This window comes from Type-A symbiont of Plautia stali (assembly GCF_059731155.1).
In genome coordinates this window covers 403,374-461,044 of record NZ_AP035891.1, presented here as the reverse complement: position 1 = coordinate 461,044, position 57,671 = coordinate 403,374, and the positions used below count along the sequence as shown (strand labels likewise).

Here is a 57,671-nt window from a genome sequence, read left to right as displayed (position 1 = left end):
GCTTTGCTCCGCTCACGCCCGCTGGCGAACAGGCCGCCAGTAAACTGATCGCGGCGGTTCAGCGCCTGCTGCCGGACGGCCAACAGAACCTGTTTGGCGAGTGGTCGATTGCCGACACCGACCTGGCGGTGATGATTAACCGGCTGGCGCTGCACGGTGATCCGCTGCCGGTGAAGCTGCAGCACTATGCAGAATTCCAGTGGCAGCGCGCCTCGGTACAGCTGTGGCTGGCCGAGTCGGGTAAAGCACGCTAAAACCTTGCGGCGGCGAAAAGAACGCTTTACCTTACCGCTCATTCTAATAAAGCATCGCAAACAGGCGCGTGCTGGGCACGCCGAAAACAGAGAAAGGGTTACCGGATGGTGGATCAAACGGCAGGTGACGGTATCGAGTGGGTGGATATCGTTAGCGAAGAGAACGAAGTGATTGCGCAGGCCAGCCGTGCGCAGATGCGTGCGCAATGTCTGCGCCATCGCGCCACCTATATTGTGGTGCATGACGGCATGGGCAAGATTCTGGTGCAACGCCGTACCGAGAGCAAAGATTTCATGCCGGGTATGCTGGATGCCACTGCGGGCGGTGTGGTGCAAAGCGGTGAAGACCTGCTGGAATCCGCCCGTCGTGAAGCGGAAGAGGAGCTCGGCATCGCCGATGTCCCGTTCGCCGAGCACGGCAAATTCTACTTCGAAGATCAGCACTGCCGCGTATGGGGTGGACTGTTCAGCTGCGTGTCGCACGGTCCGTTTGCCATGCAGGAAGAGGAAGTGGATGAAGTGTTCTGGATGACGCCGGAAGAGATCACCGTCCGCTGTGATGAATTCACCGATGATTCACTGAAAGCCCTGTCGCTGTGGCTGAGCCGCAACAGTGACGCGGTGCGCAGTAAGCAAAGCAGCGAAGCCTGATTCCTGCGCTACCACATCAAGGCACCCTGAGAGGGTGCCTTTTGTGTTTAATGCTGGCTGAGAATGCGGGTGAGAATGTTCAGCGCCGTACTGAACTGGGCGTCGGGAATGGTTAACGGATAAAGAAAGCGGATCACGTTGCTGTGCACGCCGCAGGTCAGCAGAATCAATCCTTCGACCAGCGCCTGCTGCTGAATCGCTTTGGCGATCTCCGCCGAGGGCCGGCCGCTGGCGTCATGGAACTCCGCCGCCATCATCGAGCCATAGCCGCGCACCTCGGCCAGCGCACGGCAGCCGGCGCCGTTCAACGCTTCCGCCAGTTGCGTACCGAGCCATTGCGCACGTGCGCACAGGTTTTCCTCGCTGATAATATCCAGTACCGCATGCGCGGCGGCAATCGCTGGCGGATGGCCAGCATAAGTGCCGCCCAGACCGCCCGGCTCCGGTGCATCCATCACCGCGGCCCGGCCGCTCACCGCCGACAGCGGAAACCCGCCTGCCAGACTTTTCGCCAGCGTGATCAGATCTGGCTGCACGTCATAATATTCGCTGGCAAACAGCCTGCCGGTGCGCGCAAAACCGCTTTGTACTTCATCGGCGATCAGCAGGATGCCGTGGCGATCGCACAGCTGACGCAGCGCCGTCACAAACTCTGGCGGCGCGACATAAAATCCGCCTTCGCCCTGAACCGGTTCAAAGATTATGGCCGCCACCTGCTGTGGCGCGATATCGCTGCGGAAAATCGTCTCCAGACTGTCGAGCGCATCGTGCACGCTGACGTTATGCAGCGCATTGGGGTAGCGTGCGTGAAACACCGGGCTGGCAAACGGGCCGAAGACGGTTTTGTAAGGCAGCACTTTGCCGGTCAGCGCCATGGTCATGTTGATGCGGCCGTGGAACGCGCCGCTGAAGGCGATAATCCCCGGACGACCGGTGGCTGCGCGCGCGATTTTCATCGCGTTCTCGACCGCCTCGGCGCCGGTAGAGAAGAAGGTGGTTTTTACGGCGCTCTCAATCGGCACCAGCGCATTCAGACGCTCCGCAAGGTGGATGTAGTTCTCATACGGCACGATTTGAAACGCGGTATGGGTGAAGCATGTCAGCTGCTGTTGTACCGCCGCCAGCACTTTGGGATGCCGGTGTCCGGTATTGAGCACCGCAATGCCGGCGGCGAAATCAATATATTCGCGCCCCTGCTGGTCCCACAGCATGGCGTTTTCGGCTTTCGCCGCAAAGAAATCACACATCACGCCCACGCCACGCGGCGTGGCCTGTATCCGACGGCTGTGCACATCACTGTTGCTCATTGCTGACCTCGTAAGTTGCGGGAGAGTGTAATCAGTGTTAGCGCGCAGGCGGGATTTTGCCAGTGTGTTTATACGGGCAGGGTTGTGGCGCAAGATAAAAAAAAGCACGCCCGGGCGGGCTGATGCGGAAGCGGGGAAGGAAGGGGATTAGCCTTCAGCCTGCTGCGACTGAATCGCCGTCAGCGCAATGGTGTAGACGATATCATCGACCAGCGCACCGCGTGACAGGTCGTTAACCGGTTTGCGCATGCCCTGCAGCATCGGCCCGATGGAGATCAGGTCGGCAGAACGCTGCACCGCTTTGTAAGTGGTGTTACCGGTGTTGAGATCCGGGAAGATAAATACTGTCGCACGTCCGGCCACCGCCGAGTTCGGCGCTTTAGACTTGGCAATGTCTTCCATGATCGCGGCGTCGTACTGCAGCGGGCCATCGATCACCAGATCCGGGCGTTTTTCCTGCGCAATGCGCGTTGCTTCACGCACTTTCTCAACGTCGCTACCGGCACCGGAGTTACCGGTAGAGTAGGAGATCATCGCTACGCGTGGATCGATGCCGAAGGCTTTGGCGGAGTCGGCAGACTGAATCGCGATCTCGGCCAGCTGTTCCGGATTAGGATCCGGGTTGATGGCGCAGTCACCGTACACCAGCACCTGCTCTGGCAGCAGCATGAAGAACACCGAGGAGACCAGCGAGCTATTCGGCGCGGTTTTGATCAGCTGTAACGGCGGACGAATGGTGTTGGCGGTGGTGTGAACCGCGCCCGAGACCAGACCGTCAACTTCGCCGCTTTCCAGCATCATGGTGCCCAGCACCACGTTATCTTCCAGCTGCTCCTGCGCGACCACTTCGGTCATGCCTTTGCTCTTACGCAGTTCAACCAGGCGCGGCACGTAGTTATCACGCACCACCTGCGGATCGACAATTTCAATGCCTTTGCCGAGCTCAACGCCCTGCGCTGCGGCCACGCGTTGAATCTCATCCGGATTACCCAGCAGCACACAGGTGGCGATGCCGCGCTCGGCACAAATCGCCGCCGCTTTAACGGTACGCGGTTCGTCGCCTTCCGGCAGTACGATGCGCTTGCTGGCTTTACGCGCCAGCTCGGTGAGCTGATAGCGGAATGCCGGCGGTGACAGACGACGGCTGCGTTCGGACGTCGCGGTAAGCGATTCAACCCAGTCGGCATTAATAAAGCCGGCCACGTACTCCTGCACCTTTTCGATGCGCTGCGTATCGTCAGCCGGCACTTCGAGGTTAAAGCTCTGCAGGCTGAGCGAGGTTTGCCAGGTGTTGGTTTTTACCATAAACACCGGCAGGCCGGTCTGGAAGGCGCGTTCGCACAGACGGGCAATCGGCGCTTCAATTTGATAGCCGCCGGTCAGCAGCACTGCACCAATTTCGATGCCGTTCATTGCCGCCAGACAGGCCGCCAGCAGCACGTCAGGACGGTCGGCTGAGGTCACCAGCAGCGAGCCCGGACGGAAGTGCTCCAGCATATGCGGGATGCTGCGCGCGCAGAAGGTGACGGATTTGACGCGACGCGTATGGATTTCACCTTCGTTGATGATCTCCGCGTTGAGATGGCGGCACATATCAATGGCGCGCGTCGCGATCAGATTAAAGCTCCACGGCACGCAGCCCAGCACCGGCAGCGGGCTGTTAGCGAACAGCTGCTTAGGATCGATGTTGGCGATGCTGGCTTTGGAGGAGTCGTCGAAAATTTCTGACAGATCTGGACGGGTACGGCCCTGCTCATCCACCGGCGCGTTGAGTTTGTTGATGATAACGCCGGTGATGTTTTTGTTTTTGCTGCCGCCGAAGCTGCTCTGTGTCAGTTCGATGCGCTCTTTTAGCTGTGCCGGAGAGTCGTTACCCAGCGACATGACGAAGACGATTTCCGCGTTAAGCGTTTTGGCAATTTCATAGTTCAGCGCCGAGGCAAACTGATGTTTGCGCGTCGGAACCAGGCCTTCCACCAGCACCACTTCCGCATCTTTGGCGTTAGCATGGTAGTTGGCGATGATCTCTTCCATCAGCACATCCTGCTGGTTAGAACCCAGCAGCGACTCAACGCGGGACATCGGCAGCGAAACCGCGGCCGGAATGGCGGAGTTTTTGCGAATAATGGTGGTGGTCTGGTCTGGCGCATCGCCGCCGGCGCGCGGCTGGGCGATCGGTTTGAACACGCTCAGGCGCACGCCTTTGCGCTCCATGGCACGAATCACGCCAAGGCTGACGCTGGTCAGGCCGACGCTGGTGCCGGTAGGAATAAGCATAATTGTACGTGACACTATAGAAACCTCGCGGTGTTACAGGGTGTCAAAAACAATACCGTCAGCCGAAGCTGACGGAGAGAAACATTACGCGGTGAGGCGCGCGGCGTCCTGGGCAATGACCCACTCTTCATTAGTTGGAATCACCACCGCCGGGCGAGCACCCTCTTTATTGATGAAGCCGGACTTGCCGAAGCGTGCAGCCAGGTTGCGCTCGTGGTCAACCTCGAAGCCAAGCAGACCCAGTTTGTCCAGCGCCAGCTCACGCACCATCGCAGCGTTTTCACCGATACCGCCGGTAAACACCACCGCATCCAGACGGCCTTCCATCAGCGCGGTATAGCTGCCGATGTACTTCGCCAGGCGGTGACAGAACACATCCATCGCGCGTTTGGCATCGTCTTTGGTGGCGTAGTTATCTTCCACATAACGGCAATCGCTGGTGACTTCGGTCAGGCCCAGCAGGCCGGACTCTTTGGTCAGCAGTTTGTTGATCGCATCCACGCTCATGCCCAGCGTATCGTGCAGGAAGAAGACGATAGCCGGATCGATGTCACCGCTGCGGGTGCCCATCACCAGACCTTCCAGCGGCGTCAGACCCATTGAGGTATCCACGCACTGGCCGTTACGGATGGCGGCCACGGACCCGCCGTTGCCGAGGTGGCAGGTGATGATGTTCAGCTCGCTGACCGGCTTGTTCAGCATTTTGGCGGCTTCCTGCGTCACATAGTAGTGACTGGTGCCGTGCGCGCCATAGCGGCGCACGCCGTGCTCTTTATACAGATGGTACGGCAGCGCGTAGAGATAGGACTCTTCCGGCATAGTCTGATGGAAGGCGGTGTCGAAAACGGCGACATTTTTATCCGACAGGTGCGGGAAGTTTTTCATGGCTTCGTCGATACCGATCAGGTGCGCCGGATTGTGCAGTGGTGCGAAGGACGACGCGTCTTTGATGCCCTGAATTACGGACTCGTCAATCACCACCGATTGCGTCAGCTGCTCGCCGCCGTGAACGATACGATGGCCGATTGCAGCGATTTGTGCCGAAAGCTCTGGTTTTTGTGCCAGAATAGTTTTAACGATGAAGTTCAGCGCTTCGCTGTGCGCTGCGCCCGCGCCGAGCGGGGCTTCCTGTTTGCTGCCGTCCAGTTTCCACTTGATGCATGCTTCCGGCAGGTGGAAGCACTCCGCCAGACCGGAAAGGTATTCGTCACCGCTGGCTGGATTGAGAATGGCAAACTTAAGAGAGGAGCTGCCGCAGTTGAGGACCAGTACTAACTTCGTCGACATGGAAGTACCTATTTTGTTAAATAGTGGCTAAAAATAACGCAATCAGACTAACAGCGTAGCCTATGAAAGCTGGTAGATTAATGATTAACATCATGCGCTAGTCAAAAAAGAAACGACACGCAAAAGATTTCGGTAATTTTACGCAGATTTTTGAAATCCACGAAGCGAAACATGGCTCCAGCGCGCTCTTTTATTGAGCTGCGGCTTCCGGTAATGTGGCAAAAACGGCGTCAGAATACCTACAGTGACCCGCAAAGACAAAATCTTTTGAAGGATGTCACGTAAAGTTGTGTAGTTATAAAAATTTTTTAAATGCTGCAGTGATAGTTGAGGTCTACCATGGCGAATGACGCAGGCAATCCAGGCTGGTTCGGCTTATTTCAGCGCGGCCAGCACTACATGAAAACCTGGCCCGCCGACAAACGTCTGGCGCCGGTGTTTCCTGAGAACCGTGTGGTGACGGCAACCCGCTTTGCGATTCGCTTTATGCCACCGCTGGCCATTTTTACGCTGACGTGGCAAATCGCGCTCGGCGGTCAGCTCGGTCCGGCGATTGCCACCGCGCTGTTTGCCTGTAGCCTGCCGATGCAGGGATTATGGTGGCTGGGTAAACGTTCCGTCACGCCGCTGCCGCCAACGCTGCTGCACTGGTTCCACGAAGTGCGTGCCAAACTGGAAGAAGCCGGACAGGCCATCGCCCCCCGTTGACGGTAAGCCGACTTACCAGGCGCTGGCGGATGTGCTCAAGCGTGCTTTTAAGCAGCTCGACCGTACTTTCCTCGACGATCTTTGATCAAATGGCGCTTTTCTCTGCCAGAGAATTTGCGCCCAATCCCGGTTCAAATCAAAGAATAGTGATGCGGACATACACGCATCGCCTTCGTTGTGTAATCATTTCTGCATTGTTTAAATCTTAAGCGGCCCTGCGGCCCGGGAGTAAACCATGGAAATGACCCATGCACAGCGACTGATTCTTTCTAACCAATACCAGATGATGGCGATGCTTGAGCCGGATAACGCCGAGCGCTATCGTCGCTATCAGACCATCATTGAACGCGGCTATGGACTGCAATTGCGCGAGCTGGACAAAGAGTTTGGCGAGCTGAGCGAGGCGACCTGCCGTACGCTGATCGACATTATGGAAATGCATCATGCGCTGCATGTTTCCTGGTCCAATCACAAAGCGCCGTGCAACATTGAAGAGCGACGTCTGGCGTTTCTCGGCTTCGACGCGGCCACCGAAGCGCGTTACCTCGGGTACGTGCGCTTTATGGTTAATCGTAGAAGGGCGCTATACCCATTTCGATTCCGGCACCCACGGCTTCAATGCGCAAACCCCGATGTGGGAAAAATACCAACGCATGCTGGCGGTGTGGCACACTTGTCCGCGTCAGTATCACCTCAGCGAGAATTAGATCGCGCAAATCCTCAATGCCTGAATAAGGAGCAACGTGTGAAGTACAGGGGTTTTCTATTTGATTTAGACGGGACGCTGGTAGATTCACTGCCGGCCGTGAATCGCGCCTGGTCACGCTGGAGCGCGCGCCACGGACTGGCCGCGCAGCAGGTGCTGGACTACATTCACGGCAAACCGGCGATCAACTCGCTGCGCCATTTTATGGCGGGCCAGTCTGAAGCGGCGATCCAGGCCGAATTTCGCTGGCTGGAGCAGCTGGAAGCAGAAGACACGGCAGGCGTGCAGGCGATTGCCGGTGCACACGCGTTGCTGGCCACCCTGAACGCACTCTACATTCCCTGGGCGATTGTTACCTCGGGATCGATCCCGGTGGCGCACGCCCGTCATAAAGCGGCCGGCTTACCGCTGCCGGAGGTATTTATTACCGCCGAGAACATTAAATTCGGTAAGCACAATCCTGAGCCTTATTTGCTGGGTGCTGAGCGGCTCGGGCTTTCTGCGACAGAATGCGTGGTAGTGGAAGATGCACCGGCGGGCATTATCGCCGGGCTGGAAGCGGGCAGCGCGGTGGTGGCGGTCAATCCTCCGGCCGATGCGCCACGCCTGAGTGAAGTAGCGCTGCAGGTGGAAAATCTGCAGCCGCTGCACATCAGTAAACAGCAGGACGGTTATTTCAGCCTGACGATCCGCGCCTGAAACAGCCCACGCTGATCGGCGCAGGTTACAGCGGCGTATCCTGGGAAATTTCATCCAGCGACAGGCTGAAGCTGGGAATGAAGACTTCAACGAAGTAGTCCATCTCCGGCGATCGCCGCTGCGCCAGCGTTTTCTCCAGACGGACTTTGGCCAGCAGAAACTCGTTGTTGCCGGCCGACAGTTCTTCAAGGCACTTGAGGTAGGCGCACAGCGCATCGGCCTGTTTCACCACCGCCTGCTCGCTCTCGCTATGCAGGTGCTCATCCAGCAGCGGACGATACGCGTCCTGCAACTCAGGCGGCAGCATCTCAATCAGCTTGTGCTGAGCAATCTTTTCGATCTTCTTGTATTCATGGGCAATCTGCGCGTTGTAGTACTTTACCGGCGTGGGCAGATCGCCGGTCAGCACTTCACTGGCATCGTGATACAGCGCCAGCATGGCGATGCGATCGGCATTCAGATTGCCGTTAAATTTTTTGTTTTTGATGATGGCCAGCGCATGCGCCACCATGGCGACCTGCAGACTGTGCTCGGAGACATTTTCCGTGCGCACATTGCGCATCAGCGGCCAGCGGTTGATGAGTTTCAGGCGGGAGAGGTGGGCGAAAAAGTGGCTACGGGTCATGGACGGTTCCTGTTGCACGGCGGGGAGCTTGTGCGGCTCCCCGAAAGTCAAACAGTATACGCGTCACAGATTACTGGCGATAGCCTTGCAGGAACCGACCAAACTTGTTGATCGCTATCTCGAGGTCGTCCACGCGCGGCAGGGTAACGATGCGCACGTGATCCGGCCACGGCCAGTTAAAGGCGGTGCCCTGCACCAACAGCACTTTTTCCTGCAGCAGGAAATCCAGCACCATTTTCTGATCGTCTATAATGTTGAATTTCTTCGCATCGATGCGCGGGAACATATAGAGCGCGCCCTGCGGCTTCACGCAGCTGACGCCGGGAATATCGTTAATCAGTTCCCAGGCGCGCTGGCGCTGCTCAAACAGCCGTCCACCCGGCGCGATAAACTCGCTGATGCTCTGATAGCCGCCCAGCGTAGTCTGAATGGCATGCTGCGCCGGCACGTTAGCGCACAGACGCATCGAGGCCAGCATCTCCAGACCTTCGATATAGCCTTTGGCGTGCTTTTTCGGTCCGTTCAGCACCATCCAGCCCTGGCGGAAACCCGCCACGCGGTAGGTTTTGGACAGCCCGTTGAAGGTCATGGTCAGCAGATCCGGTGCCAGCGCGGCAGTCGAATGATGCTGGGCTTCGTCATACAGAATCTTGTCGTAGATCTCGTCGGCGAAAATGATCAGGTTATGCTGGCGGGCGATCTCCACGATCTCCAGCAGCAGCTCTTTGCTGTACACCGCACCGGTCGGGTTGTTGGGGTTGATGATCACGATTTCGCGGGTACGCGGCGTGATTTTGCTGCGGATATCATCCAGATCCGGGAACCAGCCCGCGGATTCGTCGCACAGACAGATAGTGCACCGCTTTGCCGCTCGACAGCGAAACCGCCGCCGTCCACAGCGGATAATCTGGCGCGGGCACCAGCATCTCATCGCCGCTGTTCAGCAGCGCCGACATCGCCTGCACGATCAGTTCAGACACACCGTTGCCAATATAGATATCTTCTACCGTAACGTCGCGCATGTCGCGCGCCTGGTAGTGCTGCATGATGGCTTTACGTGCTGAATAGAGGCCTTTCGAGTCGCAATAGCCTTGCGCGCTCAGCAGGTTACGAATGACGTCTACCAGGATTTCATCAGGGGCTTCAAAACCAAACGGGGCAGGGTTGCCGATGTTGAGTTTGAGAACTTTGTTGCCTTCTTCTTCGAGACGTTTAGCTTCTTTCAGTACCGGGCCGCGAATGTCGTAACAGACATTTTCCAGCTTGCCGGATTTATCAATTTGAAAATTCATCGTTACCGCCTTAATGGGCAGAATCCTTTTAACCTGCCACTAAAATCAAACCTGCTCAATTTACTCCTCTCACCGTAACAAAAGAAGGGCAGCGCTGGGTTTTGGCGCGATAGCCAAGCTTTGCCGGATTCAGTGGCGCGAAACGCATTTTTAACTATTAAAACTGGTTTAATTATCTATTAAAATGGCAGGAATCAAAATTAAATGCTTGTGCTGATCTGGCCGCCTGTAAACCGGGATATCCAGCCGCGCGCCGCGCCATTCAGCAATTTTTCATTTAACTGCGATCTGAGGAATGGTTAGCGACTTGATGAAATAGTTAAAGGAATCTTGTTAGATGCCGAAAAAATGTGCAGCAATGATTAAGCACTATCTGGCATAAGGTGATGACGGCGGTTATTTGCTTTGCCGGGCGGTTGAAACCAGGTCCCGTCAGCCGGGGATAAAACCGCGTGGCAGCGGCTTAAATAGCATTTACGCTGTCACTTTAACGCTTATCATTCAGTTTAAGAACCAAGCGGATTAAAAAATCAGCAGCGTTGTGGCAGGATGTGCCGGAAATGGCTTTTGGTCAAAAATTACGATGTTTTGAACAAAAAAATTTCCATTTATAGCGTAAAAATGATTAAGTATAATTTATTATTTGATGCACTTTATCGCTTCGCATCAGCATAACAAGATGTTATTCCTTTTTGCCCCGCAGGACAGTTTGGCGGGAAACCAGGCAACTACACAGCTTCCAGCAACGTTCTACTGACGTCCCTAGCCTAGGAAGTTGTTCTGACTTTTACTACGCCGTTGCCCGCTTTGCGGTGATGTGTTCGTCCGCATCCGCCTAACTCGATTTTTTCATGAGCGCCTTCACAAAGGGCGATAATTAAGCACCATTACCACTTATCTCTTTGATAAATATGGTAATGCACTAGGGTAGTAGTTTCAAAAAATCTTATAAGTGAAGAAATAACATGACTAATGCAAATCGTCCGATACTGAATCTCGACCTCGATCTGGTGCGTACTTTTGTTGCCGTTGCTGACCTGAATACCTTTGCAGCAGCCGCTGCAGCAGTATGCAGAACGCAATCAGCCGTAAGCCAGCAGATGCAACGTCTGGAACAATTGGTAGGTAAAGAGCTGTTTGCCAGACATGGACGTAACAAATTGCTGACTGAGCATGGCATTCAGCTGCTTGGCTACGCTAGGAAGATCCTGCGTTTCAACGATGAAGCCTGCACTTCTTTAATATACAGCAATATCCAGGGCGTGCTGACGATTGGCGCGTCTGATGATACCTCTGATACCATTCTGCCGTTTCTGCTCAACCGCGTAACGTCAGTGTATCCGAAACTGGCAATCGACGTCCGCGTGAAGCGTAATCCGTTTATGATGGAGATGCTGAACCAGGGCGAAGTGGATCTGGTGGTGACCACCTCCAGTCCGGGTAACTTCACCTACCAGGTGCTGCGCACCTCGCCAACGCTGTGGTACTGCGCGGCAGATTACATTTTCCAGCGCGGTGAAGCCATTCCGCTGGTGCTGCTGGATGAGCCAAGCCCGTACCGTGACATGGCGATTGATCATCTCAACGAAGCGGGTATCCCGTGGCGTATCTCCTACGTGGCTTCCACGCTGGCGGCGGTACGTGCGGCGGTAAAAGCGGGGCTGGGTGTCACCGCGCGTCCGGTTGAAATGATGAGCCCGGAGCTGCGCGTGATGGGGGCAGCAGAAGGCCTGCCGGTGCTGCCGGATACGCAATATCTGCTGTGCCGTAATCCGGACAGCTATAATGAGCTGGCGCTGGCCATCTTTAACGCGATGCAGTCCACTAACGATCCTTACAATCTGAGCGCGAATCCGGACGGTACGCTGCTGCTGGATGATGAAGAGTAAGGTTGACCGTTACTGGTAATCCTTCGCAACTGGCATGCCAGATAATTGTTAAAAGTTAGAGAAAAGAGCCTTAGCCTGATGAAAATCAGCTAAGGCTTTTTTTATGGCAGTTATTTCCGCTTTTTTAGCACAATTTGCACCTGTTAATTTCACTAACTTCCTGAAAAGTGAAATGTGTTTCATTTTCATCCTGCGCGGAATTTATTTATCATTTCGTACCAACTTTATCTCCGCCTGTGGCCAGACCGCCTGCCGGTTTTTCCAGCAAAAAACGTCAATATGTGTTCTGGATCAAAAAAATACCCCCGATAAGGGGGGGGAAATCCCCGCAAGACCTGTCAAACTATGCATTGTTAAATGCACGATCCATGCATGTGAATACCCGCTACACTGAAATTAACCGTACAAACTGAAGCGATTTAGCTGACGCTCAGGGGTGCATATGTTAATAATATGATGCGGGTGTAAATTAATGTTTGGGTACTTTTGTCAAAGTTGACAAAAGGTTATAGAAAGGAGTAAAAAACCCCATAAAATTGCTGCTTAATTGATAAAGACAGCAAAGTTTATAAGGTTTTTTATCCTTCCCTTGAATCGATGTGGTGTGTTTGCTGCGACAGTGCAGGATGCCATCGCCACTTTTGATGAGTAAGCAAAGAGTATGTCAACAACCACAGAAGTCATCGCTCATCACTGGGCGTTTATTGTTTTCATTGTTATCGCGTTTGGCCTGTGTGCCTTTATGTTAACCGGTGGCTGGTTGTTAGGTGGACGTGCACTCGCGCGCCACAAAGACACGCCGTTTGAATCCGGTATCGAATCCGTCGGTGATACCCATATCCGCCTCTCGGCAAAATTCTATCTGGTTGCGATGTTTTTCGTCATTTTCGACGTCGAAGCCCTCTATCTATACGCATGGTCGACCTCCATTCGCGAAAGCGGCTGGGTCGGCTTTGTCGAAGCCGCAATTTTCATTTTGGTGCTCTTGGCAGGCTTGGTTTATCTGGTGCGCATTGGTGCGCTGGATTGGGCGCCTGCGCGTCGTCGCGTCGTCGTCAAATCGAGCCCGGTCAGCCACAGTCACACCAACCCTCATAAGCAGTAAAAGCGAGGCAATAAGATGGACTACACGCTGACACGCGTAGACCCGAACGGGGGCGATAACGACCGTTATCCCCTGCAGAAACAGGAGATTGTTACCGATCCTCTGGAGCAGCACGTTCATCGCAGCGTCTATATGGGCAAGCTCGAGCACGCCCTGCATGACATGGTGAACTGGGGTCGTAAAAACTCTCTCTGGCCGTATAACTTCGGCCTTTCCTGTTGCTACGTGGAAATGACCACGTCATTCACCGCAGTACATGATGTGGCGCGTTTCGGTGCGGAAGTGATGCGCGCCTCGCCACGTCAGGCTGACTTTATGGTGATCGCCGGTACGCCGTTTACCAAAATGGCGCCGGTGATTCAGCGTTTGTATGACCAGATGCTGGAACCGAAATGGGTGATTTCGATGGGGGCTTGCGCCAATTCCGGCGGCATGTATGACATCTATTCGGTGGTGCAGGGTGTGGATAAATTCCTGCCGGTTGATGTGTATATCCCGGGTTGTCCGCCACGTCCGGAAGCTTACATGCAGGCGCTGCTGCTGCTGCGTAAGTCTATCGGCAAAGAACGTCGTCCACTCTCGTGGGTGGTTGGCGATCAGGGCGTGTATCGCGCCAATATGCAGTCTGAGCGTGAAAGAAAGCGTGGTGAGCGTATTGCCGTCACCAACCTGAGAACCCCAGACGAAGTTTAAGTACCCCGTACACGGATGGAGCCACGGCCGCAGCAGATAATGACAACGTAGTGTGTGCCGCCATCCTGACGCCTTCTTTTTAGTGCCTGATTAAAGGCCGGAATGGTGAGTAACGTATGACAGATTTAACCACGCAAGATCTCGCTCAACCAGCATGGCAAACCCGGGATCACCTGCATGATCCGGTGATCGGCGAGCTGCGTAACCGTTTTGGGCCAGATGCCTTTACCGTTCAGGCCACCCGCACCGGCATTCCGGTCGTCTGGGTGAAGCGTGAACAGCTACTGGAAATCATTGAATTCCTGCGTAAGCTGCCGAAGCCGTACGTCATGCTCTATGACCTGCACGGTTTCGATGAGCGTTTACGTACCCACCGCGCCGGTCTGCCCGCCGCGGATTTTTCCGTTTTCTATCACCTGCTGTCGATTGAACGCAACCGCGACATCATGCTCAAGGTGGCGCTGTCTGAAAACGATTTGAATGTGCCCACCATCACCAAAATTTTCGCCAACGCCAACTGGTACGAGCGCGAAACCTGGGAGATGTTCGGTATCACCTTCAACGGGCACCCGCACCTGACGCGCATCATGATGCCGCAGACCTGGGAAGGGCACCCGCTGCGTAAAGACTACCCGGCGCGCGCCACCGAGTTCGATCCTTTCACGCTGACTAAGCAGAAAGAAGATCTGGAGATGGAGTCACTGACCTTCAAGCCGGAAGACTGGGGCATGAAGCGTGGCACCACCAATGAGGACTTCATGTTCCTCAACCTCGGTCCAAACCACCCCTCTGCGCACGGTGCGTTCCGCATCATTCTGCAGCTGGATGGCGAAGAGATCGTCGACTGTGTGCCGGACGTGGGTTACCACCACCGTGGCGCGGAGAAGATGGGCGAGCGTCAGTCCTGGCACAGCTATATTCCGTATACCGACCGTATCGAATACCTCGGCGGCTGCGTAAACGAAATGCCTTACGTGCTGGCGGTGGAAAAGCTGGCGGGCATCACCGTGCCGGATCGCGTGAATGTGATTCGCGTGATGCTGTCAGAACTGTTCCGTATCAACAGCCACCTGCTGTACATCTCCACCTTTATTCAGGACGTCGGTGCCATGACGCCGGTGTTCTTTGCCTTTACCGACCGTCAGAAAATCTATGACGTGGTGGAAGCGATCACTGGTTTCCGTATGCACCCGGCGTGGTTCCGCATCGGCGGCGTGGCGCACGATCTGCCGAAAGGCTGGGAACGTCTGCTGCGTGAGTTCCTCGACTGGATGCCGAAGCGTCTGAAAGAGTACGACAAAGCCGCGCTGCGCAATACCGTGCTGATGGGCCGTTCGCAGGGCGTGGCCGCCTATAACATGGACGAAGCGCTGGCGTGGGGCACCACCGGTGCCGGTCTGCGCGCCACCGGTCTGGACTTCGACGTGCGTAAATGGCGTCCCCACTCCGGCTATGAAAACTTCGACTTCGAAGTGCCGGTCGGCGCGGGCATCAGCGACGCTTACACCCGCGTGCAGCTGAAGATGGAAGAGATGTGGCAGTCGCTGCGTATTCTGGAGCAGTGTCTGAAAAACATGCCGGAAGGGCCGTTTAAGGCCGATCATCCGCTGACCACGCCGCCACCGAAAGAGCGCACGCTGCAGCACATTGAAACCCTGATCACGCACTTCCTGCAGGTTTCGTGGGGCCCGGTGATGCCGGCCAACGAATCGTTCCAGATGATTGAAGCAACGAAAGGGATCAACAGCTACTACCTGACCAGCGATGGCAGCACCATGAGCTACCGCACCCGCGTGCGTACGCCGAGCTTCCCGCATCTGCAGCAGATCCCTTCGGTGATTCGCGGCAGCCTGGTATCCGACCTGATCGTGTACCTCGGTAGTATCGATTTTGTTATGTCAGACGTGGACCGCTAATTATGCACGATCAAAAAATTGCCATTCAAACCATCGACCCGACTGAGGTCTTTGTGCTGAGCGAGGCCGAGCACCACGCTATTGAGCATGAAAAACATCACTACGAAGATGCGCGCGCGGCGTCGATTGAAGCGCTGAAGATCGTGCAGAAGCAGCGCGGCTGGGTACCGGACGGTGCCATCAACGCGATTGCAGAGGTGCTGGGCATTCCGGCCAGCGACGTAGAAGGTGTGGCGACGTTTTACAGCCAGATCTACCGTACGCCGGTTGGCTGCCACGTGATCCGCTATTGCGACAGCGTGGTGTGCCACATCACCGGTTACCAAGGCATTCAGGCGGCGCTGGAGCAGAACCTGAACATTAAGCCGGGACAAACCACGCCGGATGGCCGCTTTACGCTGCTGCCAACCTGCTGCCTCGGCAACTGTGACAAAGGCCCGACCATGATGGTGGATGAAGATACCCACGTTCACCTGACGCCGGAAGGCATCGCCAACCTGCTGGAGCAGTATCAATGACCATTAAACAGATCATTCGTACTGCGGAAACCCATCCGCTGACCTGGCGTCTGCGTGACGACAAACAGCCGGTGTGGTTCGATGAATACCGCAGTAAAAACGGCTACGTTGGCGCCGATAAAGCGCTGAAGGGCATGAGCCAAGACGAGATCGTCGCCGCGGTGAAGGACTCCGGCCTGAAAGGGCGCGGCGGTGCAGGTTTCAGCACCGGCCTGAAATGGAGCCTGATGCCAAAAGATGAATCCATGAACATCCGTTACCTGCTGTGTAACGCCGATGAGATGGAACCTGGCACTTATAAAGACCGCCTGCTGATGGAGCAATTGCCGCACCAACTGGTGGAAGGCATGCTGATCAGTGCGTTTGCGCTGAAAACCTACCGTGGCTACATCTTCCTGCGCGGTGAATACATCGAAGCCGCGGAAAACCTGCGTCGTGCCATCGCCGAAGCCACTGCCGCGGGCTATCTTGGCAAAAACATTCTTGGCACCGGCTTCGATTTCGAACTGTTTGTTCACACTGGTGCGGGCCGCTATATCTGCGGCGAAGAGACCGCGCTGATCAACTCGCTGGAAGGGCGCCGCGCTAACCCGCGTTCCAAGCCGCCGTTCCCGGCCAGTGCCGGCGTCTGGGGCAAACCGACCTGCGTCAACAACGTTGAGACGCTGTCCAACGTGCCGGCGATCTTCCTGAATGGCGTGGAATGGTACAAAAACATCTCCAGCAGCGAAGACACCGGTACCAAGATGATGGGCTTCTCCGGTCGGGTGAAAAATCCGGGCGTGTGGGAGCTGCCGTTTGGTACCACCGCACGTGAAATCCTCGAGGATTATGCCGGCGGTATGCGCGATGGCCTCAAGTTCAAAGCCTGGCAGCCGGGCGGAGCCGGTACCGACTTCCTGACCGAGCAGCATCTCGACCTGCCGATGGAATTTGCCAGCATCGGCAAAGCCGGCAGCCGTCTGGGTACCGCGCTGGCCATGGCGGTGGACCACGAAATCAATATGGTGTCGCTGGTACGCAACCTCGAAGAGTTCTTTGCGCGCGAGTCCTGCGGCTGGTGTACGCCGTGCCGTGACGGTCTGCCGTGGAGCGTGAAGCTCCTGCGTGCGCTGGAGCAAAAAAAAGGCCAGCCGGGGGATATCGAAACCCTGCTGCAGCTGTGCCGCCAGCTCGGTCCGGGCAAGACGTTCTGCGCCCACGCACCGGGTGCCGTTGAGCCATTGCAGAGCGCGATTAAATATTTCCGTGACGAGTTTGAAGCCGGCATTGCGCCGCAGGTGTTTGGCAATACCCGCGCCATTGGCGGGATTCAGCCTAACCTGCTGAAAGCGCGCTGGTAAGCCGCTGCCGTACACGGAATCGCCCGGGCCCTGAGGCTGCGAGGCAAGAATTATAGATGTTTAACGCTCGTCTGCGGACGAGCCTTACGGAAGCATGTTCACTATGGCTACAATCCATGTTGACGGTAAAGAATATGATGTGAACGGAGCGGACAACCTGCTGCAGGCGTGTCTGTCTCTGGGCCTTGATATTCCTTATTTTTGCTGGCATCCGGCGCTGGGAAGCGTGGGAGCCTGCCGCCAGTGCGCGGTGAAGCAATTCCAGAATGCCGAAGATACTCGTGGTCGCCTCGTCATGTCCTGCATGACGCCTGCGTCTGACGGCACCTTCATCTCCATCGACGATGGCGAAGCGAAAGAGTTTCGTGAAAGCGTGGTGGAGTGGCTGATGACCAACCACCCGCACGACTGTCCGGTGTGCGAAGAGGGCGGTAACTGTCACCTGCAGGATATGACGGTAATGACGGGACACAGCTTCCGTCGCTACCGTTTTACCAAACGTACCCATCAGAATCAGGATCTCGGGCCATTTATCTCGCATGAGATGAACCGCTGTATCGCCTGTTACCGCTGCGTGCGCTACTACAAAGATTACGCCGATGGCAAAGATCTCGGCGTGTACGGCGCACATGACAACGTCTACTTTGGCCGTCCGGAAGATGGCACGCTGGAGAGCGAATTCTCCGGTAACCTGGTAGAAATCTGTCCGACCGGCGTATTCACCGATAAAACCCACTCTGAACGCTATAACCGTAAGTGGGATATGCAGTTTGCGCCCAGCATCTGCCAGCAGTGCTGCGTGGGTTGTAACACCAGCCCGGGCGAGCGCTATGGCGAGCTGCGTCGTATCGAAAACCGCTACAACGGATCGGTGAACCACTACTTCCTGTGCGACCGTGGCCGTTTTGGCTATGGCTACGTGAACCGTAAAGATCGTCCGCGTCATCCGGAACAGCTGCGCGGCAGCGACCGTATCACGCTGAACGCAGAACAGGCGGTTAATGCCGCAGCAGATATCCTGCGTCAGGCGAAGAAGGTGATCGGTATCGGTTCACCTCGCGCCAGTATTGAAAGCAACTTCGCGCTGCGCGAACTGGTGGGCGCGGAAAACTTCTCAACCGGTATGCCCGCAGCTGAGCAGGCGCGGGTTGAGCTGATGCTGAAAGTGCTGCAGCAGGGCGGCATATACACGCCATCGCTGCGTGAAATTGAAAGCTATGACGCCGTGCTGGTGCTGGGTGAAGACCTGACTCAGGTCGGTGCCCGCGTGGCGCTTTCGGTGCGTCAGGCCGTTAAAGGTAAAGCACGCGAAATGGCCGCCGCCCAGAAAGTCGCGGACTGGCAGATCGCCGCCATCCTCAACATTGGTCAGCACGCCAAACATCCTTTGTTTGTCACTAATGTTGATGAAACCCGTCTCGATGATATCGCCGAGTGGAGCTATCGCGCACCGGTGGAAGATCAGGCACGCCTGGGCTTCGCCATCGCGCACGCACTGGATGACAGCGCACCGGCGGTTAGCGACTTTGACAGCAGCCTGAATGGCAAGCTGGACGTGGTGGTACAGGCGCTGGCCGGCGCGAAAAAACCGCTGATCATTTCCGGTACCCACTCGGGCAGTACGGCAATGATTGAAGCGGCAGCGAACGTGGCCAAAGCGCTGAAAGCGCGCGGTGCCGACGTCGGTATTACCTTCCTCGCCGGCGCGGCCAACAGCTTCGGTCTCGGCCTGATGGGCGGCCAGTCGCTGGACAGCGCGCTGGAGCAGCTGGATAAAGGCGAAGCGGAAGCGCTGGTGGTACTGGAGAACGAGCTCTACCGTCACGCGCCGAAAGCCACCGTCGATGCGGCGCTGCATAACACCGCGCACGTGATTGTGGTTGATCATCAACGCACAGCCACGCTGGAGAAAGCCGGTCTGGTGCTCTCCACCGCCAGCTTTGCCGAGAGCGACGGCACCTCCATCAACCATGAAGGTCGCGCCCAGCGCTTCTTCCAGGTTTACGATCCGGCCTATTACGACGATAGCGTGGTGATGCTGGAGAGCTGGCGCTGGCTGCATTCGCTGCACAGCGCCGTCGAGAGCCGCCAGATTGACTGGACGCAGCTCGATCACGTGATTGATGCCGCGATTGTGGCGCTGCCGCAGCTGAAAGGGATTAAGGATGCGGCGCCGGATGCCAACTTCTGTATCCGTGGTCAGAAACTGGCGCGTTCACCGCATCGTGCCAGTGGCCGTACCGCCGCGCGCGCCAACATCAGCGTGCACGAACCGCGTCAGCCGCAGGATAAAGACACCATGTTTGCCTTCTCCATGGAAGGTAACAACCAGCCGTCGGCACCGCGTTCGCAGATTCCTTTTGCCTGGGCGCCAGGCTGGAACTCACCCCAGGCGTGGAACAAGTTCCAGGCGGAAGTGGGCGGTAAACTGCGTCATGGCGATCCGGGCGTGCGTCTGTTTGAAGCCAGCGAAAGTGTACTGGACTGGTTCAGCCAGGTTCCGGAACGCTTCGTGGGCGGCAGTCAGTATCGCGTGGCACCTTACTATCAGCTGTTTGGTAGTGAAGAGATGACTCAGCGCTCGCCAACCTTCCAGAAACGCATGGCACCGGCCACGCTGGTGATCAACCCGGCAGATGCTGAGAAGCTGGGCGTTAACAACGGTGCGTCCGTGGAGCTGGTTTGCGCCGGTGAAACGCTGCGTCTGCCGGTGCGCTTCTCTGCGGCACTGCAGGCGGGGCAGGTGGGTCTGCCGCTCGGCATGCCGAGTGTACCGCCGTTCCTCGCGGGTGCGCAAATTGACAAACTGCAGGAGGCAGCGCAATGAGCTGGCTGACACCGGACGTTATTGACATCATCCTGCAGGTGGTGAAAGCCATTGTGATCCTGCTGGTGGTAGTGGCCTGTGGTGCCTTCATGAGCTTTGCCGAGCGTCGTCTGCTCGGCCTGTGGCAGAACCGTTATGGACCGAACCGCGTAGGCTGGGGCGGCTCGCTGCAGCTGGCGGCGGACATGATCAAAATGTTCTTTAAAGAGGACTGGGTTCCGCCATTTACCGATCGCTTCATCTTTACCCTAGCACCGGTCATCGCCTTCGTTTCGCTGTTGCTGGCGTTCGCGATTGTGCCGGTTTCGCCGAGTTGGATGGTCACCGACCTGAACATCGGTCTGCTGTTCTTCCTGATGATGGCGGGTCTGGCGGTGTACGCCGTGCTGTTCGCGGGTTGGTCGAGTAACAACAAATACTCGCTGCTCGGTGCAATGCGTGCCTCAGCGCAGACCCTGAGCTACGAAGTGTTCCTCGGCCTGTCGCTGATGGGCGTGGTGGCGCAAGCGGGTTCCTTTAACCTGAACGCCATCGTCGAGAGCCAGACGCACCTGTGGAACATCATCCCGCAGTTCTTTGGCTTTGTGACCTTCTGTATTGCCGGCGTCGCGGTGTGCCACCGTCATCCATTTGACCAGCCGGAAGCGGAACAGGAGCTGGCCGACGGTTACCACATCGAATATGCCGGGATGAAGTTCGGCCTGTTCTTTGTCGGTCAGTACGTGGCCATTACTACCGTATCGGCGCTGATCGTCACCCTGTTCTTCGGTGGCTGGCACGGTCCGTTCCTGCCGCCGTTCATCTGGTTCGCCCTGAAAACGGCGTTCTTTATGGTGATGTTTATCCTGATTCGTGCTGCGCTGCCGCGTCCACGCTATGACCAGGTGCTGTCGTTCGGCTGGAAAGTATGTCTGCCGTTGACGTTATTGAACCTGCTGGCCACTGCCGCAGTGATTCTGTACAACGCGCCGTAAGGGGTTTTGAGATGACTTTAAAAGATATTGTCGTTGGCTTTGGCACGACAGTGCGCAGTATCTGGATGATTGGCATGCATGCCTTCGCCAAGCGCGAGACCCAGATGTATCCGGAAGAGCCGGTTTATCTGCCGCCGCGCTACCGTGGCCGTATCGTGCTGACGCGCGATCCGGACGGTGAAGAGCGCTGCGTGGCCTGTAACCTGTGCGCCGTTGCCTGCCCGGTCGGCTGTATTTCGCTGCAGAAAGCGGAGATGCAGGATGGCCGCTGGTATCCGGAGTTTTTCCGCATCAACTTCTCGCGCTGCATCTTCTGTGGTTTATGTGAAGAAGCGTGCCCGACCACCGCGATTCAGCTGACGCCGGACTTCGAACTCGGTGAGTTCAAGCGTCAGGATCTTGTGTATGAGAAGGAAGACCTGCTGATTTCCAGTCCGGGTAAATATCCGGAGTACAACTTCTACCGCATGGCAGGTATGGCGATCGACGGTAAAGACAAAGGCGACGCGGAAAACGAAGCCAAACCGATCGACGTTAAAGGCTTATTACCTTAAGGAGCCAGGTATGGAATTTGCGTTTTATCTTTGCGGACTGGTGGCGGTGCTGACGACATTGCGCGTCATCACCCATACCAATCCGGTACATGCGCTGCTGTACCTGATTGTTTCGCTGCTGTCGATTGCCGGCGTGTTCTTCTCGATGGGTGCCTATTTTGCCGGTGCGCTGGAGATCATCGTCTATGCCGGTGCCATCATGGTGCTGTTTGTGTTCGTGGTGATGATGCTTAACCTAGGTAAAACCCAGCAGGATCAGGAGCGCGAATGGCTGAAGCCGTCGCTGTGGATCGGTCCGGGCATTGTCTCGCTGCTGCTGCTGGTCGTGATGATCTACGCCATCATGACTGCGACCGACCAGGGTATTGATGGCACCGTCATCGATGCCAAAGCGGTGGGCATCAGTCTGTTTGGCCCGTATGTTCTGGCGGTTGAGCTGGCGTCAATGCTGCTGCTGGCCGGTCTGGTGGTGGCGTTTCATATCGGACGTGAAGATCGTCAGGGCGAAGTGCTGAGCAACCGCGTGTCAGACGCGGCGGCCAATAAGGAGGAGCACGCATGATCCCGTTACAACACGGCCTGACTCTGGCTGCTGTGCTGTTTGTTCTCGGCCTGACCTCGCTGGTGCTGCGCCGCAACCTGCTGTTTATGCTGATCGGTCTGGAGATCATGATCAACGCCGCGGCGCTGGCGCTGGTGGTGGCAGGCAGCTACTGGGGACAAACCGACGGCCAGGTGATGTATATCCTGGCAATCAGCCTCGCGGCGGCGAAAGCCAGTATTGGTCTGGCGCTGCTGCTCCAGCTCTATCGTCGTCGTCAGACGCTGAACATTGACACAGTGAGCGAGATGCGCGGATGAATCTTCTCTATTTAACCGTATTATTTCCGCTGATTGGCTTCCTGCTATTGGCGTTTTCCCGTGGTCGCGGGTCGGAGAACCTGTCGGCTGCGTTGGGGATGGGTTCAGTGGGCCTTGCGGCGCTGACCACCGTATTTGTGGGTGTGGACTTCTTCAGTCACGGCCAGCAGCCGTTTACCCAGGCGCTGTGGACCTGGATGCACGTCGGTAACTTTGACATCAAAGTGAACCTAGTGCTGGATGGTCTGTCGCTGACCATGCTGTCGGTGGTGACGGGCGTCGGCTTCTTCATCCACATGTTCGCTTCTTGGTACATGCGCGGTGAAAAGGGCTATTCACGCTTCTTCGCCTACACCAACCTGTTCATCGCGAGCATGGTGGTGCTGGTGCTGGCCGATAACCTGATGCTGATGTACCTCGGCTGGGAAGGGGTAGGGCTGTGTTCCTACCTGCTGATTGGCTTCTACTACAGCAATCCGGAAAACGGCAAAGCGGCGATGAAAGCCTTCATCATCACCCGTGTCGGTGATGTGTTCCTCGCCTTTGCGCTGTTCATTCTCTACAACGAACTGGGAACGCTGAACTTCCGTGAGCTGATGGAGCTGGCCCCGGCGCACTTCGCGGCGGACAACCACATGCTGCAGTGTGCGACGCTGATGCTGCTGGGCGGTGCCGTGGGTAAATCGGCACAGCTGCCGCTGCAGACGTGGCTGGCAGATGCGATGGCCGGTCCGACGCCGGTCTCCGCGCTGATCCACGCTGCCACCATGGTAACCGCAGGCGTCTATCTGATTGCCCGCACCCACGGTCTGTTCCTGCTGACGCCGGAAGTGCTGCATCTGGTGGGGATCGTTGGTGCGATTACGCTGGTGCTGGCGGGCTTCGCCGCGCTGGTACAGACCGACATCAAACGCGTGATGGCTTACTCCACCATGAGTCAGATCGGCTACATGTTCCTGGCGCTGGGCGTACAGGCGTGGGACGCCGCGATTTTCCACCTCATGACCCATGCGTTCTTCAAGGCGCTGCTGTTCCTCTCCTCCGGTTCAGTGATTCTGGCCTGTCACCACGAACAGAACATTTTCAAAATGGGTGGTCTGCGTAAGAGCATCCCGCTGGTGTATGTCTGCTTCCTGGTGGGTGGTGCCGCGCTGGCCGCGCTGCCGCTGATTACCGCCGGCTTCTACAGTAAGGACGAGATTCTGTTCGGTGCACTGGCAAACGGTCACATTAATCTGATGGTCGCGGGCCTGGCAGGCGCATTCCTTACCTCAATCTACACCTTCCGCATGATCTTCATCGTGTTCCACGGCGAAGAGAAAATTCATGCGCATGCCGGTAAAGGCATTACGCATCACCTGCCGCTGATTGTGCTGCTGGCGCTCTCAACCTTCATTGGCGCGCTGATTACGCCTCCGCTGGCGGGCGTACTGCCGCAGAACGAGTTCGGTGAAACCGGCAAAGTGGCGCTGGAAATCACCTCGGGTGCCGTGGCGATTATCGGTATCCTGATTGCCGCCGCGCTGTGGCTGGGCAAACGTCAGCTGGTCACCCGCATCGCCAACAGCGCGCCGGGCCGTTTCTTCGGCACCTGGTGGTTTGCGGCTTGGGGCTTCGACTGGCTGTACGACAAGGTATTTGTTAAACCGTACCTTGGCATTGCCTGGCTGCTGCAGCGCGATCCGCTCAATTCACTGATGAACCTGCCGGCGCTGCTGTCGCGCATCGGTAATAAAGGTCTGGTGGTGAGTGAGAACGGCTATCTGCGCTGGTATATCGCGTCAATGAGCGTCGGTGCCGTGGTGGTGCTGGCGCTGATGCTGGTGATTTAACGATTGATGAGCGGGGCGCGCGATGGTTTAGCGCCCCACGTAAGAATGTTCAAAATTGTCTGATGCACGGGTGAGATCAACGCAGTCAGTTTGGTGTTCGCCAGCGCAGCAACCGGCGCGTAGCAATACGTGAAAGTTGCCCGCGCGGGCGAGGCGAAACGGGCGCGTCCGATAGCCTGAACGAAGACGAAAATAGGGAATATACGCCGTGTTATTACCTTGGCTAATAATTATACCCTTTGTTGGGGGCTTGCTTTGCTGGCTGGCTGAGCGCCTTGGCGCGAAGGTGCCGCGCTGGATTGCCCTGATCACCATGGGGCTGACGCTGGCGCTGGGCCTGCAGCTGTGGCTGCAGGGCGGCTATTCGCTGACGCAGGCTGCGGGCTTGCCGCAGTGGCAGTCGACTTTCCTAGTGTCGTGGATCCCACGCTTTGGCATTAATTTTCATCTGGCGCTGGATGGTCTGTCGCTGCTGATGGTGGTGCTGACCGGCCTGCTGGGTTTGATGGCGGTTCTCTGCTCGTGGAATGAAATCGAAAAGTATCAGGGCTTCTTCCACCTCAACCTGATGTGGATTCTCGGCGGCGTGATCGGCGTGTTCCTCGCCATCGACATGTTCCTGTTCTTCTTCTTCTGGGAAATGATGCTGGTGCCGATGTACTTCCTCATCGCGCTCTGGGGTCACAAAGCGTCTGACGGGAAAACCCGTATCAGCGCGGCAACTAAGTTCTTCATCTATACCCAGGCGTCAGGTCTGGTGATGCTGATTGCCATTCTGGCGCTGGTGTTTGTGCACTACAACGCCACTGGCGTCTGGACGTTCAGCTATGAAGAGCTGCTGAAAACGCCAATGTCACACACCGTTGAGTATCTGCTGATGCTCGGCTTCTTCATCGCCTTTGCGGTGAAAATGCCGGTGGTGCCGCTACACGGCTGGCTGCCGGATGCGCACAGCCAGGCACCGACCGCCGGTTCGGTTGACCTTGCCGGTATCCTGCTGAAAACCGCTGCTTACGGCCTGCTGCGTTTTAGCCTGCCGCTGTTCCCGAATGCATCGGCGGAGTTCGCACCGATCGCTATATGGCTCGGCATCATCGGTATCTTCTACGGCGCCTGGATGGCGTTCTCGCAGACCGATATCAAACGCCTGATCGCCTACACCTCGATTTCGCACATGGGCTTCGTGCTGATTGCCATCTACACCGGCAGCCAGCTGGCGTTCCAGGGCGCGGTGGTGCAGATGATTGCGCACGGCCTGTCGGCAGCGGCGCTGTTCATCCTGTGCGGTCAGCTGTATGAACGTCTGCATACCCGTGACATGCGCCAGATGGGCGGCTTGTGGTCGCGCATCAAGTGGATTCCGGGCCTGTCGCTGTTCTTTGCCGTGGCCAACCTCGGTATGCCGGGCTCCGGTAACTTTGTTGGTGAGTTCATGATTCTGACCGGCAGCTATCAGGTGGTGCCGTTGATTATCGTGATTGCCACCTTCGGCCTGGTGTTTGCCTCGGTGTACTCGCTGATCATGATGCAGCGCGCTTACTACGGCGAAGCCAAATCAAAAGAGCCGCTGGCTGGAATGTCGCCGCGCGAATTCCTGATCATCGGTGTACTGGTCGTGCTGCTGGTGCTGCTGGGCGTTTATCCGCAGCCAATCCTCGACACGTCCCATGCTGCGATGAGCAATATTCAGCAGTGGTTTACCGCTTCAATTTCAACTACAAGGCCGTAATTCGCCATGACAATAACTCCTCAACAATTGATCGCGTTGCTACCGCTGTTAATCGTCGGATTGACGGTGGTGGTTGTGATGCTGTCCATTGCGTGGCGACGCAACCACTTTGTTAATGCCACGCTGACGGTCATCGGTCTCAACCTCGCGCTGCTGTCGCTGTGGTTTGTGGGCCACGTGGGCGCTATGGATGTCACGCCGCTGCTGCGCGTGGATGGCTACTCGATGTTCTATACCGCGCTGGTGATGCTGGCGAGTCTGGCGACCTGCACCTTTGCTTATCCTTGGCTGGCCGGTTTCCCGGACAACAAAGATGAGTTCTATCTGCTGGTGCTGATCGCTGCGCTGGGCGGGATCGTGCTGGCCAGCGCCAACCATCTGGCAGCGCTGTTCATCGGTATCGAACTGCTGTCGCTGCCGCTGTTTGGTCTCATCGGCTACGCCTTCCGTCAGAAGCGCTCGCTGGAAGCGGCGCTGAAGTACATGATTCTGTCGGCTGTGGCCTCCTCATTCCTGATCTTCGGTATTGCGCTGGTCTACGCCGATTCCGGCAGCCTGAGCTTTGTCCAGCTCGGCAAGAGCCTGAATGACAGCATGATTCAGCAGCCGCTGCTGCTGGTCGGGCTGGGCATGATGATCATCGGTCTTGGCTTTAAGCTGTCGCTGGTGCCGTTCCATCTGTGGACGCCAGACGTTTATCAGGGCGCGCCGGCTCCGGTCTCGACCTTCCTCGCCACCGCCAGCAAAATCGCTATCTTTGCGGTCATCATGCGTCTGTTCATGTACGCACCGGTGACCGACAGTGAAGCGGTGCGCACCGTGCTGGGTGTGATTGCCTTCGTCTCGATTCTTTTCGGTAACCTGATGGCGATTTCGCAGAGCAACATCAAGCGTCTGCTCGGCTATTCATCTATCGCGCATCTTGGTTATCTGCTGGTGGCGCTGATTGCGGTGAAAACCCATCAGCTGTCGCTGGAAACCGCGGGCGTCTATCTGGCAGGTTACCTGTTCAGCAGCCTCGGCGCCTTCGGTGTGGTCAGCCTGATGTCGAGCCCGTACCGTGGTCCGGATGCGGATACGCTTTACTCGTATCGCGGTCTGTTCTGGCATCGTCCGATTCTCTCCGCCGTGATGACGGTGATGATGCTATCGCTGGCCGGTATCCCAATGACGCTGGGCTTTATCGGTAAGTTTTACGTCATCGCGTCTGGTGTTAACGCGCATCTGTGGTGGCTGACCGCGGCGGTTGTAGCCGGTAGCGCCATTGGTCTGTACTACTACCTGCGCGTTACGGTGAGCCTGTACCTCAGCCCGCCGGAACTGCACACCCGCGATACCCCGGCCAACTGGGCGTTCACCGCGGGTGGTGTGGTAGTGCTGATCTCCGCCATGCTAGTGTTGCTGCTCGGTGTTTATCCGCAGCCGCTCATCACGCTGGTGCAGCTGGTTCAGCCGCTGATGTAAATAGCGCGTCATCTTCACAAGAAGGCCTGCGGGCCTGATTTTTTTTGCCTGCAATTTGAGAGTTTGATCACATTGCTCCGCGTGTCAGCTCATGTTACGTGCTGCCCACTGCGTTTAGCGCATGCGCTGTGATAGGCTGTGAAGATCACTTTTTTCGCTCAGACAAGGAAGCACTATGGATATGCAATGGCTTGATTGCCACCACAGTGAACTGACCGCGCAGCAGCTGTATACCGTGCTGGCGCTGCGCAATCAGGTGTTCATCGTCGAACAGACCTGTCCGTATCAGGACATAGATGGCCAGGATTTGACGGCTGATAACCGCCATCTGCTGGGCTTTCTTGATGGCAAACTGCTGGCCTATGCGCGTCTGCTGACGCCCGCGCTGGCTTCCTCGCCGGTGACCATTGGTCGGGTGATTGTGTCAGAAGAGGCGCGCGGCCTGAAACTGGGCTATCGGCTGATGGAGCAGGCGCTGAACAGCGGCGAACAGCACTGGCCGCAGCGGGCGGTGTATCTGTCCGCGCAGGCGCATCTGGAAGGCTTTTATGGTCGTCTGGGCTTCCGGGCGGTCACGGACGTTTATCTGAAAGATAATATTCCGCACGTCGGCATGCAGAAAAACTAACGGCGAGTTGTTTGCCTCGCCGTGCAGGTTAGCCCGGCGTCATCTGCCGGTCGTCGGTGTACTTGCGCTGATCGGGCGGTGGCGGGAAGTACTGATACAGCCAGGTTTCGCTCAGCGTCTCATCTTTGGTGCGCAGGAACAGACGCATATCCACCGGTTTAGTTGAGTCGCTGTTCGGATACCAGTCAAACAGGATACGGTAACCTTTCAGCGGTTCGACGTAGAGAATCTCCACCTGTTTGAAGGTGCCGGACGACACGGTGATCACCGGTTCGATGCCTTTCGGCGCGGCCGCCTGCAGGTCGCCGCCAATGAAATCGATAGCAAAGCGGCGGCACCACTGGTCCGGGAAGTGTTCACCCGGTGCCCAGCCTTCCGGGAAGCCACCAATACCGGTGCGCGTCGCATCAACGCGGGCCAGACCGCTGCGGACCGGCGGCAGCCGGCTCCAGTAAAGTTTGTACTGGAAAGTAAACTCACTGCCAGCCTTGACCGGCTCGGCCGGCTGCCAGAAGCAAACGATGTTATCCAGCGTTTCCCCGGTCGTCGGGATCTCCATCAGGTTGATGGCACCTTTACCCCATTTACCGATCGGCTCCACCCACAGGCTGGGTCGTTTGTCATACCAGCCAATCACGTCCTGATAATCTTTGAAATCATGATTCAGCGGCAGCAGACCGAAGCCGCGCGGGTTTTCATCCTGATAGGCATTAAACTGCAGGCGCTGCGGGTTATTCAGCGGACGGGCAATCCACTCGCCGTTGCCGCTCCACATCGCCAAGCGATCGGAGTCATGAATCTGCGGATGATAGGTATTGCACATGCGGCGTTCGTTGGTGCCACAGCTGAACATGCTGGTCATTGGCGCAATACCGAGCTGACGAATCTCGTTGCGCGCAAACAGGTGGTTTTCTACCTCCATCACCACGCGTTTTTCTTCGCAGTAGATGGTGAACTTGTAGGCACCGGTGACGCTGGCACCGTCCAGCAGTGCATACACCACAAAGGTGGTGTCTTCAGCTTTTGGCGTCTCGAACCAGAAGGCGGTGAAGTCCGGAAACTCTTCCTGGCCATTACTGAAGGTGTTAACCGCGACGCCACGGGCCGACAGGCCATATTGGTAGGTTTCATCCACCGCGCGGAAGTAGCTGGCACCGAGGAAAGAAACGATGTCGCGTCGCGCCAGCTCCGGTTTTTTAAAGACGCGGAAACCGGCAAAGCCGAGGTCGGTTTTACCCACCAGCTGCTGGGTATCCACGTTGGCGTTGTGATAATTAAACAGTTCCGGACGGAAGTGGATTTCCCGCGCCTCGCGGCTGGCTGCGTCCACGGAGAACATGCGAATGCGGCGCTTAAAGCCCATGCCAACGTGGAAGAACTGCACATCCAGCTCGCGGTCGGCGATGTTGTTCCACAGTGAGTAGTTAGCGTCGTACTGAATTTCGTTATACGCCTGCGGTGTCAGATTGGCCAGGGTCGCGGGCAGGGGGCCGGGGGCCGGGCGCGCCGCCCCAAGGCTGTTTGGCCAGAGCCGCGGCTTTCTTTTTCAGCACATCGAAATCGAAGCGCACGGCGGTTCCGTCGGCGATGCCATCATCGGCCTAGGCGGACTGCGCAAACAGCGAGGAGAGCCCGGTCATGCCGCTAACGGCAGAGAGGGCCATGGACGCTTTCATAAATTTTCTACGATTCATGCCGGAAATCTTTTCCTTAGCTGCTCGGGTGTATTGAGGCTGTCGCGAGACATTTAGCGTCAGGCTACAGGGGGGGTTACGACAGTGGCGAAAATAAAAAATTCAGTCCGCTGAAAATTTATCAGATTAATAAAATAAACGAAGCACAATTCCGCGAGCAACGCCCCGGATGACATAACTTTGCGTTCAGCGCGGTAAAAAGCGCAGTCAGCGGATGACGGCGCGGCGCAAAAACGCAATTTATGACTATAGTTAATTGACACCGCATTTAAACATGGAGGATTGTGAACATGTCATCTACCGATCAATTTGAAACCCGTCTTGATGACGATCTGGCGCTGCTGACGGAAACGCTGGAAGAAGTGCTGCGCTCCTCGGGCGATCCGGCGGACCAGAAATATATCGAACTGAAGCAGAAAGCCGAGCAGGCGCTGGAAGACGTGAAAAATCGCGTGAACCAAGCGGCCGACAGCTATTACTATCGTGCCAAACAGGCAGCGTATCGTGCCGACGATTACCTGCATGAAAAACCGTGGCAGGGCATTGGTATCGGTGCGGCTGCCGGTCTGTTTGTTGGCCTGCTGCTGGCGCGCCGTTAATCCCCGTGGGCGCGATGTCCGTCGCGCCCGATTCCTGCTTTCCCGCTGTTTCCTTTTCGCATCGCGATTAACCCGCTATTTCGCACCGGCGGCGATTGTGTTTCGCCTGCGCGCTCCCTACAGTGAAAGCCACAGGGATAAGGAGAATAGATCGTGATACGTGTCGAAATGCTCTCAACGGGCGATGAAGTGTTACATGGGCAGATTGTCGATACCAACGCCGCGTGGCTGGGCGATGTGCTGTTTCAGCACGGCCTGCCGATGACCAGTCGCAGCACGGTCTGCGATGCGATGAGCTCGCTGGTTGAAGGCTACAGAGCCGCAGTCAGATTGCCGACGTGCTGATCGTGAACGGCGGTCTTGGGGCCGACCAGCGACGATCTCAGCACGCAGGCAGCGGCCACCGCCAGCGGCAGCGAACTGGTGCTGCAGCAGGCGTGGCTGGAGAAGATGGAAGCCTGGTTTGCCAGCCGCGGGCGGCTCATGGCGCCCAGTAATCGCAAGCAGGCGGAGATTCCGGCCAATGCCGAGTTGATCGATAACCCGGTCGGCACCGCCTGTGGGTTTGCCCTGCAACTTAATCGCTGCTGGATATTCTTTACCCCCGGCGTGCCGTCAGAATTCAAAGTGATGGTTGAGCAGCAGATTATTCCGCGTCTTAAGGCGCGTTTTGCGTTGCCAGAACCCCCGCTGTGCCTGCGTCTGACCACCTTTGGCCGCGGCGAGAGCGATATCGCCGCCGAGCTTGAACCGCTGCCGCTGCCGGAAGGCGTAGTGATGGGCTACCGTTCGTCGATGCCCATCATTGAGATCAAACTGACCGGCCCGGCCAGCCAGCGCGTGGCGATGGAGCAGGTGTGGCAGCAGGTTAAATTACTGCTGGCCGAGTGCACCATTTTTGAAGGCTTCGAAGGGTTACCGGCCGTGCTGGCGCGGGAACTGCACGATCGCGGCTTCCGCCTTGCTCTTAGCGAACAATACATGGCCGGGTTGCTGCACTGGCAGCTGGCCGCCGCGCAGGTGCCGCTTAGCGCCGCCGAGCTGCTGCCGGCACGTGAGGAGTCGCTGGAAGCGCAGGTTACGCGTACGCGTCAGTTGGCCGCTCAGCAGGGCACGGTGCTGGCTTTGTCGGTTGGCGATCTGCAGGAAGGGGAAGTGTCGATTGCGCTGCACAAACCGGAAGCCAGCTGGGGCCAGCGGGTGAAATTTACCCACGGGCGGCATAATCTGGAAACCCGTCAGAAAGTGGTGGCGATGATGGCGATGAATATGCTGCGCCGCTGGTTGCACGGCAGTGAAGTCAGTACCGGTCACGGCTGGATTGATGTCCTGGAGACGGTGAAGAGCTAACTCTTTCTAGGCTTGTGATTGCTGATGCCATGGGATCAGCATCGCTTTGTGTTGGGTGCCGCGTCGTGAGAGGCATAGCCGCTTGCCGCACCGGCATAAACCCTTCCCTGGGGCCTGCTGGATTCGGTGGTCGCTGTTGTCGGGTGCCTGTTACAGCAGCACCAGAATTGAAAGGGAAGAGGGGGAAGCTGGGCTTAGCCGGACGTCACGCGGCAGGGATGCCGCGTGTCGAGGCCCGCAGGGAGCGGGTTTTGCCGTTCCGGCGTGCTCAGTTCCCCCTCTGACCATGCGGGATCTCAACGCGATAAAAGGGGATTCAGCAGTACGGCCGGAAGGTTACAGCTCGATCTCAATCTCCCCTTTGGCTTTACAGCAGCAGGGCAGAATCTCGCCCTGCTGAATAAACGCCAGTGGGGTTTCCGCATAATCCACTTCGCCTTTCAGCAGACGCATGCGGCAGGAGCCGCAGTAGCCTTCACGACACTGAAACTCGACGCACACATTGTTTGCTTCCAGCGTCGTCAGCAGATTAGGTTGTTCGTCTGCGCACTCCAGCCGGGAGCCGGAGCTGCGAAGAATTACCACGGAACGACTCATGCTTACAGCTGGAAATCGTTGAAGTCGTCTTCGCCCACTTCGGAGTCGATCTGACCCACCAGATAGGAGCTCACTTCAACTTCCTGCGGCGCCACCTGCACATTATCTGACACCAGCCACGAGTTAATCCATGGAATCGGGTTAGAACGCGTCTGGAACGGCAGATCAAGGCCCACCGCCTGCATGCGAATATTGGTGATGTACTCAATGTACTGGCACAGAATGTCCTTGTTCAGACCAATCATTGAGCCGCCGCTGAACAGATACTCAGCCCACTCTTTTTCCTGCTCGGCCGCTTTCTTAAACAGGTCGAAGCACTCGTCGCGGCATTCGGCGGCGATCTCTTTCATTTCAGGATCGTCTTCACCGGTACGCATCAGATTCAGCATATGCTGAGTGCCGGTCAGGTGCAGCGCTTCGTCACGGGCGATCAGACGAATAATTTTGGCGTTGCCTTCCATCAGTTCGCGCTCGGCGAAGGCGAACGAGCAGGCAAAGCTGACGTAGAAACGAATCGCTTCCAGCGCGTTAACGCTCATCAGACAAATATACAGCTGCTTCTTCAGCGCACGCAGATTCACGGTCACGCTCTTGCCCGCCACCTGATGCGTGCCTTCACCCAGCAGATGCCAGTAGTTGGTCATCTCAATCAGATCATCGTAATACTTCGAGATATCCTGCGCGCGCGCCAGAATCTGCTCGTTAGTCACGATGTCATCAAACACCTGTGACGGATCGTTGACGATATTACGGATGATGTGGGTGTACGAGCGTGAGTGGATGGTCTCGGAGAACGCCCAGGTTTCCACCCAGGTTTCCAGCTCGGGAATCGAGATCAGCGGCAGCAGCGCCACGTTCGGACTGCGGCCCTGAATGGAATCCAGCAGCGTCTGATACTTCAGGTTACTGATGAAGATGTGCTTCTCGTGCTCCGGCAGCGCCTGATAGTCGATGCGATCGCGCGAGACATCAACTTCTTCCGGACGCCAGAAGAAAGAGAGCTGCTTCTCGATCAGCTTTTCAAAGATGTCGTATTTCTGCTGGTCGAAACGGGCAACGTTCACTGACTGGCCGAAGAACATCGGCTCTTTCAGCTGGTCATTTTTGTTCTGTGAGAAAGTAGTGTAAGCCATGACTAAGTCCAAAAGTGAAACGGGCCAGCCGCTGCTGGCCCAGACACGATAAGGCGCCCGCAGGCGCCTTTCAATCAAATTTTACAGGCGCCGCTTTCGCAGCCATCGTCCTGAATAGAAGGCGCCAGATCGTCCTGCGCATCCTCGGCACCGTCACGGGTGTTTTGGTAGTACAGGGTCTTCACGCCAAATTTGTACGCGGTCAGCAGATCTTTCAGCAGCTGTTTCATCGGCACTTTGCCATTGGCGAAACGGCCTGGATCGTAGTTGGTGTTCGATGAAATCGCCTGATCGATAAACTTCTGCATCACGCCAACCAGCTGCAGATAGCCGTCGTTTGATGGCATTTCCCACAGCAGTTCGTACTGATCTTTCAGACGCTCATACTCCGGTACCACTTGGCGCAGAACCCCGTCTTTCGACGCTTTGATACTGATGTGACCGCGCGGCGGCTCGATACCATTGGTGGCGTTCGAAATCTGCGAAGAGGTCTCAGACGGCATCAGTGCAGACAGCGTGGAGTTGCGCAGGCCGTGGGTTTTAATCGACTCACGCAGCGCTTCCCAGTCAAGGTGCAGCGGCTCATTACATACGCTGTCGAGATCTTTTTTATAGGTATCGATTGGCAGAATGCCCTGCGAATAAGTGGTCTCTTTAAACCACGGGCAGGCACCTTGCTCTTTCGCCAGCTCGTTGGAGGCTTTCAGTAGCCAGTACTGAATGGCTTCAAAGGTTTTGTGCGTCAGGTTGTTGGCGCTGCCGTCGGAGTAGCGCACACCGTGTTTCGCTAGGTAATAGGCGTAGTTGATCACGCCAATACCCAAGGTACGACGACCCATCGCACCGCGTTTCGCAGCCGGAATCGGGTAATCCTGGTAATCGAGCAGGGCATCCAGCGCGCGTACTGCCAGCGTGGCCAGCTCTTCCAGATCGTCCAGGCTTTCAATCGCACCGAGGTTAAAGGCGGACAGGGTGCACAGCGCAATCTCGCCACTTTCGTCATTGACGTCTTCCAGCGGTTTGGTCGGCAGCGCAATTTCCAGGCACAGGTTAGACTGACGCACTGGCGCGATTGCCGGATCGAACGGGCTGTGGGTGTTGCAGTGGTCAACGTTCTGCACGTAGATACGGCCGGTTGAGGCACGTTCCTGCATCATCAGCGAGAACAGGTCGACGGCTTTCACGCGCTGCTTGCGGATGCTGTCGTCCTTCTCATATTTGGTATACAGACGCTCAAACTCATCCTGATCGGCGAAGAACGCGTCATACAGACCTGGCACCTCGGACGGGCTGAACAGGGTGATGTCTTCGCCTTTCAGCAGGCGGGTGTACATCAGTTTGTTGATCTGCACGCCGTAATCCATATGACGCACGCGGTTGCCTTCGACGCCGCGGTTGTTTTTCAGCACCAGCAGGCTTTCCACTTCCAGATGCCACATCGGATAGAACAGCGTTGCCGCACCGCCGCGCACGCCGCCCTGCGAGCAGGATTTTACCGCCGTCTGGAAGTGCTTATAGAACGGGATACAGCCGGTGTGGAACGCTTCACCGCCGCGAATCGGGCTGCCGAGCGCACGAATGCGACCAGCGTTGATGCCGATACCGGCACGCTGTGACACATATTTCACGATAGCGCTGGAGGTGGCGTTGATGGAATCCAAGCTGTCGCCACACTCGATCAGTACACAGGAGCTGAACTGACGGGTCGGGGTGCGCACGCCGGACATGATAGGCGTAGGCAGCGAGATCTTGAACGTTGAGATCGCATCGTAGAAACGCTTGATGTAATCCATACGCGTATCGCGCGGATAGCCGGAGAACAGGCAGGCGGCGACCAGAATATACAGGAACTGTGCGCTCTCGTAGATTTCACCGCTGACGCGGTTCTGCACAAGATATTTGCCTTCCAGCTGCTTCACCGCAGCGTAGGAGAAGTTCATGTCGCGCCAGTGGTCGATAAAGCCGTCCATCTGCTCGAACTCTTCGGTGCTGTAGTCTTCCAGCAGATGGCGATCGTATTTGCCCATCTCGACCATTTTCACTATCTGGTCGTACAGCTTCGGTGGCTCAAACTGACTGTACGCTTTTTTACGCAGGTGGAAGATAGCCAGACGCGCGGCCAGGTACTGGTAATCAGGCGCGTCACGGGAGATCAAATCGGCAGCAGCTTTGATGATGGTCTCGTGAATGTCCGAGGTTTTGATGCCATCGTAAAACTGGATGTGGGAACGCAACTCAACCTGCGAGACGGAGACATTGTTCAGCCCTTCAGCTGCCCAGTCCAGCACCCGGTGAATCTTATCGAGGTCGATGCGCTCTTGGCGGCCATCGCGTTTCGTAACGAGCAGACTTTGGTTCATGTCGCGTGTTTACCTGTCCATGAAATACAAAATTATCCCCCGTCTATTCACAGGCGGCTCATTGTGAGTAAGGCTGTGGATAAACACTATATATAGGGGGTGCGGAAAGTTTGAACAACAATATGGTGAGTATTCTAGTCAGCAATCGGATCATCACAAGAGTTGATTTTCACAAAATTTTACGCCCTAGGGGGTGGCGAAAATCCTGGATCCCCACGCCACAAGGCCTGCACCTGGTGTCAACGGAAAACAGTTTTTTTTCAATTTTTGATCGAGCGCGTGTTTATTGCTCAACCGCTGCGATTCAGGAAATTTCCCAGGCGAAAAAAGCCCGCGCCGCTCCGTCAGCAGCGAACTTATCTGCGTTTGCTTATGAATTTTTTATGACCTTTTCACCTTACAAAAAGCGCATCGCAGCGTCTAAAAGGAAATTGATCTGGATAGGGCCAGCGCGTGAATAAACCGGGCGTGTTCGAAATGAAAGGAAGACTAGCGGCGTGCAGGGCGTTATGCCGTTCAGTTGAGTAAACCGCAGGTTGTACATTCCATACCGGCGCGATTTCTCGCGTAATAAATCGCGCCGCTACAAAAGCGCTGCACACGGGCAGGCAGGCGGAATGCGTCGTTTATGCCTGACGGTGGGTATGCACCATATAATTGACGTCCACCCCGCGGCCAAGGCGGAACTGGTTGGTCAGCGGATTATAGTGCAGGCCAATCATATTGCGTTCACGCAGGGCAGTCTCGTCCACCCAGTTCAGCAGCTCGGCAGGACGAATAAATTTTTTCACGTCATGGGTACCGCGCGGCACCATGCGCAGCACGTATTCAGCACCAAACACCGCCAGCAGCCAGGCTTTGGGGTTACGGTTGATGGTGGAGAAGAACACCTCGCCGCCCGGTTTCACCAGCTGCGCGCAGGCCAGCACCACGGAACGCGGATCCGGCACGTGTTCCAGCATCTCCATACAGGTCACCACGTCGTACTGACCGGCGTGGTTAGCCGCATGGGCTTCAACCGTCTGCTGCACGTAATTGACGCTAACGCCGCTCTCCAGCGCGTGCAGACGCGCGATCTCCAGCGGCTCGGCGCCCATATCCAGACCGGTGACCTCCGCCCCTTCACGCGTCATGCTTTCGGCGAGAATGCCGCCGCCGCAACCGACATCCAGCACTTTCTTACCGAACAGCCCATGGCTATGCTGGGCAATCCAGCCAAGACGCAGGGGATTAATGCGGTGCAACGGCTTAAATTCACCCTCTAAATCCCACCAGCGTGATGCAACCGCCTCAAACTTAGCAATTTCGGCGTGGTCAACGTTCTGGCGGCTTTCCTGCGGTTGTTCATTCATTGAATCATGACTCCTGACAAAATATGCCACCAGTATAAACGTATAAACCCTGCGAGGCATCTCTCAGCGCAAAGGAAAAGCGCCACAAAACCCTGCTTTACGTTCACCGCACGTAAGCGATGTGATATACTTTCGCACCTTTAAAATCCGGGATTATGTAGAGGGATAGCTGCTCCATGAGCGACCTTGCGAGAGAAATTGCACCGGTCAATATCGAAGAAGAGTTGAAAAACTCCTACCTCGATTACGCCATGTCGGTCATCGTTGGCCGAGCCTTACCTGATGTACGTGATGGCCTGAAGCCGGTGCATCGCCGTGTGCTTTTTGCCATGAGCGAACTGGGTAACGACTGGAACAAACCCTATAAAAAATCTGCCCGTGTGGTCGGTGACGTTATCGGTAAATATCACCCACACGGTGACTCCGCTGTGTACGAAAGTATCGTGCGCATGGCCCAGCCGTTCTCCCTGCGCTACATGCTGGTCGACGGTCAGGGTAACTTCGGTTCGGTCGACGGCGACTCCGCCGCAGCGATGCGTTATACCGAAGTGCGCATGGCGAAGATCTCCTCTGAACTGCTGGCTGACCTGGAAAAAGAGACGGGCGACTTTGTGCCGAACTATGACGGCACCGAGCAGATCCCAGAAGTACTGCCAACCAAAATTCCTAACCTGCTGATCAACGGCTCCTCCGGCATTGCCGTCGGCATGGCGACCAACATTCCGCCTCACAACCTGACGGAAGTGATCAACGGCTGTCTGGCGTTCATCGAAGATGAAAACATCAGCGTCGAAGGGCTGATGGAGCACATTACCGGGCCGGATTTCCCGACTGCCGCCTTTATCAACGGTCGTCGTGGCATTGAAGAAGCCTACCGCACCGGGCGCGGTAAAATTTACATCCGCGCGCGCGGCGAGATCGAAACCGACGCCAAAACCGGTCGTGAAACCATCATCGTCAATGAAATCCCGTATCAGGTGAACAAAGCGCGCCTGATCGAGAAAATTGCTGAGCTGGTGAAAGAGAAGCGCGTTGAGGGCATCAGCGGCCTGCGTGACGAATCTGACAAAGACGGCATGCGTATCGTCATTGAAGTGAAACGCGATGCAGTCGGCGAAGTGGTGCTCAACAACCTCTACTCACTGACGCAGCTGCAGGTCTCTTTCGGCATCAACATGGTTGCCCTGCATCAGGGCCAGCCGAAGATCATGACGCTGAAGGAGATCATTGAAGCCTTCGTTCGCCACCGCCGTGAAGTGGTGACGCGTCGTACCATCTTCGAACTGCGTAAAGCGCGCGATCGTGCGCACATCCTTGAAGGTCTGGCAATTGCGCTGGCCAACATCGATCCGATTATCGAGCTGATTCGTCGGGCTCCGACGCCAGCCGAAGCGAAAAGCGGCCTGCTGGCGCAGTCGTGGGATCTCGGCAACGTCGCAGCCATGCTGGAACGTGCCGGTGACGACGCCGCGCGTCCGGAGTGGCTGGAAGCGGAGTTTGGTATTCGCGACGGTCGCTACTACCTGACTGAGCAGCAGGCACAGGCCATTCTTGATCTGCGTCTGCAGAAACTGACCGGCCTTGAGCATGAAAAACTGCTCGACGAGTACAAAGAGCTGCTGGACCAGATCGCCGAACTGATTCACATCCTGCAGAGCGCTGAACGTCTGATGGAAGTGATCCGTGAAGAGCTGGTGGCGATGCGCGATCAGTTTGGCGATGCACGCCGCACGGAAATCACCGCTAACAGCGCTGACATCAACATCGAAGACCTGATCAACCAGGAAGATGTGGTGGTCACCCTGTCGCATCAGGGCTACGTCAAATACCAGCAGCTGTCAGACTATGAAGCCCAGCGTCGCGGCGGTAAGGGCAAATCGGCGGCGCGCATTAAAGAAGAAGACTTTATCGATCGTCTGCTGGTGGCCAACACCCACGACACCATTCTGTGCTTCTCCAGCCGTGGCCGCCTCTACTGGATGAAGGTCTATCAGCTGCCGGAAGCCAGCCGTGGCGCGCGCGGTCGTCCGATCGTCAACCTGCTGCCGCTGGAAGCCAACGAGCGTATCACCGCGATTCTGCCGGTGCGTGAATACACCGAAGGCTTCAACATCTTCATGGCGACCGCAGACGGTACCGTGAAGAAAACTGCGCTGCAGGAGTTCAGCCGTCCGCGCAGTGCCGGCATCATTGCCATCAACCTGCGTGAAGACGATGAGTTGATTGGCGTGGCGCTGACCAACGGTAACGACGAAGCGATGCTGTTCTCTGCCGCCGGTAAAGTGGTGCGCTTCGCGGAGAGCGCGGTGCGCGCCATGGGCCGTTCGGCCTCGGGCGTGCGCGGCATCAGGCTGGCCGAAGGCGACAAAGTGGTGTCGCTGATTGTGCCACGTGAAGAGGGCGCGATTCTCACCGTAACGCAGAACGGCTACGGCAAGCGTACTGCCAACAGCGAGTATCCGACCAAATCGCGCGCCACGCAGGGCGTGATCTCGATTAAAGTCACCGAGCGTAACGGGCCAGTGGTTGGCACGGTACAGGTGGTGGATAGCGATCAGATCATGATGATCACCGATGCCGGTACGCTGGTGCGTACCCGCGTGTCGGAAGTCAGCGTGGTGGGCCGTAATACGCAGGGCGTGATCCTGATTCGTACCGCGGAAGATGAAAACGTGGTCGGCCTGCAGCGCGTTGCTAAACCGGTGGAAGAGGAAGAACTCGACGGCAGCGTGGCAGAAGGCGAAAACGATATCGCACCGGAAGTCGACAGCGACGACGACGCACCGGAAACAGACGACGAAGAGTAACCGTTCGTTGTCTGTCACAAGCGGCAGGTCAGGGCAACCGACCTACCGTTTTTTTTGTCTGACTTTCACTCCCAAAGTCGCGTGCCAACTGGCTTTTTCGCCCTGATAAAGCTAGTGTATGAGAACTTTTCAACGTCCCGATAACCCTTGCCGCCAGTGAGTCTCTTTTGAAATATCTCGTCTCCTTTCGCACCACGCTTCGCATCTCGCGCTACCTGTTTCGTGCGCTGGCACTGCTGCTCTGGTCGCTGGGTGCACTGTTGACCACTTTCTACATCATCAATGTGCTGCACGAGAAAGAGAACGCGGTGCGCCAGGAGTTTGCCATCAATTATGGTCAGGCCGAATGGTATGTGCGCCACTCCGCGGATGTGATGCGCGAGCTGAAGTACATCACCGAGAATCGCCTGAGCAGCAGCGTCAACGGGCTGGATATGCTCAACGGCATGCCGGGCGGCAAAAGCACGCTGCCGCAGTTTACGCCGCTGTTTACTGACGGTGACTGCACGTCAATGAGCAACACCTGGCGTAACTCGCTCGATTCACTGAGCTATTTCATTAACTACTGGAAAAGCAATTTTGCCTCAGCCTATGAACTCAATCGGGTGTTCTTTATTGGCGGCGAAAATCAGTGCCTGGCAGACTTCACCATCGGTAACAATAATCCGGTCGATCGCGAACGCAGCCTGAAGGCGCTGCGCGAAAACGTGCTGCACTACCGCAGCGGCAACGAGGAAGAGCGGCGTAATCCGATGTACTGGATTACCAACAGCAGCCAGCCAGGCATTGGTAACTTCTACATGGTGGTGCTGGTCTACGTCGCCAACAAACTGCAGGCGCTGCTCGGCGTGGAACAGAACATCCGGCTGGATGAATTTATTCAGCCCGGCGGGCTGCCGCTGGTAGCCACCATCACCGATGAAAACTATCGCCCGCTGATCAGCTCACGACGCGGCGGACCCGGTTATTCGCTGGACGATCTGCCGGATAACAGCACCTGGTTTGGTTATCTTGACGGCTATCGTCAGCTGGTGCTGAAAAAGCCGCTGCCGCCGTCCAGCCTCAATGTGGTGTGGTCGCTGTCGACCGATGTGCTGATGGATCAGCTCAAGCTGATGCTGATCAACGCGCTGCTGCTCAATATCCTTAGCGCGCTGATTCTGTTTACCCTGGCGTGGGTGTTCGAACGCCGCATGTTCCTGCCGGCGGAAGACAACGCTCACCGGCTGGAAGAGCACGAGCAGTTCAACCGAAAGACTGTCGCGTCAGCGCCGGTCGGCATCTGTATTTTGCGTACCAGCGATGGCACCAACATCCTCAGTAATGAACTGGCGCATAACTATCTGACGCTGCTGACGCAGGAAGATCGCCTGCGGCTGAACGAAATCATCGGCGGCCAGCAGGTTAATTTTGTCGATATGCTGACCGGCAGTAACACTAACCTGCAAATCAGCTTTGTTCATTCGCGCTACCGCAACGAGAACGTGGCGATTTGCGTGCTGGTCGACGTCTCGGCGCGCGTGCGCATGGAGCAGTCGCTGCAGGAGATGGCGCACGCCGCCGAGCAGGCCAGCCAGTCCAAGTCTATGTTCCTCGCCACCGTCAGTCACGAACTGCGTACGCCGCTGTACGGTATTATCGGTAACCTCGATATGCTGCAGACCAAATCGCTGCCGAAAGGTGTGGATTCGCTGGTCACGGCGATGAACAACTCATCCAGCCTGTTGCTAAAAATTATCAGCGATATTCTCGACTTCTCGAAGATCGAGTCCGAGCAGCTGAAGATTGAGCAGCGTCCATTCTCGCCGCGTGAGGTGGTCAACCATATTGCCAGCAACTATCTGTCGCTGGTGGTGCGCAAGCGCCTGACGCTGTATGTGTTCATCGAGAATGATGTGCCGCTGGCGCTGGACGGCGATCCGCTGCGCCTGCAGCAGGTGATCTCCAACCTGCTTAACAACGCCATCAAGTTCACCCACACCGGCTGCATTATCCTGCACGCCTATGTGAAAGAGGGGTATCTGGCGTTTCGCGTGCGCGACACCGGCGTGGGAATCCCGGCAAAAGAGATCACGCGCCTGTTCGACCCGTTCTTCCAGGTCGGCTCCGGCGTGCAGCGTAATTTCCAGGGTACCGGGCTGGGACTGGCGATCTGTGAAAAGCTCATCAACATGATGGATGGCGACATCGAAGTCGATTCTGAACCGGGCATGGGCAGCCAGTTCGTGGTGCGTATTCCGATCTACGCCGGACAGCAACCCGCGCCGCTGCTACTGGATGGTCTGCAGGAAAAAGCCATCTGGCTCGACCTGCGCAACGACTATCTGGCGGCCTTCCTGCTGCGTCTGCTACAGCAGCAGGGCATCCAAGTCGCGCACTATCAGGGGCGGGCTGGGGCAGACGATGTGATTATCTGCGATCACCACGACGCGCCAGCGCAGACGGTACGCGCGCGCATCCGCATCTACGGTGAACACATTGATATGCCGCAGGAAACGACGCCGGGACAATGGGTGCACAGCAGCGCGACGCTGCACGATCTGCCGCTGCTACTGGGCCGGATTTACCGCATTGCCATCGGCAGCGAAACGGCGACTACGCTGGAACTGCCGGTACCGCAGCAGGTCTCCAGCTATGAAGACATCATGGTGCTGATCGTTGATGACCATCCGATTAACCGGATGCTGTTGTCTGAACAGCTCGGCACACTGGGCTATCAGACCAAAACGGCGCAGGACGGTGTGGATGCGCTCAACGTGCTCAGCCGCAACCATATCGATATCGTACTGAGCGACGTCAACATGCCAAACATGGACGGCTACCGGCTGACGCAGCGTTTGCGCCAGCTGGGGCATGCTTTCCCGGTCATTGGGGTGACCGCTAACGCACTGGCGGAAGAGAAACAGCGCTGTATGGATGCCGGCATGGATAACTGCCTGTCAAAACCGGTGACGCTGGATGTGCTGAAAACAACGCTGGCGCTGTATGCCGAACGCGTACGCAAAAGCCGGGAAGGGTAAGCAGGGCAGAGGAGAGGCGGTGCCGAAGCACCGCCGCAGGGATTACTCTTTGTCGACCTGAGTGGCGCTGACGGAAGAGAGGTAGTTCAGCAGCGCGATATCGTTATCCACGCCCAGCTTCATCATTGCTGATTTCTTCTGGCTACTGATGGTTTTGATACTGCGGTTCAGCTTCTTGGCGATCTCGGTAACAAGGAAGCCTTCGGCGAACAGACGCAGCACTTCGCTCTCTTTCGGTGACAGACGTTTGTCGCCGTAGCCGCCGGCGCTGATTTTCTCCAGCAGTTTTGCCACGCTTTCCGGCGTGTACTTTTTGCCTTTCTGTAGGGCTGCCAGCGCTTTTGGCAGGTCGGTCGGTGCACCCTGTTTCAGCACGATGCCTTCGATATCCAGATTCAGTACCGCGCTCAGGATCGCTGGGTTATTGTTCATGGTCAGAACAATAATGGAGAGATCCGGATAATGACGTTTGATGTACTTGATCAGCGTGATGCCGTCGCCGTATTTTTCGCCCGGCATCGACAGATCGGTAATCAGGACGTTGGCATCCAGTTTGGACAAGCTATTGATCAGTGCTGTTGAGTCTTCAAACTCACCTACCACATTCACCCATTCGATCTGTTCCAGAGATTTACGGATACCGAACAGAACGATTGGATGGTCATCGGCAATAATTACATTCAGGTTATTCATCTTATTGGTTACCTTGCTGCAGCAGTTGGTTGACGTACGCGTCAATTTCACTGGTGGTATTTTTAATGGTTAAATCGTCGCACAGTTTAATATGCTGTTCTAACTCTTCACAAAGCTTACCCGGCAGTAAATTGAGCATGGCAAACACGCCTTTCAGGCGATGCGCTGTCTGAGCAAGCGAGGGATAGTTCTTCTCCGCCGACTCAGTATACAGTCTCTTCACATCTGGCGGTACTGTCTCCGTAAACAGCTGGAAATAGCCGCCGCTCAGCAGCGGCGTAGCAGCCTCATCGTCGTCGCTCTCCTCTATCGAATCGTGAGCCAGTTGCTTCTCAATCAGGGCCAGCAGCGCATCAAGCAGCGCATTGCTGAGATTGAAATTGACCCGGAATTGCTGGTCGTTGAGGGCGTGATGCCCCATTTCGTCGCCCGCCAGCAACAGCGCCCAGCCGTGCAGGCGCGCCGGATCGTCCGTCACCAGCACATCATGCTCCTGCCCGGACAAGCGTTCGTCCGAGGTCAGGCAATTTACCCCCCAGTTCTCGAGGTGGCGGCAGACAATTTTGTGTACGTCTTCGACCGCGATATCCACCAGCGCCGTCACGCCTTCCAGCAGTTTCTCTTCCTGCTCGCTCTGTTGCTCCAGCGCCAGCGGCAGCTGAATGTTGTAGCGCGTGCCGATATCCGGTTTGGCGATAATCTCCAGCTGTCCGCCCATCTGTTTGCACAGCTGCTTACACAGGAAAAACGCCATGCCGGACGCCTGACCGTAACGATCCTGCGTGGTTTCGCCGAGGTAAGGGAAATCGACGTTGGCCAGCTCGTCGCCGGTCAGGCCTGAGCCGGTATCCACCAGCTGGAACAGCACGCTGTTGGCTTTGCTGTCGCTGGCTTTGATATCAAGGGAAATCTTGCCCCACTGCGTGGTGGTGAGCGCGTAGTGCATCAGCGTAGTCAGGACTTTACGCAGCGCGCGGCGATCGCCAAAGCGCATCTCGTCGTTGGCCAGCTGATTGTTGACCACCAGCGTCAGCCCTTTGCGCCGCAGTAGCGGCAGGCTCTCCAGCGCAATCTCATCCAGCATATCCTGCAGGTTAAACACGCCCGCATCCGGCGACCAGTCGTGGGCTTCCAGCCGGTTGAGCAGGACGATATTGTCCACCAGCCGCGCCAGACCCTGGCTCTCATCCAGCAGATCCAGCACGCTCTCGTCGTCATCGCGCTGGCTGAGCTGCACCAGCTGCGTCACCATGCTCTGCAGCGGACGCGATTAAGCGCATGGCCAAGATTCTGCATCAGCTGCTGGCGCATCTGGTGGTTGCGATCCAGCACCTGCTGCGCTTTTTGCAGCTTCTTATTCACCAGCAGCTCGCGATCCTGATCGCGCATTATAAACAGCTGGGTGTGCGGCGACAGCATGCTGCGCGCGTGGCGAATCTCATACACTTCGTTATTGATGGTGGCCTGCAGCACGCCCTGATGCTGATCGGACATATTGATGATCTTCTGCAGATTGAGGTGCGGCAGCAAATGCTCAGCGATTTTGTTGCTCAGCAGGGTGAGATTGGTACCAAAGTCATACACCAGCAGCCCGACCGGCAGGCTGGCGACAATTTCCTCGTTCAGCATACGCAGCGAATCGAGCTCGGCGCTCTGGTTCTCATTCGGTCGCAGCGACTGCTGGCGCAACAGCGTGATGCCGGCAATAGACAGCAGGAACAGCAACAGGTTGATCAGCAGCGGCCACATCAGGTTGTGCAGGGTATCCATCGCCAGGCTGGCGAGTGGCACCCGGTACACCAGCTGGAGCGAGGTGCTGGGCAGCGTGGCGGCAATCTCCAGATTCGGGTTAACCAGCGTCACCGCAGTGCTTTCGCTGCTGGCGTCATCGCTGGTGGCGCTGCCGGGCTGGCTGGCATCCTGGCGCAGCTGGAAGTTCTCCAGCGGCATACTGCGTAGAATCAAATCGTTAACCGGCAGATCGAACGCCACCACCGAGGCTAAATGACCTAGCTGGTTAAAAGTGGTGCGCAGCGTGAAGTAGTGATCGTTCTGCCAGGCAAAGTGGCGCAGCGGCGAGAAGCTTTCGCGTTCGTCGAGCGCATTGGCCTGCTGCAGCATTTCGGCGCGGCGGCTGTCCACCAGCGTATTGATCGCGCTCTCTTTATAGCGCGTCGCCATATCCTTGAGCGGCAGGGTCGAGATCATGATTAGGCTGTTGTCCTGACCATTGAGGAAGTACATCGACCACGCCGGATTTTCAGCGCCCCACAGCGTATCGAGATAATTGGACATGCGCAGCGTCATATCCAGCGTGCTGCTGTCGTGCGAGCCAAAAATCAGCGCTTCGGTCTTGCGGCGGGTTTTCTCGAGATAGTAAACATCCGGGCGCAGGCGCGTCTCCTGCAGGCTGCTGCTCGGCGTAGAGCCCGCGGCGCTGGTGGCGAGATTTTCATAGATTTGCCAGGTGGCAAAGCGATAAGCATCAATGCGTTTTTGCATCGCGCGCGCCAGGTCGGTCATGGTATAGCGCTTTTCCATGATCCACGCATTCACACTGTTATGCACCATGGCGCTGAGCGCGAGAAACAGCACCAGGTTAAACACCACGAAAAAGCGCGTTACGTTGCCGGAGGTCAGCGGAAATTTATAAGGCAGCATAGGTGTCTCAGGATCCTGCAATTAACGCGCAACCAGCCGGGCGCTGGCGGCAACCGCCAGCAGCAGCAGGGCGATTGAGTAAAAACGCGCCGCTCAGGCTGAGCCACTGGGAAATAAAGCCGATTAAAGCCGGGCCTGAAAGAATACCCGCATAGCCGAGCGTTGTCATGGCGGAAATCACCAGATTGGCCGGCATATCCTGTTGATTACCGGCGGCATTAAACAGCATCGGGACGGTATTGGCTAGGCCAAAGCCCACCAGTAAAAAGGCCAGCAGCGCCGCCTGCGGCCACGGCAGCAGCACCGCCAGCGTCATGCCGGCTGCCGCCGCCAGCGCACCGGTCAGCATCACCGGATCGCGGCCAAAGCGCTGAATCACTTTATCGCCCGTCAGGCGACCCAGGGTCATGGCGATGGAGAAGATGGCGTAACCCAGACCGGCGTGCGCCACGCTCATGCCCGGGCTCTGCAGCAGCAGCAGGGCGCTCCAGTCGAGTACCGCGCCTTCCGCAAGGAACAAAATAAAGCACAGGCAACCGAGGAAGGCGACCCAGCCGCGCGGGATCACCAGCCAGGGTTGATCGGGCTGATGCAGGCGCTCCGTCATCAGCGTCGGCAGGCTGCACAGCAACAGCAGCACCATCAGCAGCATGATAACGCCGACTGCCTGCAGCGGTGTCAGACCCGCTCCAAGTAACAGGCTGACCGCGCCGGCGCCAAGAATACCGCCGAGGCTGAAGAAACCGTGGAAACCAGACATCATCGGCTTCGCCGCCGCTTTCTCAACCTCAACCGCCTGCACATTCATGGCCACATCCAGCATGCCGAGCCCGGCACCGAAGACCATCAGCGTGGCGGCCATCAGCCACATCACATCCAGCGTCGCCAGCAGCGGCAGTACTGCCAGCACCACCAGCGTGGAGCACAGCATGACGCGGCGGCAGCCAAAGCGTGCCACCAGCGCACCGGTCACCGGCATTGCCGCCAGTGAACCAATTCCCAGACACAGCAGCAGGCCGCCCAGCGACGCGCCCGTCAGCTGGAGACGCTGGCTGGCAAACGGCACCAGCGGCGCCTAGGCAGACATGCTTAAACCGGCGATGAGAAAAACAAGGCGTGTTCCCAGATTGACACGCTGATGCAATTTGTTGGGCTGTGCGGCGTCCAGTGCTGTCATAAAGGTGTCGTTGTCATAAGTCGTTCGAGCGACGAAGTTTAGCATTAAAGCTGGCGCGGCACCGCTCAATGAAGGAATAAGAGCAGGGCAAAATGGTCGCTAGAAAAGAGCATATTACCGATCTTTTGCCAGGCGCTGCGCTTTTCCAGACATTTCCTGGACTTCATAAGCTCTTTGGCCGTTATTAAACGGACGGATTCAGTGAAAATTTGGCTTAAGTTGGGGTGAAAATCGATTGCTGCGGCAACGCTAACTCACTGAATAGTGGTAAAGAATATTCCGCAAACGGTTGGGCAAACGCATCGGCTATATTGCTGTTCAACTTTATTACGCCCAGAAATTAACATTGCATAATCATGGCTAAGCAATGAACAAAAAGTGCGAAAAAGAACAAATAATGGCGTCCTGAGTGGCGGTTAATTTAACACCAGTAAACAGGTTTACATAAAATTACAAAGCTGAGGAAAATTGGCAGGCAAAAAAATGCCGGACAATCATGTCCGGCGGGAATTAGGGTAAATCTCTTATTCGGGGTGAATGAAGGTAATAATGAAATAAATGATGATAGCGGGAGTAATTGTATGCGCTGAGTGGCGTTAAGTTTTATCATTCAGTGCGGCAGGTTATCTTATCTGTCTGTATTTAAATTAATAAAATTCTGTTTATCAATTAGTGCGATATTTTTTCGCCGATGTGTGCTGATTATTAGTTCCGCGAAACTTACATTTAGAAGTGACTATTTAATACGATGAAACACTTTCGGAAATTTAGTATCATTTTCGTGATAGATTATTGCTCTCCATAAAATAACAATAGCTTGCCGGCTGAATTTTTAAGCATTCAGTTAGCAGTGGCACATATGAAAGGCACATTACAGACGGTAATAAAATGAAACGTCGCGTTCTCTCCCTGATGATTCCTGCATTGCTGGTGGCAGGCTCAGCAAGCGCAGCTGAAATTTATAACAAAGATGGCAACAAATTAGACCTCTACGGCAAAGTAGACGGCCTGCACTATTTCTCGGACAACGATAGCCAGGACGGTGACCAGTCTTACCTGCGTTTTGGTTTTAAAGGTGAAACTCAGGTGACCGACCAGCTGACCGGCTACGGTCAGTGGGAGTACCAGGCTGCGCTGAACACCGCAGAATCGCAGGGCACCGCTAACAGCTACACCCGTGTCGGCTTCGCCGGTCTGAAATTCGGTGATGCGGGCTAGTTCGACTACGGCCGTAACTACGGCGTACTGTATGACATCGGCGCCTGGACTGACGTGCTGCCTGAGTTTGGTGGTGACACCTACGGTGCGGACAACTTCATGTTCCAGCGCAGCAACGGCCTAGCGACTTACCGCAACAGCAACTTCTTCGGTCTGGTGGATGGCTGGAACTTTGCCGTGCAGTATCAGGGCAAAAACGACAACCCAACCGAATCCTCTTCCGGTCGTGATATACTGGGTGAGAACGGCGACGGCTGGGGCCTGAGCACGACCTACGATCTGGGCTCCGGCTTCGGTCTGGGTGCGGCGATGTTCCAGTCTGACCGTACCAACAATCAGAACGGCAACGCGCCAGGCATTCTCGGTCGCGGTGATAAAGCCGAAGCTTACACCGGCGGTCTGAAATATGACGCTAACAACGTGTATCTGGCGGCGATGTACACCCGTTCTTACAACGCAACCCGCTTCGGCGCGGTGGAGTCCGCTGCGTACGGCTATGCCAACAAAGCGGACAACTGGGAACTGGTGGCACAGTATCAGTTTGACTTTGGTCTGCGTCCGTCTCTGGCCTTCGTCTCCTCACGCGGCAGCGATATCGAAGGTTACGGCAGCCAGAACCTGAAAAAATATGTCGACGTGGGTGCGACCTATTACTTCAACAAAAACATGTCGACCTATGTTGATTACCAGATCAACCTGCTGGACGACAACAACTTCACCGATGCGGCCGGTATCAACACCGACGACATCGTTGCGCTGGGCCTGGTTTACCAGTTCTAAGCCGGAGAGCGTGGCCTGCGGGTCACGCTCTGCTCTCCAGCAGCGCGTTCAGCGCCGCCTGCAGCGTTGCCGTAACCTGCTGCGCCGTTTCCCCCATTTGAACCTGCACGATTGCGCCATCCACCAGCAACACGATCTGCCCGGTTTTATCCTGCTGCGCCGTGCTGAGTCTTTCGGCAATGGCGGCCGCCATCTCACGCTTGTGCTGACGTATCAGTGCGCTCGCTTCCGGCAGGGTATCAGCCAGTTCTGCCGCGCTATTAATAAACGCACAGCCGCGGAAATCCTCCTCCTGAAACCAGCTCAGTAACGCAGCCTGCAGCGCCACGTTGATGGCAGGCTGCTGCGCCAGCGCGCTGCGAAAGCCGCTCATCCAGCGCTGATGGCGCTGCTGCAGAAACGCCAGAATTAAGTCATTTTTGGCCGGAAAGTGGCGGTAGAAGGTCACTTTGGTCACGCCAGCCGCGGCAATCACTTTATCGATGCCGGTAGCACGGATGCCTTGCGCATAAAACAGCTGTTGCGCGCTGAGCAGGATGCGGTCACGCGCGCTGGCGCTGGCATCAAACAGCAGGGGTGCGAGCATAAGAAAAAATTCCTGTTTTCGGGGGTAGACAGGATTGTCTACATACGGCAGGATGGATCAAGTCGACAGACCTGTCTACATCATCAGGAGATAAAAAATGCTCATTCCCCCGTTCGATCATCAAAGTGCCTTAGAAAAAGTGCGTATGGCGGAAGATGCCTAGAACAGCTGCGATCCGCAGCGCGTGTCGCAGGTTTACAGTGAAGATACCCGCTGGCGCAATCGCAGCGAATTCGTTAACGGCCGCGCGGACGTCGTGACCTTTCTGCAGCGCAAATGGGCCCGTGAGCTGGATTATCGTTTGATTAAAGAGTTATGGGCGTGGCACCACGATAAGCTGGCGGTGCGTTTTGCCTATGAGTGGCGCGATGACAGCGGCAACTGGTTCCGCAGCTACGGTAATGAAAACTGGCACTTTGGTGCCGATGGTCTGATGATTCAGCGCTTCGCCTGCATCAACGATTTGCCGATCAGCGCTGAAGCGCGGCTGTTCCACTGGCCGGCTGGCAGACGCCCGGACGATCATCCGGGCCTGAGCGAGCTGGGTCTGTAATTTACGGCGCGTTGCGCCAGCGTCTGACCTTTGCCGCCTGCTGCAGGGATGTGGTGGCAGGTGGCAGGCTGCCTTCCAGCGCCACGCCCGCCAGCGTAAAGGCGGAAAAGCTCAGCCAGCGCTGCCATTTATCCTGTTGTTCTGTTGCCTTACTCATATTGCACCTCGCTGATGTTCAACCCACCATCAACGCTGCACAATTCATGCCATGCCACCGCTCTCAGCGCCACGCACCCCGTGGCCGCTTTGTTACGCTGTGCCAGCGCTGAAGCGGTGCAGGATGCACGACACTGGTGCAATGCCTTAACGTCGGCGCGACGGATAGTGCTGAATCAGGCGGTGGCGATAGTGCTGCCAGCAACGGAAGCTTCCGTAAGCAAATAACCCGGCGGTAATAGCAAGAATTATATAAATCATCTGTCGCTCCTGTAAGGATTCTCGTGCAGGAACGCAGTATGCTGTGCCAGCCAGCGATCAACTTCAAGTAGCTTTAGACGGTTTTACAAGCGAGTTATGCTTTGTAATAGGCTGTAGTAATGAGCTCCAGACGAGGAATTGATGAATTTTCAGAACATTCTGCTGACAGGCATGGTAGCACTGCTGCTGAGCGGGTGCGAGCAAAAACCGGCGCAGCAGGCGCTGGTGCTGGAAGGCAAAACCATGGGAACGGTGTGGCGCGTGAGTCTGGCGGGCGTGGATGCTCAGCGTAAGGCCGCGCTGGAGCAGGCGATTCAGCAGCAGCTTGATCGCGACGATGGCGAACTCTCAACCTGGAAAAAGGACTCGGTGCTGTCGCGCTTCAACCAGTATCAGGGGCAGAATCCCCAGCCTGTCAGTGCCGATATGGCCGATATCGTCACCCGCGCGCTGCGCATCGGTCAGCTGACCGGCGGCGCGATGGACATTACCGTCGGGCCGCTGGTGAATCTGTGGGGCTTTGGCCCGGCGCAGCAGCCGGCGCATACGCCATCGGATGCCGTCATCGCCGCCGCCAAAGCGCAGACCGGCCTGCAACACCTGCGCGTGATTGAAACGGTGAACGGCCAGTGGCTGCAGAAAGATCTGCCTAGCCTGTATGTCGATCTCTCCACCATGGGCGAAGGCTACGCCACCGATCACCTAGCGCGGCTGATGGAGCAGCAAGGCATCACTAATTATCTGGTGTCGGTGGGCGGGGCCGTGCTGAGTCGCGGCCTGAATGCCAGCCAGCAGCCGTGGCGGGTAGCAATCCAGAAACCGACCGATCGCGAGAACGCGGTGGAGGCACGCGTTGATCTGCAGGGGCACGGAATCAGCACCTCCGGCAGCTATCGCAACTATTATGAACTGGATGGCAAACGCATTTCGCACGAGATCGATCCGGCCAGCGGCCGACCCATCGATCACCGGCTGGTCTCAGCCACGGTGATTGCCACCACCGCGCTGGAAGCTGACGGCTGGGACACCGGGCTGATGGTGCTCGGCACCGAGCGTGCCAAAGCGCTGGCGCTGAAACAGCATCTGGCGGTGTATTTGATTACGAAGCAGGGAGACGGCTTCAGCCACTGGATGTCGCCACAGTTCAAGTCGTTTCTTATCGATCAGCCCTGACCTGACAGGAGGTAACTGTGCTGGATCTTTTTAGTGAGGACGCGCCATGGCAGGAGCCGCTGGCCGAGGGCGCGGTGATTCTGCGTCGTCGGGCGCGCGAGCAGGCTGATGCGCTGCTCGCGGCAATTCATGACGTCGCGGCCCGTAACCCGTTTGCCCATCGCATCACACCGGGTGGACATCGCATGCCAGTCGCCATGACCAACTGCGGCGATTTCGGCTGGTCGACCGATTCGCGCGGTTACCAGTACACCGAACAGGATGTCAGCAGCGGCCGTAAATGGCCGCCGATGCCAGCGCTGTTCCGCACGCTGGCGCAGCAGACCGCGCAGGAGGCCGGCTTTGCCGGTTTCAATCCGGACGCCTGCCTGATTAACCGCTATGAGCCCGGCGCCAAACTGACGCTGCATCAGGATAAGGATGAGAAAGACTTACGCCAGCCGATTGTCTCGGTGTCGCTTGGCCTGCCGGCGTTGTTCCAGTTTGGCGGCTTCGAGCGCGGCGATGCGACGCAGCGCGTGCTGCTGGAGCACGGCGATATCGTGGTGTGGGGCGGTCCGTCGCGCCTGCGCTATCACGGCATTTTGCCGCTAAAAGCAGGCATCCATCCGCAGGCTGGCGCGTTCCGTTACAACCTGACATTCCGCCGCGCCCAGTAACCGTAAAACGGATCAGAATTATTCTTGCCTTCACCCGAAGCGCCATTAAACTGCAGGCTGCCTGGTTGACCTCTGGATAATTTTTAATGGCATTGCTTCAGGTTGTTTTTCGCCAGTACCGCTGGCCGTTTATCGGCGTGATTGTGCTTACGCTGCTCAGCGCCGCGCTGGGTATCGGGCTGATCGCCTACATCAATAATGAACTGATCGTGGCAGTCAATACCTCGCTCACCGTGCTGCCGGGCTTTCTCGCCCAGCTGTTTCTGCTGATGGCGGTGACGCTGGCGTCGCAGCTGGCGCTGACTCAGCTCGGCCACCATTTTGTCTGGCGGCTGCGCGGTGAGTTTATCAAGCGTATTCTGGATACCCGGGTTGAGCGCATTGAGCAGATTGGTAACGCTCAGCTGCTGGCCGGCCTGACCAGCGACGTGCGTGCCATCACTATCGCGTTTGTGCGCCTGCCGGAGCTGATTCAGGGCATCATTATTACGCTGGGTTCCGCGATCTATCTGGCGTGGCTGTCACCGCAAATGCTGTTGATCACCACGCTGTGGCTGGTGGTGACGCTGATCGGCAGCTGGCTGCTGGTGTCGCGCGTCTATCAGCACATGGCGAAGCTGCGTGACATCGAGGATGAGCTGTACCGTGATTTTCAGACCATCATTGAAGGGCGCAAAGAGCTGCAGCTTAACCGCGAGCGCGCTCAGCTGATTTACGACACCGTCTATCAGGAAAATGCCACGGACTATCGTCGTCATATTGTGCGCGCCGATACCTTCCATCTGAGCGCGGTGAACTGGTCGAACATTATGATGCTCGGCGCGATTGGTATTGTGTTCTTCATGGCCAACGGTCTGGGCTGGGCCAATACCGCTGTCGCCGCGACCTATTCGCTGACGCTGCTGTTCCTGCGTACGCCGCTGCTGGCCGCAGTAGGCGCGCTGCCGACGCTGCTCAGCGCACAGGTGGCATTGCGGAAAATTAATACCTTCGATCTGGCTCCCTACAGCGCCGGTTTCAAAGCGCTGCCGACGGTGAGCGACTGGCAGACGCTGGAGCTGCGTGATGTCTGTTTCCACTATGGCGAGCACGGTTTTGCCATCGGGCCGATCAACCTGACGCTGCGCCGCGGTGAACTGGTGTTTCTGATTGGCGGTAACGGCAGCGGTAAATCCACGCTGACGATGCTGCTGACCGGGCTGTATCAGCCGCATTCAGGCCGCCTGCTGCTGGACGGTAAAGAGGTGGACTGGCATAACCTTGATGCTTATCGCCAGCACTTCTCGGCGGTATTCACTGACGTGCACCTGTTTGACCGTCTGATTCGTCGCGGTGGTGAGCCGGCTAATCCGGCGCTGGTGCAGCAGTGGCTGGAGCGGCTGAAAATGCAGGACAAGCTGGAAGGCAACCGGGAACTCAACCTGCAGCTGTCGAAAGGGCAGAGCAAGCGGCTTGCTCTGCTGCTGGCGGCGGCAGAGGAGCGCGATATCCTGCTGCTCGATGAGTGGGCGGCCGATCAGGACCCGCACTTCCGCCGCATCTTCTACCGCGAGCTGCTGCCGTGGCTTCAGGCGTCCGGCAAAACCGTGTTCGCCATCAGCCATGACGATCACTACTTTATTCATGCCGATCGGCTGCTGGAAATGCGCGATGGGCAGTTAAGCGAGCTGACCGGCCGCGAGCGCGAGATGGCCACGCTGGGCGCCGTTAAACGCACCGATACCGGCCAATGACGGCTGGCGGCGGCAAAGCTTAGCAAAAACCTTTATTGGGCAAGATGTTGTCAGCGGGATACAGTGAATCGCAGCAGAGATCCTCGTCTCTGCCTCCCTGGAACACTTCTGTCGTCTTGTGTTGTCACCGGCCCGGGCTCATTCTGCGCCGGTTTTTTATTGCGTGCAGGCCGGGTGAGTGAGCAGTGTGACCACGCGCGCCGGCTGCAGCCAGAAGCGTGCGTCCAGCACGGTGCTGCGGGTAAATTCCGCGCTGAAATCCTGACACAGCTGCAACCGCGCGCGCTGCTGCGGCAGGTCGAGATCGATCAGCGCAGCCTGATGAAACGCCATGGGCTGATGCAGCCGCGGCCATAGCGCCTTATAAAGACTCTCTTTCAGCGAAAACAGCAGCGTTGCCGCCTGTGCAAAGGGCAGCTGCTGAGCCTGCAGCAGCGCGCGCTCCTGCGCGTTCATCAGCAGTTCTGCCGTGTCCTGCGCGGTTTCCTCTGCCATCACCTGCTCAACATCAATGCCCACATACAATGCCTCGCGCGTCGCGGCCATCACCACACAGTCATGGCTGTGCGACAGTGAAGCACGGATGCCTGCCGGCTCAGCACGGTGAGCGATCCGGCGCGTTGTGCAGCACAAAATCAGTGATTCCCAGCTGTTGCCGCACCAGCCAGCGGCTGGCGAGATATTCAATTTTGCGTTTGCTGGCTGCCTGCTGTAGCGCGGACGGCAGCGGCAGTTGCCACTGCGCAGGTAAAGCGGCGTGCCACTGTTGCCGATCAAAGCGGCACCACGCCAGCGATAGCGATTCAGCGGTGTGGCCAGCGGCGGTGATAAAACCACAAGCGGGCAGCGGCAGGGGCGTTTCGGCTGAGAACATAACGAGTAACGGCTGATGGAAAAGCGTGTTTTACCAGCCAGCCGCGGGCAGAGCAAGCCGAAAAGGCTGCTGCGGGTTAGCGATTTGGCGGGATAGCGAAACTCTTCATCTGCACCACAAAATGGTGGTGGCCTTTGGTAATGCGTGCACCACGGTCGCACCAGTGGCTCGCCAGGCGGAAGAAATCATCGCTGCCAATATCATACGCCAGCTCCACTTTGCTGATGCCTGAGTGCAGGAGTTCTTCCGCATCCTGCAGGTTTTTTGCTTTGATGACCATAACGAGATTCCATCACATTAACGGGAGCTTTAGGGTAGGGGAAATTTGTGACATTTTTGTTTCACTTTAATGAAATGCTGTCACAAATCAGTAAAAACGTGATCCCGGTCCGCTTTGCTGACTTCAGTTAAATACCTGATTCGCAGCATGAATGAAGTGTGATGCGAGATTATGCTGCAAGATTTTGCACCCTGAACAGCAAGGTCAGGGCCTGTCGCAGTGGTGACGAATATCAGCTTCTGTCGCTGTAATGGCGCAGTCATTTTCCATCTCTATCCTTGCTGTGATGGCTGTATTATGAAGTCCATCACATGCCGATAGCCGCTTCGTTTAACCAAGGTAAAGCGTGGTCGTAACATGCTGGTGGCTGACGAAAGAGGCTAAGGAGCGAACGATGCAAAAACTGGCTGGCATAATGTTACTGGGTTGCATGAGCGTGGGCGCTGCACAGGCAGCGGTTCTCAGCTTTCAGAATGCGCAGGGCAATATTGAAGTGGTGCCCGGCAAACCCACCTTTGTGCATAAACTGCACTACCGCAAACTCTATGATGAAAAGCCGTTCCCGGATGCGGTGATTTATTACTACGCAACGGGGTGTATAAAATCCTGTCGCAGGGTGAAAATCATTATGGCCTCTACGTGATGCAGGGCAGCGTTGAGGACCAGAGTTATACCATCCGCTATATTTCAACGCCGTCAAAAGACTGGGGCAACAAAACCGCCTTCCATCAGCTCACTTTTGTGAATGGTGCGCAGGCAAAAGTGTTTATTCAAAACGCGATTACGGATACCGGTGAGCAGATTGCCCAGCAAAACGGCGAGTTTTTGCTGCAGGATCACGATCCCGCAAACGCGGCGGCAGACCGCTGGGATGATGAATTGAAAATCAAGCGCTGACGGTAAAAGCCTTTCCTCTGCGCCGCAACCGTTACGGATCGGGTTGCGGCACCCGATGTGCCATCGTTAGCAAAGATTTTCCCTATCCCAGCGAGAATTGTTTCCGGCTGGCAACGCGGCCAAAACTCGATAATTATCAGGGCATGACTAAATATCGTGTAAGAGTGGGTTTTCACAACCCCTCAGCCCTGACCTTCAGGCAGCTGGATAAAATACTGGAACCGCAACGCTTCTGGCGCAGCGGTACGTTTCGCTACTTCATGGAGTATGAATATGAGTCGGAAGTGCGCGATATCTGCGAAGTGTGCGAGCTGGCTTATTCGCAGGCGTGCAAGGTGAAGAAATGCCCGCTCATTCTGGTGCAACCCTGCGAGACGGAAGTCCCGCTAACGTTTAACCCGTAAACGCGTGGCAGTTCGCGCGCTGAAAACCACCGCGCTCAGGGGGCGCCGGGTTTTACCATCGCAAAATGCAGGCAATAAAAGAATCAGCCGTAAGTGGCTGTTTTTTTTGGGGTTTTGGTCGGCACGAGAGGATTTGAACCTCCGACCCCTGACACCCCATGACAGTGCGCTACCAGGCTGCGCTACGTGCCGAACGTGGAGGATTATACTACTGGTTCCGTTGGCGATTGCAATATGCCGGCAGCTTAACTGCCTCATAATTAATCAGTTTGCCGTGAACCATTTCTCTTCCGTCAGCACTTGCAACAGCAGCGCCAGCTGAGGTTTATGATCTTTCAGCTTTTTGCCCTGGGCATCGTACGCGCTGTAGCTACCGTTGTTGCTGAGCACCAGCGTCACCGTTGGCGTGGTCACCACCAGTTTGCCATCTTCACTGCTGGCTACCCAGTTATGACTGCGCTGTGCGGCAAACAGATCTTCGCCCTGTGAATAGTTAACCGGACTGGTGCGCACGT

Annotated in this window: 42 protein-coding genes, 1 tRNA gene and 11 pseudogenes (2 of these 54 cut by a window edge); 32 read left to right on the top strand and 22 right to left on the bottom strand. The window is 56.6% G+C overall.

Translation table 11 applies throughout. The features are described from left to right. Together yfcF and yfcD are read left to right on the top strand one after the other, a co-directional pair. Positions 1-254, top strand: partial view of a glutathione transferase gene (yfcF, locus tag AC6I8M_RS02395; protein WP_498013653.1) — the final stretch only. It extends 388 nt beyond the left edge of the window; 254 of the gene's 642 nt are visible here — the last part of the coding sequence; its start codon lies off the left edge, out of view; its stop codon occupies positions 252-254. Between the two features lie 105 nt (positions 255-359). Continuing rightward, a complete protein-coding gene (gene yfcD / locus AC6I8M_RS02390) occupies positions 360-905 on the top strand; it encodes an NUDIX hydrolase YfcD (RefSeq protein ID WP_010616065.1) in 546 nt (181 codons plus the stop codon). Positions 906-952: 47 nt separating this feature from the next. On the opposite strand, the gene AC6I8M_RS02385 is transcribed toward yfcD, so the two are convergent. The 3 genes from AC6I8M_RS02385 to ackA form a co-directional block, all read right to left on the bottom strand. Beyond that, the gene (locus AC6I8M_RS02385) at positions 953-2,212 is read right to left on the bottom strand and encodes a 4-aminobutyrate--2-oxoglutarate transaminase (protein ID WP_010616066.1); all 1,260 of its coding nucleotides are present in this window, start codon (positions 2,210-2,212) and stop codon (positions 953-955) included. Positions 2,213-2,359: 147 nt separating this feature from the next. Continuing rightward, the gene (pta, locus tag AC6I8M_RS02380; RefSeq protein WP_010616067.1) at positions 2,360-4,504 is read right to left on the bottom strand and encodes a phosphate acetyltransferase; all 2,145 of its coding nucleotides are present in this window, start codon (positions 4,502-4,504) and stop codon (positions 2,360-2,362) included. Positions 4,505-4,573: 69 nt separating this feature from the next. Beyond that, positions 4,574-5,776 (bottom strand): acetate kinase, encoded by a 1,203-nt coding sequence (gene ackA / locus AC6I8M_RS02375; RefSeq protein ID WP_058948657.1) that lies wholly within the window; start codon positions 5,774-5,776, stop codon positions 4,574-4,576. A 339-nt stretch (positions 5,777-6,115) separates the two neighbouring features. Between ackA and yfbV the strand changes: the two are divergent. The 3 genes and pseudogenes from yfbV (at position 6,116) to AC6I8M_RS02360 (ending at position 7,889) form a co-directional block, all read left to right on the top strand. Then, positions 6,116-6,569: pseudogene (gene yfbV, locus AC6I8M_RS02370) on the top strand (terminus macrodomain insulation protein YfbV). Between the two features lie 150 nt (positions 6,570-6,719). Then, a pseudogene (locus AC6I8M_RS02365) lies at positions 6,720-7,191 on the top strand (YfbU family protein). Positions 7,192-7,229: 38 nt separating this feature from the next. Further along, complete coding sequence (locus tag AC6I8M_RS02360) at positions 7,230-7,889, top strand: sugar phosphatase (RefSeq protein ID WP_498013652.1); 660 nt, start codon at positions 7,230-7,232, stop codon at positions 7,887-7,889. A gap of 25 nt (positions 7,890-7,914) precedes the next feature. Here the strand turns inward: AC6I8M_RS02360 and yfbR are convergent, their stop codons facing one another. Further along, positions 7,915-8,514: a 5'-deoxynucleotidase gene (yfbR, locus tag AC6I8M_RS02355; RefSeq protein WP_010616072.1), complete on the bottom strand. Its 600-nt coding sequence runs from the start codon at positions 8,512-8,514 to the stop codon at positions 7,915-7,917. 70 nt (positions 8,515-8,584) lie between these two features. Beyond that, a pseudogene (locus tag AC6I8M_RS02350) lies at positions 8,585-9,806 on the bottom strand (pyridoxal phosphate-dependent aminotransferase). Between the two features lie 965 nt (positions 9,807-10,771). On the opposite strand from AC6I8M_RS02350, the gene lrhA reads away from it, so the two are divergent. Then, entirely contained in the window at positions 10,772-11,695 is a 924-nt protein-coding gene (lrhA, locus tag AC6I8M_RS02345; protein ID WP_010616074.1) for a transcriptional regulator LrhA, read from the top strand. A 48-nt stretch (positions 11,696-11,743) separates the two neighbouring features. Here the strand turns inward: lrhA and AC6I8M_RS02340 are convergent, their stop codons facing one another. Further along, positions 11,744-11,878: a hypothetical protein gene (locus tag AC6I8M_RS02340; protein ID WP_498013651.1), complete on the bottom strand. Its 135-nt coding sequence runs from the start codon at positions 11,876-11,878 to the stop codon at positions 11,744-11,746. A gap of 478 nt (positions 11,879-12,356) precedes the next feature. Between AC6I8M_RS02340 and AC6I8M_RS02335 the strand changes: the two genes are divergently transcribed. The 14 genes and pseudogenes from AC6I8M_RS02335 to AC6I8M_RS02270 all read left to right on the top strand — a co-directional run bounded on the left by AC6I8M_RS02335 (position 12,357) and on the right by AC6I8M_RS02270 (position 28,139). Beyond that, positions 12,357-12,800 (top strand): NADH-quinone oxidoreductase subunit A, encoded by a 444-nt coding sequence (locus AC6I8M_RS02335; RefSeq protein WP_010616075.1) that lies wholly within the window; start codon positions 12,357-12,359, stop codon positions 12,798-12,800. Between the two features lie 15 nt (positions 12,801-12,815). Beyond that, positions 12,816-13,493 (top strand): NuoB/complex I 20 kDa subunit family protein, encoded by a 678-nt coding sequence (locus tag AC6I8M_RS02330; RefSeq protein ID WP_010616076.1) that lies wholly within the window; start codon positions 12,816-12,818, stop codon positions 13,491-13,493. A gap of 116 nt (positions 13,494-13,609) precedes the next feature. Further along, on the top strand, positions 13,610-15,409 hold the full coding sequence (nuoC, locus tag AC6I8M_RS02325) for an NADH-quinone oxidoreductase subunit C/D (RefSeq protein ID WP_010616077.1): 1,800 nt from the start codon (positions 13,610-13,612) through the stop codon (positions 15,407-15,409). Continuing rightward, positions 15,384-15,927: pseudogene (gene nuoE / locus AC6I8M_RS02320) on the top strand (NADH-quinone oxidoreductase subunit NuoE). The gene nuoC and the pseudogene nuoE overlap by 26 nt, the downstream one beginning before the upstream one ends. Before the next feature lie 2 nt (positions 15,928-15,929). Next, entirely contained in the window at positions 15,930-17,270 is a 1,341-nt protein-coding gene (gene nuoF / locus AC6I8M_RS02315) for an NADH-quinone oxidoreductase subunit NuoF (RefSeq protein WP_195910842.1), read from the top strand. 103 nt (positions 17,271-17,373) lie between these two features. Next, positions 17,374-20,097, top strand: coding sequence for an NADH-quinone oxidoreductase subunit NuoG (nuoG, locus tag AC6I8M_RS02310; RefSeq protein ID WP_010616079.1), 2,724 nt, complete (start codon positions 17,374-17,376; stop codon positions 20,095-20,097). Next, positions 20,094-21,071: an NADH-quinone oxidoreductase subunit NuoH gene (nuoH, locus tag AC6I8M_RS02305; RefSeq protein WP_010616080.1), complete on the top strand. Its 978-nt coding sequence runs from the start codon at positions 20,094-20,096 to the stop codon at positions 21,069-21,071. Before nuoG ends, nuoH begins: the two co-directional genes overlap by 4 nt. Before the next feature lie 11 nt (positions 21,072-21,082). Beyond that, complete coding sequence (nuoI, locus tag AC6I8M_RS02300) at positions 21,083-21,625, top strand: NADH-quinone oxidoreductase subunit NuoI (protein ID WP_010616081.1); 543 nt, start codon at positions 21,083-21,085, stop codon at positions 21,623-21,625. A gap of 10 nt (positions 21,626-21,635) precedes the next feature. After that, the gene (nuoJ, locus tag AC6I8M_RS02295) at positions 21,636-22,187 is read left to right on the top strand and encodes an NADH-quinone oxidoreductase subunit J (protein WP_010616082.1); all 552 of its coding nucleotides are present in this window, start codon (positions 21,636-21,638) and stop codon (positions 22,185-22,187) included. Beyond that, on the top strand, positions 22,184-22,486 hold the full coding sequence (gene nuoK, locus AC6I8M_RS02290; RefSeq protein ID WP_010616083.1) for an NADH-quinone oxidoreductase subunit NuoK: 303 nt from the start codon (positions 22,184-22,186) through the stop codon (positions 22,484-22,486). The genes nuoJ and nuoK overlap by 4 nt, the downstream gene beginning before the upstream one ends. Beyond that, positions 22,483-24,318 carry an NADH-quinone oxidoreductase subunit L gene (gene nuoL / locus AC6I8M_RS02285; RefSeq protein ID WP_022548150.1) on the top strand — a complete coding sequence of 612 codons (1,836 nt, stop codon included), beginning with the start codon at positions 22,483-22,485 and terminating at the stop codon, positions 24,316-24,318. The genes nuoK and nuoL overlap by 4 nt, the downstream gene beginning before the upstream one ends. Before the next feature lie 208 nt (positions 24,319-24,526). Beyond that, positions 24,527-26,047 carry an NADH-quinone oxidoreductase subunit M gene (gene nuoM, locus AC6I8M_RS02280; RefSeq protein WP_010618058.1) on the top strand — a complete coding sequence of 507 codons (1,521 nt, stop codon included), beginning with the start codon at positions 24,527-24,529 and terminating at the stop codon, positions 26,045-26,047. Between the two features lie 6 nt (positions 26,048-26,053). Beyond that, the gene (gene nuoN, locus AC6I8M_RS02275) at positions 26,054-27,511 is read left to right on the top strand and encodes an NADH-quinone oxidoreductase subunit NuoN (RefSeq protein WP_041387182.1); all 1,458 of its coding nucleotides are present in this window, start codon (positions 26,054-26,056) and stop codon (positions 27,509-27,511) included. Between the two features lie 175 nt (positions 27,512-27,686). After that, a complete protein-coding gene (locus AC6I8M_RS02270; RefSeq protein ID WP_010618060.1) occupies positions 27,687-28,139 on the top strand; it encodes a GNAT family N-acetyltransferase in 453 nt (150 codons plus the stop codon). Between the two features lie 28 nt (positions 28,140-28,167). Here AC6I8M_RS02270 and AC6I8M_RS02265 read toward each other — a convergent pair. Beyond that, positions 28,168-29,833: pseudogene (locus AC6I8M_RS02265) on the bottom strand (glucan biosynthesis protein D). 290 nt (positions 29,834-30,123) lie between these two features. Between AC6I8M_RS02265 and elaB the strand changes: the two are divergent. Both elaB and AC6I8M_RS02255 read left to right on the top strand, forming a co-directional pair. Then, a complete protein-coding gene (elaB, locus tag AC6I8M_RS02260; RefSeq protein ID WP_010618062.1) occupies positions 30,124-30,432 on the top strand; it encodes a stress response protein ElaB in 309 nt (102 codons plus the stop codon). Between the two features lie 168 nt (positions 30,433-30,600). Further along, a pseudogene (locus tag AC6I8M_RS02255) lies at positions 30,601-31,782 on the top strand (nicotinamide mononucleotide deamidase-related protein YfaY). Between the two features lie 336 nt (positions 31,783-32,118). On the opposite strand, the gene yfaE reads toward AC6I8M_RS02255, so the two are convergent. The 3 genes from yfaE to nrdA all read right to left on the bottom strand — a co-directional run bounded on the left by yfaE (position 32,119) and on the right by nrdA (position 35,872). Beyond that, positions 32,119-32,379, bottom strand: a complete 261-nt coding sequence (yfaE, locus tag AC6I8M_RS02250) for a class I ribonucleotide reductase maintenance protein YfaE (RefSeq protein WP_010618063.1) — start codon at positions 32,377-32,379, stop codon at positions 32,119-32,121. Between the two features lie 2 nt (positions 32,380-32,381). Next, positions 32,382-33,512: a class Ia ribonucleoside-diphosphate reductase subunit beta gene (gene nrdB / locus AC6I8M_RS02245; RefSeq protein ID WP_010618064.1), complete on the bottom strand. Its 1,131-nt coding sequence runs from the start codon at positions 33,510-33,512 to the stop codon at positions 32,382-32,384. Between the two features lie 74 nt (positions 33,513-33,586). Next, positions 33,587-35,872 (bottom strand): class 1a ribonucleoside-diphosphate reductase subunit alpha, encoded by a 2,286-nt coding sequence (nrdA, locus tag AC6I8M_RS02240; RefSeq protein WP_498013650.1) that lies wholly within the window; start codon positions 35,870-35,872, stop codon positions 33,587-33,589. A 110-nt stretch (positions 35,873-35,982) separates the two neighbouring features. On the opposite strand from nrdA, the gene AC6I8M_RS02235 reads away from it, so the two are divergent. Then, the gene (locus AC6I8M_RS02235) at positions 35,983-36,333 is read left to right on the top strand and encodes a hypothetical protein (RefSeq protein ID WP_153005894.1); all 351 of its coding nucleotides are present in this window, start codon (positions 35,983-35,985) and stop codon (positions 36,331-36,333) included. Between the two features lie 165 nt (positions 36,334-36,498). Here AC6I8M_RS02235 and ubiG read toward each other — a convergent pair whose 3' ends face one another. Further along, on the bottom strand, positions 36,499-37,224 hold the full coding sequence (gene ubiG / locus AC6I8M_RS02230) for a bifunctional 2-polyprenyl-6-hydroxyphenol methylase/3-demethylubiquinol 3-O-methyltransferase UbiG (RefSeq protein WP_010618066.1): 726 nt from the start codon (positions 37,222-37,224) through the stop codon (positions 36,499-36,501). A gap of 176 nt (positions 37,225-37,400) precedes the next feature. Between ubiG and gyrA the strand changes: the two genes are divergently transcribed. Further along, on the top strand, positions 37,401-40,031 hold the full coding sequence (gyrA, locus tag AC6I8M_RS02225; protein WP_498013649.1) for a DNA topoisomerase (ATP-hydrolyzing) subunit A: 2,631 nt from the start codon (positions 37,401-37,403) through the stop codon (positions 40,029-40,031). A gap of 167 nt (positions 40,032-40,198) precedes the next feature. Continuing rightward, positions 40,199-43,051, top strand: a complete 2,853-nt coding sequence (rcsC, locus tag AC6I8M_RS02220) for a two-component system sensor histidine kinase RcsC (protein ID WP_058948659.1) — start codon at positions 40,199-40,201, stop codon at positions 43,049-43,051. Between the two features lie 42 nt (positions 43,052-43,093). On the opposite strand, the gene rcsB is transcribed toward rcsC, so the two are convergent. The 3 genes and pseudogenes from rcsB to AC6I8M_RS02205 all read right to left on the bottom strand — a co-directional run bounded on the left by rcsB (position 43,094) and on the right by AC6I8M_RS02205 (position 47,474). Continuing rightward, on the bottom strand, positions 43,094-43,744 hold the full coding sequence (gene rcsB / locus AC6I8M_RS02215; RefSeq protein ID WP_010618069.1) for a response regulator transcription factor RcsB: 651 nt from the start codon (positions 43,742-43,744) through the stop codon (positions 43,094-43,096). 1 nt (position 43,745) lies between these two features. Then, a pseudogene (gene rcsD, locus AC6I8M_RS02210) lies at positions 43,746-46,402 on the bottom strand (phosphotransferase RcsD). 24 nt (positions 46,403-46,426) lie between these two features. Next, positions 46,427-47,474: pseudogene (locus AC6I8M_RS02205) on the bottom strand (MFS transporter). Positions 47,475-48,470: 996 nt separating this feature from the next. Between AC6I8M_RS02205 and ompC the strand changes: the two are divergent. Continuing rightward, a pseudogene (gene ompC / locus AC6I8M_RS02200) lies at positions 48,471-49,580 on the top strand (porin OmpC). 22 nt (positions 49,581-49,602) lie between these two features. On the opposite strand, the gene AC6I8M_RS02195 reads toward ompC, so the two are convergent. After that, complete coding sequence (locus AC6I8M_RS02195) at positions 49,603-50,166, bottom strand: TetR/AcrR family transcriptional regulator (protein ID WP_010618072.1); 564 nt, start codon at positions 50,164-50,166, stop codon at positions 49,603-49,605. 97 nt (positions 50,167-50,263) lie between these two features. Here AC6I8M_RS02195 and AC6I8M_RS02190 point away from each other — a divergent pair. Next, a pseudogene (locus AC6I8M_RS02190) lies at positions 50,264-50,719 on the top strand (nuclear transport factor 2 family protein). A 1-nt stretch (position 50,720) separates the two neighbouring features. Here the strand turns inward: AC6I8M_RS02190 and AC6I8M_RS02185 are convergent. Further along, positions 50,721-50,876 (bottom strand): hypothetical protein, encoded by a 156-nt coding sequence (locus AC6I8M_RS02185; RefSeq protein ID WP_010618074.1) that lies wholly within the window; start codon positions 50,874-50,876, stop codon positions 50,721-50,723. 146 nt (positions 50,877-51,022) lie between these two features. Next, a complete protein-coding gene (locus AC6I8M_RS02180) occupies positions 51,023-51,136 on the bottom strand; it encodes a response regulator (protein WP_195910841.1) in 114 nt (37 codons plus the stop codon). Positions 51,137-51,277: 141 nt separating this feature from the next. Between AC6I8M_RS02180 and apbE the strand changes: the two genes are divergently transcribed. The 3 genes from apbE to AC6I8M_RS02165 all read left to right on the top strand — a co-directional run bounded on the left by apbE (position 51,278) and on the right by AC6I8M_RS02165 (position 54,701). Further along, the gene (gene apbE, locus AC6I8M_RS02175; RefSeq protein ID WP_010618075.1) at positions 51,278-52,309 is read left to right on the top strand and encodes an FAD:protein FMN transferase ApbE; all 1,032 of its coding nucleotides are present in this window, start codon (positions 51,278-51,280) and stop codon (positions 52,307-52,309) included. Between the two features lie 17 nt (positions 52,310-52,326). Then, the gene (alkB, locus tag AC6I8M_RS02170; protein ID WP_010618076.1) at positions 52,327-52,968 is read left to right on the top strand and encodes a DNA oxidative demethylase AlkB; all 642 of its coding nucleotides are present in this window, start codon (positions 52,327-52,329) and stop codon (positions 52,966-52,968) included. 86 nt (positions 52,969-53,054) lie between these two features. Then, positions 53,055-54,701, top strand: coding sequence for a multidrug ABC transporter permease/ATP-binding protein (locus tag AC6I8M_RS02165; RefSeq protein ID WP_058948660.1), 1,647 nt, complete (start codon positions 53,055-53,057; stop codon positions 54,699-54,701). 156 nt (positions 54,702-54,857) lie between these two features. Here the strand turns inward: AC6I8M_RS02165 and AC6I8M_RS02160 are convergent, their stop codons facing one another. The 3 genes from AC6I8M_RS02160 to AC6I8M_RS02150 all read right to left on the bottom strand — a co-directional run bounded on the left by AC6I8M_RS02160 (position 54,858) and on the right by AC6I8M_RS02150 (position 55,855). Beyond that, positions 54,858-55,247 (bottom strand): 4'-phosphopantetheinyl transferase family protein, encoded by a 390-nt coding sequence (locus AC6I8M_RS02160; RefSeq protein WP_318285016.1) that lies wholly within the window; start codon positions 55,245-55,247, stop codon positions 54,858-54,860. Positions 55,248-55,296: 49 nt separating this feature from the next. Next, complete coding sequence (locus tag AC6I8M_RS02155) at positions 55,297-55,575, bottom strand: hypothetical protein (RefSeq protein WP_022548160.1); 279 nt, start codon at positions 55,573-55,575, stop codon at positions 55,297-55,299. 76 nt (positions 55,576-55,651) lie between these two features. Next, positions 55,652-55,855 (bottom strand): hypothetical protein, encoded by a 204-nt coding sequence (locus tag AC6I8M_RS02150; protein WP_010618078.1) that lies wholly within the window; start codon positions 55,853-55,855, stop codon positions 55,652-55,654. A gap of 394 nt (positions 55,856-56,249) precedes the next feature. On the opposite strand from AC6I8M_RS02150, the pseudogene AC6I8M_RS02145 reads away from it, so the two are divergent. Both AC6I8M_RS02145 and AC6I8M_RS02140 read left to right on the top strand, forming a co-directional pair. After that, positions 56,250-56,752 (top strand): annotated as a pseudogene (locus AC6I8M_RS02145) (hypothetical protein). 143 nt (positions 56,753-56,895) lie between these two features. Then, complete coding sequence (locus AC6I8M_RS02140; protein WP_022548163.1) at positions 56,896-57,156, top strand: hypothetical protein; 261 nt, start codon at positions 56,896-56,898, stop codon at positions 57,154-57,156. 115 nt (positions 57,157-57,271) lie between these two features. On the opposite strand, the gene AC6I8M_RS02135 is transcribed toward AC6I8M_RS02140, so the two are convergent. Together AC6I8M_RS02135 and yejM are read right to left on the bottom strand one after the other, a co-directional pair. Next, a tRNA-Pro gene (locus tag AC6I8M_RS02135) sits at positions 57,272-57,348 on the bottom strand. Positions 57,349-57,420: 72 nt separating this feature from the next. Continuing rightward, a protein-coding gene (yejM, locus tag AC6I8M_RS02130) for an LPS biosynthesis-modulating metalloenzyme YejM (protein ID WP_010618080.1) crosses the window boundary here: on the bottom strand, positions 57,421-57,671 show its final stretch. It continues 1,498 nt past the right edge of the window; only the last 251 of its 1,749 coding nucleotides appear in the window; the start codon falls outside the window, past its right edge — the gene reads right to left on this strand; the stop codon is at positions 57,421-57,423.

What these genes read in the sequence shown, in the direction of transcription:
- yfcD (WP_010616065.1), top strand. Translation starts at nt 360, where the DNA reads ATGGTGGATCAAACGGCAGGTGACGGTATCGAGTGGGTGGATATCGTT.
- AC6I8M_RS02385 (WP_010616066.1), bottom strand. Translation starts at nt 2,212, where the DNA reads ATGAGCAACAGTGATGTGCACAGCCGTCGGATACAGGCCACGCCGCGT.
- ackA (WP_058948657.1), bottom strand. Translation starts at nt 5,776, where the DNA reads ATGTCGACGAAGTTAGTACTGGTCCTCAACTGCGGCAGCTCCTCTCTT.
- yfbR (WP_010616072.1), bottom strand. Translation starts at nt 8,514, where the DNA reads ATGACCCGTAGCCACTTTTTCGCCCACCTCTCCCGCCTGAAACTCATC.
- lrhA (WP_010616074.1), top strand. Translation starts at nt 10,772, where the DNA reads ATGACTAATGCAAATCGTCCGATACTGAATCTCGACCTCGATCTGGTG.
- AC6I8M_RS02340 (WP_498013651.1), bottom strand. Translation starts at nt 11,878, where the DNA reads ATGAAACACATTTCACTTTTCAGGAAGTTAGTGAAATTAACAGGTGCA.
- AC6I8M_RS02335 (WP_010616075.1), top strand. Translation starts at nt 12,357, where the DNA reads ATGTCAACAACCACAGAAGTCATCGCTCATCACTGGGCGTTTATTGTT.
- AC6I8M_RS02330 (WP_010616076.1), top strand. Translation starts at nt 12,816, where the DNA reads ATGGACTACACGCTGACACGCGTAGACCCGAACGGGGGCGATAACGAC.
- nuoC (WP_010616077.1), top strand. Translation starts at nt 13,610, where the DNA reads ATGACAGATTTAACCACGCAAGATCTCGCTCAACCAGCATGGCAAACC.
- nuoG (WP_010616079.1), top strand. Translation starts at nt 17,374, where the DNA reads ATGGCTACAATCCATGTTGACGGTAAAGAATATGATGTGAACGGAGCG.
- nuoH (WP_010616080.1), top strand. Translation starts at nt 20,094, where the DNA reads ATGAGCTGGCTGACACCGGACGTTATTGACATCATCCTGCAGGTGGTG.
- nuoI (WP_010616081.1), top strand. Translation starts at nt 21,083, where the DNA reads ATGACTTTAAAAGATATTGTCGTTGGCTTTGGCACGACAGTGCGCAGT.
- nuoJ (WP_010616082.1), top strand. Translation starts at nt 21,636, where the DNA reads ATGGAATTTGCGTTTTATCTTTGCGGACTGGTGGCGGTGCTGACGACA.
- nuoK (WP_010616083.1), top strand. Translation starts at nt 22,184, where the DNA reads ATGATCCCGTTACAACACGGCCTGACTCTGGCTGCTGTGCTGTTTGTT.
- nuoL (WP_022548150.1), top strand. Translation starts at nt 22,483, where the DNA reads ATGAATCTTCTCTATTTAACCGTATTATTTCCGCTGATTGGCTTCCTG.
- nuoN (WP_041387182.1), top strand. Translation starts at nt 26,054, where the DNA reads ATGACAATAACTCCTCAACAATTGATCGCGTTGCTACCGCTGTTAATC.
- AC6I8M_RS02270 (WP_010618060.1), top strand. Translation starts at nt 27,687, where the DNA reads ATGGATATGCAATGGCTTGATTGCCACCACAGTGAACTGACCGCGCAG.
- elaB (WP_010618062.1), top strand. Translation starts at nt 30,124, where the DNA reads ATGTCATCTACCGATCAATTTGAAACCCGTCTTGATGACGATCTGGCG.
- yfaE (WP_010618063.1), bottom strand. Translation starts at nt 32,379, where the DNA reads ATGAGTCGTTCCGTGGTAATTCTTCGCAGCTCCGGCTCCCGGCTGGAG.
- nrdB (WP_010618064.1), bottom strand. Translation starts at nt 33,512, where the DNA reads ATGGCTTACACTACTTTCTCACAGAACAAAAATGACCAGCTGAAAGAG.
- nrdA (WP_498013650.1), bottom strand. Translation starts at nt 35,872, where the DNA reads ATGAACCAAAGTCTGCTCGTTACGAAACGCGATGGCCGCCAAGAGCGC.
- ubiG (WP_010618066.1), bottom strand. Translation starts at nt 37,224, where the DNA reads ATGAATGAACAACCGCAGGAAAGCCGCCAGAACGTTGACCACGCCGAA.
- gyrA (WP_498013649.1), top strand. Translation starts at nt 37,401, where the DNA reads ATGAGCGACCTTGCGAGAGAAATTGCACCGGTCAATATCGAAGAAGAG.
- rcsB (WP_010618069.1), bottom strand. Translation starts at nt 43,744, where the DNA reads ATGAATAACCTGAATGTAATTATTGCCGATGACCATCCAATCGTTCTG.
- AC6I8M_RS02195 (WP_010618072.1), bottom strand. Translation starts at nt 50,166, where the DNA reads ATGCTCGCACCCCTGCTGTTTGATGCCAGCGCCAGCGCGCGTGACCGC.
- AC6I8M_RS02185 (WP_010618074.1), bottom strand. Translation starts at nt 50,876, where the DNA reads ATGAGTAAGGCAACAGAACAACAGGATAAATGGCAGCGCTGGCTGAGC.
- AC6I8M_RS02180 (WP_195910841.1), bottom strand. Translation starts at nt 51,136, where the DNA reads ATGATTTATATAATTCTTGCTATTACCGCCGGGTTATTTGCTTACGGA.
- apbE (WP_010618075.1), top strand. Translation starts at nt 51,278, where the DNA reads ATGAATTTTCAGAACATTCTGCTGACAGGCATGGTAGCACTGCTGCTG.
- AC6I8M_RS02165 (WP_058948660.1), top strand. Translation starts at nt 53,055, where the DNA reads ATGGCATTGCTTCAGGTTGTTTTTCGCCAGTACCGCTGGCCGTTTATC.
- AC6I8M_RS02160 (WP_318285016.1), bottom strand. Translation starts at nt 55,247, where the DNA reads ATGGCCGCGACGCGCGAGGCATTGTATGTGGGCATTGATGTTGAGCAG.
- AC6I8M_RS02155 (WP_022548160.1), bottom strand. Translation starts at nt 55,575, where the DNA reads ATGTTCTCAGCCGAAACGCCCCTGCCGCTGCCCGCTTGTGGTTTTATC.
- AC6I8M_RS02150 (WP_010618078.1), bottom strand. Translation starts at nt 55,855, where the DNA reads ATGGTCATCAAAGCAAAAAACCTGCAGGATGCGGAAGAACTCCTGCAC.
- AC6I8M_RS02140 (WP_022548163.1), top strand. Translation starts at nt 56,896, where the DNA reads ATGACTAAATATCGTGTAAGAGTGGGTTTTCACAACCCCTCAGCCCTG.